The organism is Streptomyces solicavernae (assembly GCF_029968095.1).
In the GTDB taxonomy this organism is placed as follows: domain Bacteria; phylum Actinomycetota; class Actinomycetes; order Streptomycetales; family Streptomycetaceae; genus Streptomyces; species Streptomyces solicavernae.
Window position 1 is genome coordinate 57672 of the sequence record NZ_JASCIR010000001.1, and the last position, 55486, is coordinate 113157.

General features: G+C 71.2%; 55 protein-coding genes, 1 tRNA gene and 2 pseudogenes (1 of these 58 running past the window's edge). 13 read left to right on the top strand and 45 right to left on the bottom strand.

Annotation, left to right across the window (positions count from 1 at the left end; all coding sequences use genetic code 11):
* The 12 genes from QIS99_RS00255 to QIS99_RS00310 all read right to left on the bottom strand — a co-directional run.
* A protein-coding gene (locus tag QIS99_RS00255) for a cytochrome P450 (RefSeq protein ID WP_282509129.1) crosses the window boundary here: on the bottom strand, positions 1-964 show its 5' portion. It extends 275 nt beyond the left edge of the window; only the first 964 of its 1239 coding nucleotides appear in the window; it begins with the start codon at positions 962-964; its stop codon lies off the left edge, out of view.
* Positions 965-1369: 405 nt separating this feature from the next.
* Entirely contained in the window at positions 1370-2227 is an 858-nt protein-coding gene (locus QIS99_RS00260) for an alpha/beta hydrolase family protein (protein WP_282509131.1), read from the bottom strand.
* Between the two features lie 168 nt (positions 2228-2395).
* A complete protein-coding gene (gene kynU, locus QIS99_RS00265; RefSeq protein WP_282509133.1) occupies positions 2396-3598 on the bottom strand; it encodes a kynureninase in 1203 nt (400 codons plus the stop codon).
* A complete protein-coding gene (locus QIS99_RS00270) occupies positions 3591-4436 on the bottom strand; it encodes a tryptophan 2,3-dioxygenase family protein (RefSeq protein WP_282509135.1) in 846 nt (281 codons plus the stop codon). Before QIS99_RS00270 ends, kynU begins: the two co-directional genes overlap by 8 nt.
* A 160-nt stretch (positions 4437-4596) precedes the next feature.
* Positions 4597-5010 (bottom strand): DUF3151 domain-containing protein, encoded by a 414-nt coding sequence (locus tag QIS99_RS00275; protein WP_282509137.1) that lies wholly within the window; start codon positions 5008-5010, stop codon positions 4597-4599.
* A 210-nt stretch (positions 5011-5220) separates the two neighbouring features.
* Positions 5221-6252, bottom strand: coding sequence for a class II fructose-bisphosphate aldolase (fbaA, locus tag QIS99_RS00280; RefSeq protein ID WP_282509139.1), 1032 nt, complete (start codon positions 6250-6252; stop codon positions 5221-5223).
* A 157-nt stretch (positions 6253-6409) separates the two neighbouring features.
* On the bottom strand, positions 6410-6961 hold the full coding sequence (gene pyrE, locus QIS99_RS00285; protein ID WP_282509859.1) for an orotate phosphoribosyltransferase: 552 nt from the start codon (positions 6959-6961) through the stop codon (positions 6410-6412).
* Between the two features lie 141 nt (positions 6962-7102).
* Positions 7103-7900 (bottom strand): aldose epimerase family protein, encoded by a 798-nt coding sequence (locus QIS99_RS00290; RefSeq protein WP_282509141.1) that lies wholly within the window; start codon positions 7898-7900, stop codon positions 7103-7105.
* 24 nt (positions 7901-7924) lie between these two features.
* Positions 7925-8836: an SRPBCC domain-containing protein gene (locus QIS99_RS00295; protein WP_349017258.1), complete on the bottom strand. Its 912-nt coding sequence runs from the start codon at positions 8834-8836 to the stop codon at positions 7925-7927.
* A 180-nt stretch (positions 8837-9016) separates the two neighbouring features.
* Positions 9017-10771: a polyamine aminopropyltransferase gene (locus QIS99_RS00300; protein WP_408909454.1), complete on the bottom strand. Its 1755-nt coding sequence runs from the start codon at positions 10769-10771 to the stop codon at positions 9017-9019.
* 171 nt (positions 10772-10942) lie between these two features.
* Positions 10943-11467 (bottom strand): DUF2617 family protein, encoded by a 525-nt coding sequence (locus tag QIS99_RS00305; protein WP_282509145.1) that lies wholly within the window; start codon positions 11465-11467, stop codon positions 10943-10945.
* 363 nt (positions 11468-11830) lie between these two features.
* Positions 11831-12070 carry a hypothetical protein gene (locus QIS99_RS00310; protein WP_282509147.1) on the bottom strand — a complete coding sequence of 80 codons (240 nt, stop codon included), beginning with the start codon at positions 12068-12070 and terminating at the stop codon, positions 11831-11833.
* A 253-nt stretch (positions 12071-12323) separates the two neighbouring features.
* Here QIS99_RS00310 and QIS99_RS00315 point away from each other — a divergent pair, with 253 nt between their 5' ends.
* A complete protein-coding gene (locus QIS99_RS00315; protein WP_282509149.1) occupies positions 12324-13529 on the top strand; it encodes a pyridoxal phosphate-dependent aminotransferase in 1206 nt (401 codons plus the stop codon).
* Between the two features lie 76 nt (positions 13530-13605).
* Here QIS99_RS00315 and QIS99_RS00320 read toward each other — a convergent pair whose 3' ends face one another.
* A complete protein-coding gene (locus QIS99_RS00320; RefSeq protein WP_282509151.1) occupies positions 13606-13743 on the bottom strand; it encodes a hypothetical protein in 138 nt (45 codons plus the stop codon).
* A gap of 209 nt (positions 13744-13952) precedes the next feature.
* A complete protein-coding gene (locus QIS99_RS00325) occupies positions 13953-14438 on the bottom strand; it encodes a prevent-host-death family protein (RefSeq protein WP_282509157.1) in 486 nt (161 codons plus the stop codon).
* Positions 14439-14669: 231 nt separating this feature from the next.
* Between QIS99_RS00325 and QIS99_RS00330 the strand changes: the two genes are divergently transcribed.
* The 3 genes from QIS99_RS00330 (at position 14670) to QIS99_RS00340 (ending at position 20453) form a co-directional block, all read left to right on the top strand.
* The gene (locus QIS99_RS00330) at positions 14670-15542 is read left to right on the top strand and encodes a hypothetical protein (RefSeq protein WP_282509159.1); all 873 of its coding nucleotides are present in this window, start codon (positions 14670-14672) and stop codon (positions 15540-15542) included.
* Positions 15543-15720: 178 nt separating this feature from the next.
* Entirely contained in the window at positions 15721-17979 is a 2259-nt protein-coding gene (locus QIS99_RS00335; RefSeq protein WP_282509161.1) for a protein kinase domain-containing protein, read from the top strand.
* Positions 17980-18185: 206 nt separating this feature from the next.
* A complete protein-coding gene (locus tag QIS99_RS00340; RefSeq protein WP_282509163.1) occupies positions 18186-20453 on the top strand; it encodes a bifunctional serine/threonine-protein kinase/ABC transporter substrate-binding protein in 2268 nt (755 codons plus the stop codon).
* Positions 20454-20685: 232 nt separating this feature from the next.
* Here QIS99_RS00340 and QIS99_RS00345 read toward each other — a convergent pair whose 3' ends face one another.
* Entirely contained in the window at positions 20686-21231 is a 546-nt protein-coding gene (locus QIS99_RS00345; RefSeq protein WP_282509165.1) for a YbjN domain-containing protein, read from the bottom strand.
* Between the two features lie 122 nt (positions 21232-21353).
* Entirely contained in the window at positions 21354-23960 is a 2607-nt protein-coding gene (clpB, locus tag QIS99_RS00350) for an ATP-dependent chaperone ClpB (protein WP_282509167.1), read from the bottom strand.
* Between the two features lie 183 nt (positions 23961-24143).
* On the opposite strand from clpB, the gene QIS99_RS00355 reads away from it, so the two are divergent.
* The gene (locus QIS99_RS00355; RefSeq protein ID WP_282509170.1) at positions 24144-24560 is read left to right on the top strand and encodes a pyridoxamine 5'-phosphate oxidase family protein; all 417 of its coding nucleotides are present in this window, start codon (positions 24144-24146) and stop codon (positions 24558-24560) included.
* 249 nt (positions 24561-24809) lie between these two features.
* Here QIS99_RS00355 and QIS99_RS00360 read toward each other — a convergent pair whose 3' ends face one another.
* Both QIS99_RS00360 and QIS99_RS00365 read right to left on the bottom strand, forming a co-directional pair.
* Positions 24810-25130: a (2Fe-2S)-binding protein gene (locus tag QIS99_RS00360; RefSeq protein WP_282509172.1), complete on the bottom strand. Its 321-nt coding sequence runs from the start codon at positions 25128-25130 to the stop codon at positions 24810-24812.
* Positions 25131-25134: 4 nt separating this feature from the next.
* On the bottom strand, positions 25135-25377 hold the full coding sequence (locus tag QIS99_RS00365; RefSeq protein ID WP_282509174.1) for a hypothetical protein: 243 nt from the start codon (positions 25375-25377) through the stop codon (positions 25135-25137).
* 154 nt (positions 25378-25531) lie between these two features.
* On the opposite strand from QIS99_RS00365, the gene QIS99_RS00370 reads away from it, so the two are divergent.
* On the top strand, positions 25532-26527 hold the full coding sequence (locus tag QIS99_RS00370; RefSeq protein ID WP_282509176.1) for a helix-turn-helix transcriptional regulator: 996 nt from the start codon (positions 25532-25534) through the stop codon (positions 26525-26527).
* A 309-nt stretch (positions 26528-26836) separates the two neighbouring features.
* On the opposite strand, the gene QIS99_RS00375 is transcribed toward QIS99_RS00370, so the two are convergent.
* From QIS99_RS00375 to QIS99_RS00405, 7 genes are all read right to left on the bottom strand, one after another.
* Entirely contained in the window at positions 26837-27088 is a 252-nt protein-coding gene (locus tag QIS99_RS00375) for a GntR family transcriptional regulator (protein WP_282509178.1), read from the bottom strand.
* A gap of 308 nt (positions 27089-27396) precedes the next feature.
* Complete coding sequence (locus tag QIS99_RS00380) at positions 27397-27846, bottom strand: heat shock protein transcriptional repressor HspR (RefSeq protein ID WP_282509180.1); 450 nt, start codon at positions 27844-27846, stop codon at positions 27397-27399.
* A gap of 4 nt (positions 27847-27850) precedes the next feature.
* Positions 27851-29041, bottom strand: a complete 1191-nt coding sequence (dnaJ, locus tag QIS99_RS00385) for a molecular chaperone DnaJ (RefSeq protein WP_282509181.1) — start codon at positions 29039-29041, stop codon at positions 27851-27853.
* A gap of 132 nt (positions 29042-29173) precedes the next feature.
* On the bottom strand, positions 29174-29887 hold the full coding sequence (gene grpE, locus QIS99_RS00390) for a nucleotide exchange factor GrpE (RefSeq protein WP_282509182.1): 714 nt from the start codon (positions 29885-29887) through the stop codon (positions 29174-29176).
* The gene (dnaK, locus tag QIS99_RS00395; protein WP_282509183.1) at positions 29884-31755 is read right to left on the bottom strand and encodes a molecular chaperone DnaK; all 1872 of its coding nucleotides are present in this window, start codon (positions 31753-31755) and stop codon (positions 29884-29886) included. The genes grpE and dnaK overlap by 4 nt, the downstream gene beginning before the upstream one ends.
* 130 nt (positions 31756-31885) lie before the next feature.
* Positions 31886-32689, bottom strand: coding sequence for an FkbM family methyltransferase (locus tag QIS99_RS00400; RefSeq protein WP_282509184.1), 804 nt, complete (start codon positions 32687-32689; stop codon positions 31886-31888).
* Positions 32686-33996, bottom strand: coding sequence for an MraY family glycosyltransferase (locus QIS99_RS00405; RefSeq protein ID WP_282509186.1), 1311 nt, complete (start codon positions 33994-33996; stop codon positions 32686-32688). The genes QIS99_RS00400 and QIS99_RS00405 overlap by 4 nt, the downstream gene beginning before the upstream one ends.
* Positions 33997-34393: 397 nt before the next feature.
* On the opposite strand from QIS99_RS00405, the gene QIS99_RS00410 reads away from it, so the two are divergent.
* Entirely contained in the window at positions 34394-36685 is a 2292-nt protein-coding gene (locus QIS99_RS00410) for a (Fe-S)-binding protein (RefSeq protein WP_282509188.1), read from the top strand.
* Positions 36686-36892: 207 nt separating this feature from the next.
* Positions 36893-37825, top strand: coding sequence for a Yip1 family protein (locus QIS99_RS00415; RefSeq protein WP_282509190.1), 933 nt, complete (start codon positions 36893-36895; stop codon positions 37823-37825).
* A gap of 112 nt (positions 37826-37937) precedes the next feature.
* Here QIS99_RS00415 and QIS99_RS00420 read toward each other — a convergent pair whose 3' ends face one another.
* From QIS99_RS00420 to QIS99_RS00430, 3 genes are all read right to left on the bottom strand, one after another.
* Positions 37938-38426 (bottom strand): phosphoribosyltransferase, encoded by a 489-nt coding sequence (locus QIS99_RS00420; RefSeq protein WP_408909464.1) that lies wholly within the window; start codon positions 38424-38426, stop codon positions 37938-37940.
* A 26-nt stretch (positions 38427-38452) separates the two neighbouring features.
* Positions 38453-39028 carry a dCTP deaminase gene (dcd, locus tag QIS99_RS00425; protein ID WP_282509194.1) on the bottom strand — a complete coding sequence of 192 codons (576 nt, stop codon included), beginning with the start codon at positions 39026-39028 and terminating at the stop codon, positions 38453-38455.
* Positions 39029-39123: 95 nt separating this feature from the next.
* Positions 39124-39315, bottom strand: coding sequence for a hypothetical protein (locus QIS99_RS00430; RefSeq protein ID WP_282509197.1), 192 nt, complete (start codon positions 39313-39315; stop codon positions 39124-39126).
* A gap of 221 nt (positions 39316-39536) precedes the next feature.
* Here QIS99_RS00430 and QIS99_RS00435 point away from each other — a divergent pair.
* Positions 39537-39610, top strand: a tRNA-Gly gene (locus QIS99_RS00435).
* Between the two features lie 622 nt (positions 39611-40232).
* Here QIS99_RS00435 and QIS99_RS00440 read toward each other — a convergent pair.
* From QIS99_RS00440 to QIS99_RS00455, 4 genes and pseudogenes are all read right to left on the bottom strand, one after another.
* Entirely contained in the window at positions 40233-40457 is a 225-nt protein-coding gene (locus tag QIS99_RS00440) for a hypothetical protein (RefSeq protein WP_282509199.1), read from the bottom strand.
* Entirely contained in the window at positions 40457-40732 is a 276-nt protein-coding gene (locus tag QIS99_RS00445) for a hypothetical protein (RefSeq protein WP_282509202.1), read from the bottom strand. The genes QIS99_RS00440 and QIS99_RS00445 overlap by 1 nt, the downstream gene beginning before the upstream one ends.
* Before the next feature lie 4 nt (positions 40733-40736).
* Positions 40737-40910: pseudogene (locus QIS99_RS00450) on the bottom strand (tyrosine-type recombinase/integrase); the annotation flags it as partial.
* Positions 40911-41045: 135 nt separating this feature from the next.
* On the bottom strand, positions 41046-42524 hold the full coding sequence (locus tag QIS99_RS00455) for an FG-GAP-like repeat-containing protein (RefSeq protein WP_282509204.1): 1479 nt from the start codon (positions 42522-42524) through the stop codon (positions 41046-41048).
* Between the two features lie 625 nt (positions 42525-43149).
* Here QIS99_RS00455 and QIS99_RS00460 point away from each other — a divergent pair.
* The gene (locus tag QIS99_RS00460; RefSeq protein ID WP_282509863.1) at positions 43150-43650 is read left to right on the top strand and encodes a DUF4241 domain-containing protein; all 501 of its coding nucleotides are present in this window, start codon (positions 43150-43152) and stop codon (positions 43648-43650) included.
* Between the two features lie 358 nt (positions 43651-44008).
* The gene (locus tag QIS99_RS00465) at positions 44009-44248 is read left to right on the top strand and encodes a hypothetical protein (RefSeq protein WP_282509206.1); all 240 of its coding nucleotides are present in this window, start codon (positions 44009-44011) and stop codon (positions 44246-44248) included.
* Positions 44249-44382: 134 nt separating this feature from the next.
* Here QIS99_RS00465 and QIS99_RS00470 read toward each other — a convergent pair.
* From QIS99_RS00470 to QIS99_RS00515, 10 genes and pseudogenes are all read right to left on the bottom strand, one after another.
* Positions 44383-44577, bottom strand: a pseudogene (locus QIS99_RS00470) (CBS domain-containing protein); the annotation flags it as partial.
* 338 nt (positions 44578-44915) lie between these two features.
* A complete protein-coding gene (locus QIS99_RS00475) occupies positions 44916-45212 on the bottom strand; it encodes a hypothetical protein (RefSeq protein ID WP_282509208.1) in 297 nt (98 codons plus the stop codon).
* Entirely contained in the window at positions 45209-46339 is a 1131-nt protein-coding gene (locus QIS99_RS00480; protein WP_282509210.1) for a hypothetical protein, read from the bottom strand. Before QIS99_RS00480 ends, QIS99_RS00475 begins: the two co-directional genes overlap by 4 nt.
* A gap of 34 nt (positions 46340-46373) precedes the next feature.
* Entirely contained in the window at positions 46374-46595 is a 222-nt protein-coding gene (locus tag QIS99_RS00485) for a hypothetical protein (protein ID WP_282509212.1), read from the bottom strand.
* A gap of 752 nt (positions 46596-47347) precedes the next feature.
* The gene (locus tag QIS99_RS00490; protein ID WP_282509214.1) at positions 47348-47563 is read right to left on the bottom strand and encodes a heavy-metal-associated domain-containing protein; all 216 of its coding nucleotides are present in this window, start codon (positions 47561-47563) and stop codon (positions 47348-47350) included.
* Positions 47560-48675 (bottom strand): urease accessory protein UreH domain-containing protein, encoded by a 1116-nt coding sequence (locus tag QIS99_RS00495; protein ID WP_282509216.1) that lies wholly within the window; start codon positions 48673-48675, stop codon positions 47560-47562. Before QIS99_RS00495 ends, QIS99_RS00490 begins: the two co-directional genes overlap by 4 nt.
* Before the next feature lie 87 nt (positions 48676-48762).
* On the bottom strand, positions 48763-49215 hold the full coding sequence (locus tag QIS99_RS00500; protein WP_282509218.1) for a hypothetical protein: 453 nt from the start codon (positions 49213-49215) through the stop codon (positions 48763-48765).
* Between the two features lie 208 nt (positions 49216-49423).
* Positions 49424-50167, bottom strand: a complete 744-nt coding sequence (locus QIS99_RS00505) for a cation transporter (protein WP_282509865.1) — start codon at positions 50165-50167, stop codon at positions 49424-49426.
* A 5-nt stretch (positions 50168-50172) separates the two neighbouring features.
* On the bottom strand, positions 50173-50511 hold the full coding sequence (locus tag QIS99_RS00510) for an ArsR/SmtB family transcription factor (RefSeq protein ID WP_282509220.1): 339 nt from the start codon (positions 50509-50511) through the stop codon (positions 50173-50175).
* A gap of 207 nt (positions 50512-50718) precedes the next feature.
* On the bottom strand, positions 50719-51300 hold the full coding sequence (locus tag QIS99_RS00515) for a TetR/AcrR family transcriptional regulator (RefSeq protein ID WP_282509222.1): 582 nt from the start codon (positions 51298-51300) through the stop codon (positions 50719-50721).
* Between the two features lie 516 nt (positions 51301-51816).
* Between QIS99_RS00515 and QIS99_RS00520 the strand changes: the two genes are divergently transcribed.
* Positions 51817-52920, top strand: a complete 1104-nt coding sequence (locus QIS99_RS00520; protein ID WP_282509867.1) for an agmatine deiminase family protein — start codon at positions 51817-51819, stop codon at positions 52918-52920.
* A gap of 79 nt (positions 52921-52999) precedes the next feature.
* On the opposite strand, the gene QIS99_RS00525 is transcribed toward QIS99_RS00520, so the two are convergent.
* Positions 53000-53404 carry a hypothetical protein gene (locus QIS99_RS00525; protein WP_282509224.1) on the bottom strand — a complete coding sequence of 135 codons (405 nt, stop codon included), beginning with the start codon at positions 53402-53404 and terminating at the stop codon, positions 53000-53002.
* A 294-nt stretch (positions 53405-53698) separates the two neighbouring features.
* On the opposite strand from QIS99_RS00525, the gene QIS99_RS00530 reads away from it, so the two are divergent.
* Positions 53699-54694: a sigma-70 family RNA polymerase sigma factor gene (locus QIS99_RS00530; protein ID WP_408909465.1), complete on the top strand. Its 996-nt coding sequence runs from the start codon at positions 53699-53701 to the stop codon at positions 54692-54694.
* Positions 54695-54761: 67 nt separating this feature from the next.
* On the opposite strand, the gene crcB is transcribed toward QIS99_RS00530, so the two are convergent.
* Positions 54762-55136 carry a fluoride efflux transporter CrcB gene (gene crcB, locus QIS99_RS00535; protein WP_282509228.1) on the bottom strand — a complete coding sequence of 125 codons (375 nt, stop codon included), beginning with the start codon at positions 55134-55136 and terminating at the stop codon, positions 54762-54764.
* A gap of 75 nt (positions 55137-55211) precedes the next feature.
* Positions 55212-55412: a DUF190 domain-containing protein gene (locus QIS99_RS00540; protein ID WP_282509868.1), complete on the bottom strand. Its 201-nt coding sequence runs from the start codon at positions 55410-55412 to the stop codon at positions 55212-55214.
* Between the last annotated feature and the right edge of the window lie 74 nt (positions 55413-55486).

Consider the following 55486-nt stretch of genomic DNA (forward strand, 5'->3'; position numbering starts at 1 on the left):
CGCGCGGGATCCGCACCCCGCCGACCTCGATGTCCTCAAGCACCCACCGCTCGAAGAGGTGCAGCGGTGAGTCGTACCGCAGGAGTTCCTCCACAGCTGTGGACAGCGGTATGTCGCCGGAGCGGAGTGCCGCGAGCTGGTCGGGGTGGCCGCCGTCGCCTGCGTCGAAGCGGCGGGCTCCGAAGGCCGCGGTCACCGGGTCGGGGCCGAACCCGAGGGTGGTGCCGAAGAGTTCCACCCGTACATGCGGGACCTCGGCGATCCAGTCGTGCGCACCACGGCCCGCCCAGACGCGGGCCCGGGTGCGCAGCTCGGCGGCGTGGTCGAAGCCGGTGCCGGGGCTGCCGTACAGGACGATGTCGGTGACCCGGGTGCCGGCGGTGGGCGTCCCGAGTCCGTGTGCGGCGCGGGCGCACACCACCGAGCCGTAGGAGTGGCAGAGCAGCGCCACAGGGGTGCGTGCCGGCACGCCGTACGTGGTCAGCCGGTGCAGGAAAGAGCGGAGTTCGGCGGCAGCGGTATCGGCGCGTCCCGGGGTGAGCGCCGCCGGACTGACCGTGCCGGGCGTCGCGTAACCGAGCCAGGCGATCACCGCCACGCGCGGGCCGAGACGCTCGTGCAGGGCGAGCGCACCGCGCAGGAAGCGGGGGTAGGTGTCGATGCCCGTGTCGGAGCCCGGCACCAAGATCGCGACGCGGTCGGCGGTGTGCAGGTCGCCGAGCACCTCGGCGGTCCTGCCGGGGCCGCGGGCGTCGAACTCAAGGAAGTGCCGGTCCGGCGCGGCCAGTTCACGCACGGCCCTCGCTCGCCGCTCCGCGCCTGCGGCGTGTGCGAGGCGGGCGGCCTCCTCCGCGTTCGCGCGATGCGCCGCGTACCGCTCGGCGAGTGGGGCTTCGGCGGCGACGCGGGCGGGCGCGGGCGCCGGGACACCGGGGCGCACGGCGCCGGACAGTGGAACCACCACGCACGCGGTGATCAGCGAGGCGAGTACCGCCCGCCGCCCCCGCCTCAGGAGGCCTCCCCCTCGTACGAACCTCATCGCCCGCGTCCCCCCGCTCGCCTACCCCGGTCCCCCGGCCGCGCCTTCGCGCTGCCTGACACGGGAAAAGTTAGGCAGCGGGCCGGGTGACCGGCGTCCCTCCACCGTGGTGACCTGCCGGGTAGCTCTCAGGTATGACGCGGGCTACGGCACGGCAGGGAACGGCACGGGCACGGCACGGGCACGGCACGGGCACGGGCACGGGCACGGGCACGGGCACGGGCACGGGCACGGGCACGGGCACGGGCACGGGCAACAACGGGCCACCGCAAGGACATCGCAAAGGCCACCGCAAGGCGACCCATCCGGCCGCCGAGACAACCGCCCTGCTCAGAACGCCAGTTGGGCGATCTCCTCCGCCACCACCGCGCACGCGTCCGCCGCCGGGTCGATCAGCGCGAAGTGCCCGACGTCCTCCAGGAGCGTGCAGCCCACGATCTCGCCTGCCTTCGCGGCGGCGTCCGCGTACTCCTCGGCCAGTTCGTACGGGACCGTCGTGTCCGTGCGGCCCTGCACGAGGGTCGTCGCGATGCCCGTGGGCAGCAGCGCGGCCGGGTCGGCGAGAGTCGCGCGCTCCTCGAACTTGGCGTTTCCGCCGAGGAGTTGGCGTACCGCGCCGCCGCACACGTCCAGCTCCACGGCCCGCGCGAAGCCCGCGATCGGCGCGAGCGCGACGACTCCGCGCAGCGGTGTGGGGCGCGGCAGGCGCCAGGGCGTGCCCGGGGGCAGTACGTGCCGTGCCGCCGCCCACAGGGCGAGGTGCCCGCCCGCCGAGTGCCCCGTCAGGACGGTGCGCCGGTGGTCGGCCCGGGGGAGGTGTTCCGGTACGAGTTCGGGGAGTGCGTCGAGCGCGGCCGCCACGTCGTCGAAGGTCTCCGGCCAGCGGCCCGCGACGGGGGCGTTCGCGCCCTGGTGGGGCAGCGAACTGCCCCTGCGGTACTCGACGTTGGCGACGGCGAAGCCACGCCTGGCCAGGAAGTCCGCGAACGGCGTGACGTGCCGCCGGTCGTACGGGGCACGCCAGGCGCCGCCGTGCAGGACGACGACGAGCGGCGCGGGGCGGCCGTCGCCGACGCGGGGCGCGTAGAAGTCGACGACCTGGTCCGGGTGTTCGCCGTAGGACGCGGTGGCGTCGGGGTCGACGGCGGGGTGCGAGAAGGCCGACTCTTCTTCGGCGTCGTCCGGCATGGTGGTGCAGCCTTTCGGTGAGGGCGGTCGGGGCCGGGGCGCAGGGCGGGTCCGGCGGGTCCGGCGGGTCCGGCGGGTAAGGGGCGGGTGAGGGACGGATGAGGGGCGGGTCCGGGGCTGATCCTTCCCCAGACCCGCCCCTCCCCGGAACCGGGCGCGGCGGGACCGCTACCGCTCGGCCCGCAGGACCTCACCGAGTACCCGGGCCGCCCGCTCGACCTCCGCGAAGCCCACGTACAGCGGGGTGAAGCCGAAGCGGAGCACGTCCGGGGCGCGGAAGTCACCGACCACGCCACGGGCGATCAGCTCGTCCATCACGATGGCCGCACCGTCACACCGAAGTGCGACCTGGCTCCCTCGCTCGGCGTGCACCTCAGGGGTGATCGAGGAGACCGAACCGGCCGGAACGTACGCCGCGACGCACTCCAGGAAGAAGTCCGTGAGCGCCAGGGACTTCTCCCGCACCGCCGCCACCGACACCCCGTCCCACACCGTCAGGGACTCCTCAAGGGCCAGCATCGACAGGATGTCCGGCGTACCGACCCGGCCGCGCAGGGCGCCGTCCGCGGGCGTGTAGCCAGGGCGCATCCCGAAGGGCTCGGCGTGCGAGTTCCAGCCGGGCAGCGGCGAGTCGAACGCGGCCTGATGGCGCTCGGCCACGTACAGGTACGCGGGCGAACCCGGGCCGCCGTTCAGGAACTTGTACGTACAGCCGACGGCCAGGTCGACGCCGTGCTCGTCGAGCCCGACCGGCAGCGCGCCCGCGCTGTGGCACAGGTCCCAGACGGCCAGGGCGCCCGCCTCGTGCACGGCGGCCGTGATGCCGGGCAGGTCGTGCAGGCGGCCGGTGCGGTAGTCGACGTGGTTGACGAGCGCGGCGGCGGTGCGCGGGCCGACCGCGCCCGGCATGTCCGCGGGGGCGAGCGGGCGCAGCGTGCAGCCGGTCATACGGGCCGCGGACTCGGCGATGTACCCGTCGGTGGGGAACGTCGCCTCGTCCACCAGGATCTCGTCCCGGCCTCCGCCTGCCAGCCGTACCACGCCCACAACCGCCTTGAAGACGTTGACACTGGTGGAGTCGCCGACCACGATCTGCCCGGCCGCGGCGCCGACCAGCGGTGCGATCCGGTCGCCGATCCGCTCGGGCGCGGTCCACCAGCCCGACTCGGTCCAGGAGCGGATCCGAAGCCGCCCCCACTCCCGCTGCACGACGTCCGCGACCCGCCCGGGCACGGCACGCGGCAGCGCGCCGAGGGAGTTGCCGTCGAGGTACACGACCTCGTCGAGGACGAACTGCTCGCGCAGTTTGCCCAGTTCGTCGGCCTTGTCCAGCTCGGCCGCCCTGTCAAGCAGGGCCTCGGTCTCAGACATGGCTACGCGCCGTCCACAGCTCGGGGAACACGTTCTTCTGGGCCCGCTTCTCCAGCCAGGCCACCCCGGCGGAGCCGCCCGTGCCGGCCTTGGAGCCCATGGCCCGGCGGGTCGCCACCAGGTGGTCGTTGCGCCAGCGCCACACCAGCTCGCCCACGTCCGTCAACGCCTCGCCCAGGCGCACCAGTTCACTTTCCTGGTCCCCGGCGTACACGGCCGTCCACACCGCCTCCACCTCGGGCGACGGCTCGTACCGCTGTGCCACGTCCCGGTCCAGGACGGCGCGCGGGATCTTGAAGCCGCGGCGCGCGAGGAGCCGTACCACCTCGTCGTACAGGCTCGGCTCGTGCAGTGCCTTCTCCAGCTCGGCGTGCACGCGCGGGGCGCCGCGGTGCGGGACGAGCATCGACGCGGACTTCTCGGCGAGCAGGAACTCCATCCGCCGGTACATCGCCGACTGGAAGCCGGAGCCGTCGCCGAGCGCGCTGCGGTACGAGTTGAACTGCGCGGGCGTGAGCTGCCCGAGCGGCTTCCAGGAGGCGTTGAGCGCCTCCAGCTCGCGGACGCTGCGCTTGAGCGCGGCCACCGCCGTGCCGAGGTCGTCCTGGCGCAGGGCCGCCGCCGCGGACTCCCACTCGTGCACGATCACGGTGAACCACAGCTCCATCACCTGCGTGGTGACGAGGAAGACCATCTCCCCGGGGTCGTCGGAGAGGGGGTGCTGCAGATGCGTGAGGACGTCCGCCTGTACGTAGTCCTCGTAGGGCGTGGTGCCTGCGAAGTCGAGATGCGGGGCCTCGGGGATCTCCCCGGCCGTCGTTTCCGCCTCGTGGGACATCGCTGTCTCCTTGGTGCCTGCTCCGGGTAGCGGTCCGCCCCTGCCGATGCCGGCACGGGGGCCCCGGTCCCCACCGGCATCCTCCGCAATCCTCCCCCGTTACGGCAAGACCTGCCTGGTCACAGCGACCGGGCAGGCCTTGACACCGACCCGCCGGATGTCAGCCCAGCGTCTTAGCGGCCGTCTCGGACGACTCCCGCAGGAAGGTCGAGCAGCGCTCGTACTCCTCCTGCTCGCCGATCACCTGCGCGGCGCGCGCGAGGGCGTGCAGGGCTCTCAGGAAGCCGCGGTTCGGATCGTGCTCCCAGGGCACCGGGCCGTGCCCCTTCCAGCCGGCGCGGCGCAGTGCGTCGAGGCCGCGGTGGTATCCCGTACGCGCGTAGGCGTACGACTCGACGGTGCTGCCGCGCTCGAAGGCCTCGTCGGCGAGACGGGCCCAGGCCAGGGACGACGACGGGTACTTGGCGGCCACGTCCGCGGCTGCCGTGCCGCCCGCGAGGAGTTCGCGGGGCTCGGGGTCGTCGGGCAGGTGGGTCGGGGGCGGGCCCCCGAGCAGGTTCTCGTGAATGGACATGCCTCAAGTCTGCCTTGTCCGCGCGGCGGCGGCCTGAGCCTGTGGATAACTCTGGTTCCGGACGCGTTCCGTGCTCGTTCCGGACTGGTCCCGGGTTCGTTCCGGACTGGTTCCGGACTGGTCCCGGACTGGTTCCGGGCTCGTTCCGGTACGGCGAAGGGCCCGGTCCCCCCACGGGAGAACCGGGCCCTTACCGCGTGTGTCAGCCGGTCACTTCAGCTTCGTGCCCGCCGAGCGCAGCGCGACGCAGGCCTCGCCCACGCGCTTCGCCATACCGGCCTCGGCGAGCTTGCCCCAGGCGCGCGGGTCGTACGTCTTCTTGTTGCCGACCTCGCCGTCGATCTTCAGGACGCCGTCGTAGTTCTTGAACATGTGGTCCGCGACGGGACGCGTGAAGGCGTACTGGGTGTCGGTGTCGAGGTTCATCTTCACGACGCCGTTCTCAAGGGCGGTGGCGATCTCCTCGGCGGTGGAGCCGGAGCCGCCGTGGAAGACGAAGTCGAACGGCTGCGATCCGGCCGGCTTGCCGTACTTGTCGCCGACGCCCTGCTGCAGGTCCTTCAGCAGCTCGGGGCGGAGTACGACGTTGCCCGGCTTGTAGACGCCGTGGACGTTTCCGAAGGACGCGGCGAGCAGGTACCGGCCCTTCTCGCCCAGGCCAAGGGCCTCGGCGGTGCGCAGTGCGTCGTCGACGGTCGTGTACAGCTCGTCGTTGATCTCGTGGCTGACGCCGTCCTCCTCGCCGCCGGTCGGGGTGATCTCCACTTCAAGGATGATCTTGGCGGCGCGGGCCTTCTCCAGGAGCTCCTGGCCGATGGCCAGGTTGTCGGCGAGGGTCTCGGCGGAGCCGTCCCACATGTGCGACTGGAACAGGGGGTTCTCCCCCTTGGCGACGCGCTCCGCGGAGACGTCGAGCAGCGGGCGGACGTACCCGTCGAGCTTGTCCTTCGGGCAGTGGTCGGTGTGCAGCGCGACGGTGACGTCGTACTTCTTGGCGACGATGTGCGCGTACTCGGCGAGCGCGACGGCGCCGGTCACCATGTCCTTGTTGTACTGCCCGCCCAGGAACTCCGCACCGCCGGTGGAGATCTGGATGATGCCGTCGCTCTCGGCCTCCGCGAAACCGCGCAGTGCGGCGTGCAGGGTCTGGGAGGAGGTGACGTTGATGGCCGGGTAGGCGAACTTGCCTGCCTTCGCCCGGTCCAGCATCTCGGCGTAGACCTCGGGGGTTGCGATGGGCATCTGGCCGCTCCTTGTGATGTGCGGATGTAAGTGTGGCCCTGACCGGAGGGCCCCTCACAGATGTTCATTGAGGGGGCGACGTCATCGTCGCCCCCATCAAACCAGACTCGCCGGACAGCTCCACCCGACCGCCCGGTACCCCCGTCGGTCACCGGCCTCAGTCGAGGCCGAGCTCGTCCTTCGCGTACGCGAAGAGGTACGGGACGCCTGCGCCCTCGGTGATCTTCTCGGCGGCGCCGGTGGCGCGGTCCACGATCGTCGCGACGCCCACGACCTCGGCGCCGGCCTCGCGCACGGCCTCCACGGCGGCCAGCGGGGAGCCGCCGGTGGTCGAGGTGTCCTCGACCACGAGGACGCGGCGGCCCTTGATGTCCGGGCCCTCGACGCGGCGCTGCAGGCCGTGCGCCTTGGCGGACTTGCGGACGACGAACGCGTCCAGGCGCTTTCCGCGCGCGGCGGCGGCGTGCAGCATCGACGCGGCGACCGGGTCGGCGCCCATGGTCAGGCCGCCGACGGCGTCGAAGTCCAGCTCGGCGGTGAGGTCCAGGAGCACCTGGCCGACCAGGGGGGCGGCCTCGCCGTCGAGGGTGATGCGGCGCAGGTCCACGTAGTAGTCGGCCTCGATGCCCGAGGAGAGGGTCACCTTGCCGTGGACCACGGCCTTGTCCTTGATCTGCTGCAGCAGCTCGCCACGTGTGCCTGACGGCATTACTTCGTAGACGTCACTCATGGTTGCCAGCTTATGCGGGGCGCGGGGGTGCCCGTACCGCCACGGGGCTCCGCCCCGGACCCCGGGGCTGTCGTTCGGCTGCCCGCGCCGTCGTGGCTTGTCGCGCAGTTCCCCGCGCCGCTATCGGGGCGCTCGCCACTCCCAGCGCATCGTCGCCTCCAACGGCTCGATCGGCGTGACCAGCCGCGGATGCGTGTTGAGGCCGTTGGGCGGGCCCGTCTGGGGCTCGACGCAGACCGCCTCCGGCTGCTCGTCGTAGAGCACGACCCACTCCGACGGGCTCGTGACCTTCAGCTCCAGCTGGTCCGCCCAGGTCAGCGTGACCGCGACCCCGTCCGGCATGCCGAAGCAGTCGTCCCACGGCCCCGGCTGCGGGTCGATGCGCTTGCCCGTGGGCAGGTGGTCCGCGCCGCGCTCCTCCTGCCAGGCCGCGTCGAAGGCGAGCGTCACGTCCTCGCCGCCGAGGTTGCGCAGGAACCACGGGTGCCAGCCGAGCTGCGCCGGGAAGGAGTCGCCGTACGTCTCCAGGCCCATCCGGAGGGTCAGGGCGTTCGGCTCCAGCTCGAAGACCTGCGTGATCCGCCCGGCGTACGGCCACGGCTCGGTCAGGTCGTACGTGAACACCGCCCCCGTGTCGCCGCCGCCGCGCGCCCGGCGCCAGGGCTTGTCGCGGACGGTGCCGTGGATGGCGTGCGGCGGGTTGTTGACCGGCAGCCGGTGCACGCGGCCGCCGTTGCGGAACTCGCCGTTCTCGGTGCGGCCGCACCACGGGGCCATGGGGAACGAACCGAAGTGGTCGCCCTGCCTGAGCACTTCGGTGCCGCCGATGCGGAGGCTCCCGATGCGGCAGCCGTTGCCGCTCTGCACCGTCAGTTCCGCATCGCCCGCGACGAGGGTCGCCGTGTCCTGAGTCTTCACGGACCCGACCCTAGTAGGGCTTGGCTACCTGCGGCGTCGCAGCGCCCGGCTCACGACGATCGCCGACGCGACGACAAGGGCCGCGGCGGGCGCGGCCCAGCGCAGGGTGTCGCCCGCGGTGGTGGCCTGGGGTGCGGGCACGGGCGCGTACCGTCCGCGCGGGGGCGCGTGGTCGACCTCCTCGGCGCTGCGGCCGATCATCGTGCGCCGCGCGTGTGCGGCCTCGGCGGGCGGCGCGATGAACGACTCGTCGCCGGCGTCCTGGTGGAAGGGGTCGAGCGCGAGGCCCTTGTTCTGGTCGCCGCCGTCGTCGTCGTTCTGGTCGCCTCCGTGCTCGTTCTGGTCGCCGTCGTCGTCGTTCTGGTCGCCGCTGTGCTCGTTGTGGTCGCCGCCGTGCTCGTTCTGGTCGGCGGTCTCGGCTGCTGCGTTCTGGTCGGCGGTCTCGGCTGCTGCGTTCCGGCCCGCGGTTTCGGCTGCTTCGTCCTCGTCGGCTGTCTCGGCTGCGCTGGTACGGGTCGGCTCCGCCGCCGCTCCCGCCAGGTTCTCCGAGAAACGGTTCAGCAGGCGCCGTACGGCCGACTCCACCGCCGACGGCTCAAGCTCCGCGACTCGTCCGGTGCCCTTGCCCGTGCCGGAGTACACCAGGCGCGTGCCCTCGTCTGCGGTCAACAGGCTTACGGAGACGGACAGTTCGACCGAACCGGAGCCGCGTACCTCGTTCGCTTCGCCGGTGACCGTGAAGGACGGGGTGGTGGCCGAGGTGTCCTCGGTGATCCGGAGGGTGCCCCGGTAGGTGATCGTGTGGCCGGCGATGCGCACCTTGAGGCGGCCGGACACGGGTTCCGCCCCTCCGCCCGCGTCACGCTGGAGTCCCTGGATGCCGCGGGCGACGCGAGCGGCGTCACCGAGCGACCGTCGCAGGGGCTCTGTCTCCACGGGAACGAACACCTCATGCTCCATGTCAGCCGAGCCTACCCACGCGCGTACGGGCCGCACCCCCGTATCCACACATTCGGCACGTCAGCCGTATCCGCCGTGGCCACGCGTTCGGCACGTCAGCCGTATCCGCCGTGGCCGCCGTGGCCGCCGTGGCCGCCGTATCCACGTGTTCGGTACTCAGCCGCCGTCGGCCGCCGCCCCCGCGTATCTCGGGTGCACCAGGGTGGAGGGCGGCAGGCCGGGGACGCGGGTTGCCGCCATCGCGCGGGCGCCGTCGCGGAGCATCGCCGGGGTGAGGGAGCGGCGGGCGGGTCTCGCGTCCAGGCCGAGGCGGGGCGGGGTGCGGGCGGCGAGCAGGAACGCCCAGTCGCGCGGGGTGCGCTCGCGCCCGGCGCCGGTCTCCTCGCGGCGGCCCTTGGCGCGGACGCGGTACGGCACGCTGCGCAGGCCCGCCGCGCGTACGCCCGCCTCCACGGTCCAGAACGCCCGCGTTCTGGTGGCCGGGCCGGCGTGCACGGCGAGGCGGCCCTCGGGGGCGAGGGTGCGGGCGACGAGGCCGAAGAACTCCTGGGAGTAGAACCTCGCCGCCTCCGTCAGGCGCGGCTCGGGCAGGTCGGCGATCACCACGTCGTACGGGCGTGAGGCAGCGCCCGTACGGGGCTCGCGCAGCCACTGGAAGGCGTCGTCGTGCGCGAGGTGCAGCCGGGGGTCGTCGTAGGCGTGGGCGTTGAGGGCGCTGAGGGCGGGGTCGGTGCGGGCGAGGTCGGTCAGCTCGCGGTCGGCGGCGACGACGTCGACGCGGTCCACGCCGGAGTGGCGCAGAACTTCGCGGGCGGCGAGGCCGTCCGCGCCGCCGAGGATCAGCACGCGCGCGTGCGGGCCGCGCATGGCGGGGTGCACCAGCGCCTCGTGGTACCGGTGTCCGTCGCGGCCGCCGGGCCGGAGGTGTCCGTCGAGGTAGAGGTCGAGGTCGCTGCCGCCGTGGCCGCCGTCGGAGGGGTGGGCGCGGCCGGTCACGACGACCTCCTGGACGTCGGTCTGCCGGGCCACGCGGACGTCGGCGCCGTACATCGTGTGCCGGGCGGCGCGTTCGAAGTCGCCGACGCCCGCGGCGAGGGTCGCGAGCAGGACGAGCACGGCGAGGTTGGCGGCGAGCAGCCGGCGGCGTGCGCGGGCGCTCAGGTCGTGCCGGAACAGCCACAGGACGAGGGTGCCGCCCGCGACCGCGTTGACCGCGCCGGTGAGGAGCGCGCCGGTCAGTTGGCCGAGCAGGGGCAGGAGCAGGAACGGGAAGGCGAGTCCGCCGGCCAGCGCGCCCACGTAGTCGGCGGCGAAGAGGTCGGCGACGGCGCCGCCCGCGTCCTGGCGGCGGATGCGCTGGATGAGGGTCATCAGGAGTGGCACTTCGGCGCCGATGAGCACGCCGATGGCGAGGCAGAACGCGACGAGCAGCACGCGCGTGCCGGTGGTTCCGGCGCCCCAGACGAAGCCGGCGTAGAGCGCCATGGCGCTGCAGCCGCCGACCAGGGCGAGCGCGGCCTCGACGGCGCCGAACGCGGCGGCGGCGCGGCAGCGCAGGTGTTTGGCGAGCAGGGAGCCGATGCCCATCGCGAAGACCATCACGGAGAGCACGACGGAGGCCTGAGTGACGGAGTCACCCGTCAAGTACGAGGCGAGGGCGACGAGTTCGAGTTCGTACACGAGGCCGCAGGCAGCGCTGATGAAGACGGCGGCGAGCACGAGCAGGCGCCCGGCGCGCGGCGCTACGGGCAGCACGGCCGTGTCCGGAGATCCCGCGGACGGCGGGGCTACGGACGGCCCGGACGGCGCGGACGGCCCGGACGGCGCGGACGGCCCGGACGGCCCGGACGGCCCGGACGGCGCGGACGGCGCGGACGGCGCGGACGGCGCGGACGGCGGCGAATCGATCACGATGGGAACGCTACGTCACTGCCTGTGTGCAACCTGTCACCCACACGTGTGGTTGCCGCGGCGAACGGCGGGCGTGCGGTGGCCGGGCCGGTTTGTGGTGTGCGGGTGGGGCCCGTTGTCCGTGTGGCGGTCGGGCCAGTCGCGGTGTGCCGGTCGGTCCCGGCGTGCGGGTCAGGCCGGTTGTGGTGCCGGGAGGCGTGCCCCCACGCGCGTGCGGGTGGCGACGAGTTGGCCTTCCTGCGGGTAGGCGTGCCACGTACGCCAGTGCACCTGGCCCTCCTGGCGCTGCACGAGGAGTGCGGTGAACGCGTGCGGGCTGCCGGGAAAGATACCCGCGAGCCCGTTGGGATGGTCGGAGACCAGGGCGAGCAGTTCCTGGGCGCGGCCCGCGAAGGAGCCGCTTGACATGGTCTCGACGCGGGCGGCGAACTCGTACTCCCAGTCGCCGACGCGCTTGGCGACGCCGAGCGGGAGCGGGGTGCTGCTGCCCGCGATGCAGGCGACGGTCTCCGAGCAGCTGGAGTCGCCCTGTTCGAGGATGACTTGGTGTGACGCCCCCAGGAGCCTCAACTGCACTTTTACGTCCTGGAGTGCGAGGTCGAGCGCGGCGAGGGCGGGCAGCGGTTCGCGGCCCAGAGCCCAGGCGAGGTCGTCGGCGCGCGTGTCGGTGTAGGAGGTGTGCAGGGTCGTGAGCATGGGGAGGACTCCGGGGCATGCGTGGAGGTCTGGGCCGTGCGTCGACCCAGCGCGATGCGCCGGAAAGGCGCACGGGAAGGGGTTCGCCGGCTTACTGCCCACGAGTCGGCCGAGGGCTGCGTGGACGAGGGCTGCGTGATGAGTAAGAGGGAATCATGAACGGCAGCACCGCCACAGCGTTTTTACCCAACTTCGTAGGGTTTCCATCCCCTCGGGTGGTCTGACTGTTCAACTGTTCTGACGTGCAAGGCCTCTTCGACCAGTCCTGCGAGTGGAACGTCAACACAGCGGCGCCCGGCGGCAGTTGATGCTGCCCGCCGCCGGGCGCCGCACGCGGGCGAGGGGTTGGTGAGGGGCTACCGTTCAGCAGCCACCGCCGCCGCCACCGCCTCCGCCGCAGCCACCGCCTCCGCCTCCGCCGCCTCCGCCGCAGGAGGACGAGCCGCCGCACGAGGAGCCGCCGCCCGAGCCGCCCGAGCCTCCGGCCCACCAGCCGCCACCACCGCCCCGCGAAGAGCCGCGGCCCTTGGCCTCCGCGTTGACGGCCGCGATGCCGCCGATGATCACCACTGCGAACAGCGCCACGAAAAGAAAGGCCACCATGGTCGTCTCCGTCCCTTCGTTCCCCCGAAGCGTTCGCCCGACGCAGTCGGACGCAGCCGCACGCACCAGCCCGCAGCCGGACGCTCCTTGTGCCTTGTGTGTGTCCTTGCGTGTGTCCTTGCGTGTGTCCTTGCGTGTGTCCTTGCGTGTGTCCTTGCGTGTGTCCTTGTGTGTGTCCTTGTGTGCAGGGACGGATCCCCGGCCGGGCGGGTTCCCAAAGCAGAGTTGAGGAACTCCAGAGGTTCGGCGCAGGATGACGCCCATGACCCCTGCGCCCGCGCCCCGCCCGCTGCTCAACCGCCGCCTGGCCGAGTTCGGCACCACGATTTTCGCCGAGATGTCCGCGCTCGCCCTGCGCACGGGCGCGATCAACCTCGGCCAGGGCTTCCCCGACACGGACGGCCCCGAGGAGGTCAGGGAGGCGGCGGTACGGGCGCTGCGCGACGGGCGCGGCAACCAGTACCCGCCGGGCCCGGGCGTCCCCGAGCTGCGCACCGCGATCTCCGCGCACCAGGAGCGCACGTACGGGCTCTCGTACGACCCGGACACCGAGGTCCTCGTCACCGCGGGCGCGACCGAGGCGATCGCGGCGTCGCTGCTCGGCCTGGTCGAGCCGGGCGACGAGGTGATCGCCCTGGAGCCGTACTACGACTCGTACGCGGCGAGCATCGCGCTCGCGGGCGGAACGCGGGTGCCCGTGACGCTGCGGCCTGGCGCCGAGGGCTCCAGGAGCGGCTTCCACCTGGACCTGGACGAGCTGCGCCGCGCCGTCACCGACCGCACCCGGCTGCTGCTCCTCAACACCCCGCACAACCCGACCGGGACGGTCCTGACCCGCGAGGAGCTGGCCGGGATCGCCGAACTGGCCGTGGAGCGTGACCTGTTGGTCGTCACGGACGAGGTGTACGAGCACCTGGTCTTCGACGGCGAGCACCTGCCCCTCGCCTCCTTCCCGGGCATGCGCGAGCGGACGGTCACGATCTCGTCGGCGGGCAAGACGTTCTCGTTCACCGGCTGGAAGGTCGGCTGGGTGACGGGCACGCCGGAGCTGGTCACCGCGGTCCGCTCGGCGAAGCAGTTCCTGACGTACGTCTCCGCCGGGCCGTTCCAGTACGCGGTCGCCGAGGCCCTCGCGCTGCCCGGGTCGTACTTCACGGGCCTGCGCGAGGACCTGCGGGCCAAGCGGGACCTGCTCGCGAAGGGGCTCGGCGAGGTGGGCCTGACCGTGCACCGGCCGGCCGGTACGTACTTCATCACCACCGACATCCGCTCCATCGGCGAGAGCGACGGCTTCGCGTTCTGCCGCGCCCTGCCGGAGCGCGTCGGGGTCGTCGCGATCCCCAACGCCGTGTTCTACGACCACCGGGACGAGGGCGCGCCGTTCGTGCGGTTTGCGTTCTGCAAGCAGAAGAGTGTGCTGGAAGAGGCGGTGACCCGCCTCAAGCGGTTGGCGGTCTGACGGAGCGTGCGGAAGGAGTCCCGCCGGGTGGCGAGGTCGGGGCCTGCTCGCGGCACGACCCGGAAATGACCCAGGCTCACTCGGTGTCTTTCGGATGCCGCGGGGAGGCGTACACGAGAATCACGGTGGAAGTCTCCGCGCTGACCAGATAGCGGACTCGACCACCACTGGTGACCTCGTACTCCCACTGTTCGAGGTCGGACCCCTTCCACACTTTGGTTGCGTGCCTGCCCCGTAGCTGATGCTGGCGATTCCAGTTGGACCGGGACAGGGGGTCGATTCGGAGGGCGTCCAGGCAGCGATGCGCGCTCGGCAACGCAACGCGGCACAGTTCCTCCCAGCCGGTCACCGCCTCCGTGGTCCCGAAAACGACGTTCCACCCGTTGAGGGGCGGAACGCTGACCCGATCCCCTTTCTTCGGACTCACCCACGCACCTCGACCGGGCCGAGGTCATCCCCATCGAGCGGGCGCGCCGACTCCCTGAGCTGATCGGGATCGGCATTGATGCGAGCCGTGGCGCGCCAGGAGATGATCGCGCGATGCACGGCCTCTCCCGCCCCGAGTTCGGCGGCGTCCGAGAGCGCTTCAAGGAGCTCGACGGTGAAGGCCCGAACCTCTCCCGCGTCCAGGTGTCGCACCCAGGGGAACACCTCGGGGAGCGCGAGAAGGATCGACTTTGCGCCGTCGTCCTGCTTCATCAGTGCGAGGAAGAGCCGTGAGGCGGTGGTCAGGTTCTCCTCGGCGTTCTCCGCCCGCACAGCCGTAGTCAGCACCATGTCCGGCGCGTCCCGATGGGTGACGCGGAGACGCCCCAAAGAAGCCGCTCTGGCCGCGACACCCTTGGGGTTGCGGGAGAGGTCGGTAAAGGAGACGGATTCCGTTTCTTCTTCCAGACGCACAGTAGGCATAATCAGAGTTTACTCAGATTGTGTTCTGATTTCTAGTGCGGCGAGAGAGTCGATCTGCATCTTCCCGTGCGTGGCCAGGACACGGCGGACGGGACCGCGTAACGCGGGGGCTGTGGGGCGGCATCGGTTCCGTCACAGGTCGGGCTCCGTCCGTCGGCGGGCGCGTGACCGGCGGGCACGATGGTCCGTACGACGGCATCCGCCGTGGTGGACGCGGTGCTGGGGGGACGTATGGCCGGGAGGGGAAGCACGCCGGGGCGGGCGCGGGTGCGGGTGCGGCTGTGCGGGGGCGTGCTGGCCGTCGGGGTGCTGGTGAGCGGGTGCTGGGGCGGCGGGGGCGAGCCGTCGGACGGGGCGCGGCCCTCCGCGAGTGCCGGGCCGTCCGCGAGTGCCGGGCCGTCGAAGAGCGCCGGGCCGTCCAAGAGCGCCGCGCCGTCCGGGAGCGCCGCGCCCGCCGACCGGTTCCTGGGCTTCGTACCCGACCCGGAGCGGCGGCCCACGACGCGCGCCGAGGCCCTGAAGGTCGCCCGCGCGGTGATCGCGCGGCCGGAGGACTGGGGCGCGGGGTACGAGAAGGACCCCGACTCCAGGGGCACACCGCAGCGCAGCTCCGAGCTGGGCGAGGACTGCGTCTGGGCCCAACGCCGGCTGCCCCGCTCGGACTTCGTCAGCATCGGCCGGCGCGGTGAGCTGCCCGCGCGGGGCGACGCCGGGCCGCTGCGGGTCACCGCGGTGGTGACGGTCCACCGGACGGCGCGGAGCGCCCGCTGGGAGATGGCCCGCACCCTGGAGGAGCCGCTGCGCTGCCCCGACCAGCGGCTGAACGGCCAGGAGCGGGTCACGGGCCTGCGCTCCGGCGGCGACCTGGACCCCGACACCAGCGGCGACACCGACTACCTCCAGGAGACCGGCCGGATCCACAGCGAATTGCCGGGCGGCCCGCACCCGTACGTCTGGGACGTGTTCCGCATGGACACCCTGACGATCGCCGTCGCGGTGAAGGGCAGCGAGGGCCACACGGCGGCGGAGGTCCGCGCCGTCGGCTCGAAGGCGGTCGGCCACATGGGCGCCAGGATCCTGCTGGAGCTGGGGGTACGGAAGTGAGCGGGCGTGCGGGGGTGAGCGGGAGTGCGGGAGTGAGCGGGAGTGCGCGGGTGAGCGGGCGTACGGGAGTGAGCGGGGGGCGTACAGGAGTGGGCGGACGTGCGCGGGTGGGCGGGCGTACGCGGGTGAGCGGGCGTGCGGAGGCGACCGGGCTCTCGGACAGAAGTGGGGTGCAGCAGTGAGTGAGGCGTTGTTGCCCGGGGATCCCTCGGTCGTCGGTGGGCATCGGCTGCTCGCTCGGCTCGGTGCGGGAGGCATGGGCGTCGTCTACCTCGGGCGGTCCGGCAGCGGAGCCCTGGCCGCCGTGAAGGTGGTCCAGCCCGAGCTGGCCGACGAGCCGGACTTCCGGGCCCGGTTCCGGCGCGAGGTCGAGGCGGCCCGGCGGGTCGTCAGCCCCTGGGCGGTGCCGGTGACCGGTGCGGGGCCGGACGAGCCGACGCCGTGGCTGGCCACCGAGTTCGTACCGGGGCCTTCGCTCGCCGAGGAGATCCGCCGCTCCGGCCCGCTGCCCGCGTACAGCGTGCGTGCCCTCGGCCGGATGCTCGCCGCCGCGCTCGGCGCCGTGCACGCGGCCGGGCTCGTCCACCGCGACGTCAAGCCCGCGAACGTCCTCCTCGCCGTCGACGGCCCCCGCCTCATCGACTTCGGCATCGCCCGCTCCACCGGCCTCGGCACACACACCGCGCTCACCTCGCTCACCGCGACCGGCCTGGTCGCGGGCACCCCCGGCTTCCTCTCCCCGGAGCAGGCCGAGGCGAGGACCGGCCAACTGGGCCCGGCCTGCGACGTGTTCTCCCTCGGCTGCCTCCTCGCGTACGCCGCGACCGGCCGGGCCCCGTTCGGCGAGGGCACCGCGGAGGCGATGCTCTACCGGACCGTGCATGACGAGCCGGACCTGGCGGGTGTCGCCGACGACGACCTGGGCGCGCTGCTGCGGGCCTGCCTGGCCAAGGACCCGGCGGCCCGTCCCTCCCCCGGCCGGATCGAGTCCCGGCTCGCGGGCGACGAGCGGCCCGGCGGCGGCTGGCTGCCCGAGCACGTCGTACGGGACATCGCCGACCGCTCGGCCCGCATGCTGACCCTGCCCGGCATCGACCCGACCGTCACCGACCGGCCGACCGCCCTCGACCCGGTATCCGGCAACCCGCCGTCCGGCAACCCGCCGTCCGGCGGCACAGCGTCCGGCGAGGCGGCGCCCGGCAACCCTGCGTCCGGCGGCACAGCGTCCCGCGGCACGAGCCGGCGCCGGCTCCTCGCGTTCGGCACCGGCGGCGCGCTGCTCGCGGCGGCGGGCTCAGGCACCGCGAGGTGGGCGCTGACCCGCGACGACGCCCCGCAGCCCGCCGCCGACCGCTGGGCCCTCGGGGTGCACGCCGACCTCAGCGGCCCCGGCAAGGCCGACGGGCGGGCGCACGAACAGGGCGTGCGGCTCGCCGTGGAGCAGTACAACGCGCGCGGCGACAAGCCCTTCGCGCTCGGACTGCGCACCGCCGACGACGGCGGCGCCGAGGCCCGGGCCGAGTCCGCCGCGCAGCGCCTGGTGCGGGACCGCTCCGTGCTCGCCGTGGTCGGTCCGACCTCCGACGCCTGCGTCGACGGCGCGGTCGGCACCTACGACGAGGCGCTGCTGCCGATGCTCCTGGTCAAGCCCGGCGCGTTCCGGCTGGTCGGCCGCCGGTACCGGGCCTCGCTGCACTGCCGCCCGATGGTGTACGCGCTGGGCTTCGGGCTCGCGATCCAGCTGACCCGGCAGGAGAAGGTCTCGTACGCGGGACTGCTGCAGGACCGTACGACGGACCCGGTCGCATGGGAGATCACGCAGGGGATCGCCGACGCGATGCGCAAGGAGAAGGCGCGGTTCTACCCGCGGGTGGTGCCGGCCGGTCTGGACGACCTCGGTCCGCAGGTCGCGGACATCCTGCGGGCGAAGGTCGACTCGTTCGTCTACGCCGGGAGCGCGGAGGGGGCGGTCGGCGTCGCCCGGAGCCTCGCGGACGCCGGGTTCGACGGGCCCCGGCTCGGCCCCGAGGAGCTTGCCGAGCCCGCCTTCGTCGGCGCCGAGGCCGCGGAGGGCTGGCTGCTCGGCACGTCCTTCGTCGACCCGGAGCGGCTGCCCGCGGCCGCGTCGTTCGTCCGCGCCTTCCGCCGCCGCTTCGACGCGGCGCCGGGGCGGTACGCGGTGGAGGCATACGACGCGGCGAACCTGGCGATCGACCAGCTGGTGCGCGGGGTGCGGGACGGGCGCCCGCCGGAGCGCGCACGCCTGGCGACGCTGCTGCGCGCCGCCGAGTACCGCGGCATCACCAAGCCGCTGTCGTTCGACCGCGACAACGGCCGCTACGAGGGCGAGCTGTGCTACCGCCACCGGGTCGAGAACGGCAAGCTCCGCTTCCTCGGCGAGGTACCGGGCGGGGACCCGTCGGGGAGCGACGCGTGAGCGGTGCGGGCGGGAGTGGTGGGGTGGTCGGTACGCCGGGCAGCGGGCCGGGCAACGGGCCAGGCGCTGGGCCAGGCAGTGGGCCGGGCAGCGGGCCAGGCGGTGGGCCGGGCAGCGGGCCAGGCGGTGGGCCGGGCAGCGGGCCAGGCGGTGGCGCTGGTGTTGCGTCGCTGCGGTCCGGGGATCCGTTCCGGATCGGGGGCCGGGTGCTGCTCGGGCGGCTCGGCGCGGGCGGGATGGGCGTGGTGTATCTGGCCCGTTCGCCGGACGGCACGCACACCGCGGTGAAGCTGGTGCGCGCGGAGTACGCCGCCGACCCGGCGTTCCGGACGCGGTTCCGGCGCGAGACCGAGGCCTCCGCCCGGCTGTCGGGCCGCTGGCTGGTGCCGGTCGTCGACGCCGACCCGGAGGCCGTACGGCCCTGGCTCGCCACCCCGTTCGTGCCGGGCCCGAGCCTCGCCGCAGCGGTCGACGGGTACGGCCCGCTGCCCGAGCCCGGCGTGCGCACCCTTGGCGCGGGGCTCGCGGAGGCGCTGGCCGGCGTGCACGCGGCGGGCCTCGTGCACCGCGACGTCAAGCCCGGCAACGTGCTGCTCGCCCTGGACGGGCCCCGCCTCATCGACTTCGGCATCGCCCGCGCCGACGGCGGCACCGCGCTGACCGCCACCGGCCTGGTCCTCGGCTCCCCCGGGTTCCTCTCGCCGGAACAGGCCCAGGCCCGGTCCGCGACGGCCGGGCCGCCGAGCGACGTGTTCGCCCTCGGCTGCGTCCTCGCCTACGCGGCGACCGGGCGGCGCCCGTTCGCCGCGGCCACCGTGGCGGGCTCGCTGTTCCGCACGGTCCACGAGGAGCCCGACCTGGCCGGTGCCCCCGCGGCGCTCCTCCCGCTGCTGCGCGCCTGCCTCGCGAAGTCCCCGGCCGACCGGCCCGGCACGGCCGCCGTACGGGAGCAGCTGGCCGCGGGCCTGCCGCCCGGCGCGGACCTGGGCTGGCTGCCCGCGCCGTTGCCCGGGCTGATCGCGGAGCGCACCTCGGCGGTCCTCGCACTGCCCACCCCGGAGCCGCCACCCCCGGAGCCGCCACCCCCGGAACCGCCACCCCCGGAACCGCCGCCTCCGGAACCGCCGACCCTCGCCATCGGCCCGGCTACCGGCTCGGCCACCGGCCCGGCGACCGGCCCGGCCAAGGAGACCGTTCCCGGAGACGCCCGTCCGACCCGGCGCCGGGTGCTCCGCCTCGGCGCCGGGCTCGGGGCGGCGGCGGCCGCCGGGGCCGGGCTGTTCGCCGTACAGCAGACCTGGACCGGGGACGGGGACAGCGATGGGGACGGGGACGGCGGCGGCAAGGCGGCCTTGCCGCGCTACACCATCGGTCTGCACGCCGATCTGTCCGGCGCGCAGCGGGAGTCGGGCCAGGCGCAGGAGCGCGGCGCGCGGCTCGCGGTGGCGCGCTTCAACGCCGCCGACGACCGCCCGTTCGACCTCGGGCTGACGGTCCGCGACGACCGCGGCGAAGCCCGTACGGCCGCGCAGGTCGCGGACCGGTTCGCGGCGGACCCTCAGGTCGCCGCCGTGCTCGGCCCCACCGGGGACGCGGGCTTCGCAGCGGCAGCCGGGCGGTACGAGGAGGCGCTGCTGCCCATGGTGACCGTCTCCGCGCCCACCTCCCTGATGACCCTCGACTCCCGCCAGGCCCTGTTCCAGCTCCGGCCCGCCACCGCCGAGTTGGGCTCGGCCATCGTGCGCTACCTCGGCGCGGTCGAGCACATCACGCACACCGCCGTCGTCGACGACCGCGCCGCCACCGGCGACGAGGACGGGGGCCTGGTCGAGCGCATCCAGCAGGCCCCGCCCTCAAGGGGCCGCGTCACCGTGCACCAAGTCGCCGCGGACGAGGGGGTGTTCGACACCGTGGCCGCGGCGGTACGGAAGTCCGGCGCGCGGGCGGTGGTCTACGCCGGCTCCTCGCCGACGCGGGCGGCCCGGTGCGCGCGGGCGCTGCGGCGCGGCGGCTTCGACGGTCCGCGGATGGTCCCGGAGCCCGTCCTGCGGCCGGAGCGGGGCCGCTTCCCGTTCCTGGCGGAGGCGGGGGACGCCGCGGAGGGCTGGCTGTGCGCGGCCACGTACACCGACCCGGGCAGGCTGCCCGCGGCGCGCGGCTTCACCGAGGCCTACGCCGAGCGCTTCCCCGACGCGCCCGACCCCGGCCCCGCCGCGCCCTGCGCCCTGGAGGCCTACGACGCGCTGCTGCTCCTCGCCCGCTCGCTGCGCCGCCCGGCCGACGGCGGCCCGGAACGCGGCTCGACGGCGACCCGCCTGCGCGCCGCCCGGTACGACGGCCTCGCCAAGCCGATCGACTTCGACCCGGACGCCGGGCAGTTCGTCTGGTCGGCGGGGCTGTTCCTGTACGTGGTGGAGCGGGGGGCGATGCGGTTCCTGGGCCACTACCGGGAGGTCACGGAGCCGGTGGGCTGAGGGCCTGTCCGGGGCCGCCTCCCGGCGGCGTCTCCCAGGCGCCGTCTCCCGGACGGCGTCTCCCGGGGCGCAGCCTCCTGGGCGGGCGTGTCCCGGCGGCGCCTCCGGGCGGGCGTCTCCCAGGCGGGCGTCTCCGCCGCGGACGGCGAGAGCCCGGCCCGAGCACGCCACGCGGATGGTGGCGGCCCCGGCCGGGCTCCCTGGTGGACGGGATGACCGTCGCGGAGGAGGACTACTCCTCGTCCGGCTTCTCGGGCTTCTCCGCCGAGTCGACCTCCTCGACCAGGCCGAGGTGCTCGACGAGCCAGCGCTCGAACTCGATCGCGGCGCGCACCCAGCTGACCGTGGAGGACACGAAGTGCTCCAGGCTGACGCCGGTGCCGATCAGCATCTGCGCCTCGCCCACGATGCGGACGGTGGTCGGGCCGCCCTCCTCCTCGTGGGTGTGGGTGTACACCTTGGGCCACAGGGTGCGGCGGTTCCAGTCGTCCACGGCGTCGAGGATCTGCGCCTTGGACTCGATCGCGTGCGGCCGGTCGTAGAACGTCCGCACCGAGAAGACCTGCTGGTCGCCCTCGCCGCGGAACATGAAGTACGTGCGGAAGTTCTCCCACGGCGCCGCGAGGTCGCCCTCGTCGTCGACGACGTGCTTGAGCTCCATCTGGTCCAGGAGCTGCTTCACCAGGTCCTGGTCGGGGACGACGGGGCCCGCCGGTCCTGCGGCCTGCGGTTCCGGCTGGCCCCCGAAGTTCGGAATCGAGGACGGGTCGATGCTCACCGTGTATTTCCCTTCGTACGGATTCTGCCCATCCTCCACCATCGACGGCGGGGGGCCGCAACCCCCCGCCCCGGCGATCCGCGCCGATCCCGCCCCGGCGATCCGCGCCGATCCCCGTCCGGCTACTGCGCGGGCCCCACGATCAGCTCGTCCCCGACCCGCTCCACGCGCACCGTGTCGCCGTCCCTGACCTCGCCGGCGAGGATCTCCCGGGCGAGCCGGTCGCCGATCGCGGTCTGGACGAGGCGGCGCAGCGGGCGCGCCCCGTACGCCGGGTCGTTGCCCTCGTCCGCCAGCCAGGCCAGGGCCTCGGGTGTGACGTCGAGGCTGAGGCGGCGCTCGGCGAGGCGGGCGGCGAGGCGGTCGGTCTGGAGCCGCGCGATGTGCGCGAGCTCGTCCTTCGACAGGGCGGAGAACACCACCAGGTCGTCCAGGCGGTTCAGGAACTCGGGCTTGAAGCTGGCCCGTACGGCCTCCAGGACCTGCTGCTTCTTCTCCTCCCCGGTCGTCAGCGGCTCGACCAGGTACTGACTGCCGAGGTTCGACGTCAGGATCAGGATGGTGTTGCGGAAGTCCACCGTCCGGCCCTGGCCGTCGGTGAGGCGGCCGTCGTCGAGGACCTGGAGCAGGACGTCGAAGACCTCCGGGTGCGCCTTCTCCACCTCGTCGAGCAGCACCACGCTGTACGGCCGCCTGCGCACCGCCTCGGTGAGCTGGCCGCCCTCCTCGTACCCGACATAGCCGGGCGGGGCGCCGACCAGGCGGGCGACGGAGTGCTTCTCGCCGTACTCCGACATGTCGATGCGGACCATGGCCCGCTCGTCGTCGAAGAGGAAGTCGGCGAGGGCCTTGGCCAGCTCGGTCTTGCCGACGCCGGTCGGGCCGAGGAAGAGGAACGAGCCGGTGGGGCGGTCCGGGTCGGCGATCCCCGCGCGCGTGCGGCGTACCGCGTCCGACACCGCGCGTACGGCCTCCTGCTGGCCGATGAGGCGCTTGCCGAGCTCGTCCTCCATGCGGAGGAGCTTCTGGGTCTCGCCCTCCAGGAGGCGCCCCGCGGGGATGCCGGTCCAGGAGCCGACGACGTCCGCGATGTCGTCGGGGCCTACCTCCTCCTTGACCATCAGGTGCTTGCTGTCACCCGTCTTGGCGGCCTCCTGCTCGGCCTCGGCCTCGCTGGCCTCCTGGAGTTCGCGTTCCAGGCCGGGGATCTCGCCGTAGAGCAGCTTGGACGCGGTGTCGAAGTCACCGTCGCGCTGGGCGCGTTCGGCCTGGCCGCGCAGTTCGTCGAGCTTCTCCTTGAGTTCGCCGACGCGGTTGAGGGAGGTCTTCTCCTTCTCCCAGCGCGCGGTGAGGCCGCGCAGCTCCTCCTCCCTGTCGGCGAGGTCGCGGCGCAGCTTCTCCAGGCGCTCCTTCGACGCCTGGTCGGTCTCCCTGCTGAGCGCCAGCTCCTCCATCCTCAACCGGTCGACGGAGCGCTGGAGTTCGTCGATCTCGACGGGCGAGGAGTCGATCTCCATGCGCAGCCGGGAGGCGGCCTCGTCGACCAGGTCGATGGCCTTGTCCGGCAGGAAGCGCGAGGTGATGTAACGGTCGGAGAGGGTGGCGGCGGCCACCAGGGCGGAGTCCGCGATGACGACCTTGTGGTGAGCCTCGTACCGGCCCTTGAGTCCGCGCAGGATCGCGACGGTGTCCTCGACGGACGGCTCGGCGACCAGCACCTGCTGGAAGCGGCGCTCCAGGGCCGGGTCCTTCTCGATCCGCTCGCGGTACTCGTCGAGCGTGGTGGCGCCCACCATGCGCAGCTCGCCGCGGGCCAGCATCGGCTTGAGCATGTTGCCGGCGTCCATCGCGGAGTCGCCGCCCGCGCCGGCGCCGACCACGGTGTGCAGCTCGTCGATGAATGTGATGATCCGGCCCTCGCTCTCCTTGATCTCGGAGAGGACGGTCTTCAGGCGCTCCTCGAACTCGCCGCGGTACTTGGCGCCGGCCACCATCGCGCCGAGGTCGAGGCTCACCAGGCGCTTGCCGCGGAGGCTCTCCGGCACGTCGCCCTTCACGATGCGCTGCGCCAGCCCCTCGACGACGGCGGTCTTGCCGACGCCGGGCTCGCCGATGAGCACCGGGTTGTTCTTCGTACGCCGCGACAGGACCTGCACGACGCGGCGGATCTCCTGGTCCCGGCCGATGACCGGGTCGAGCTTGCCCTCGCGGGCGGCGGCGGTGAAGTCGGTGCCGAACTTCTCCAGGGCCTTGTACGCGCCCTCGGGGTCGGGGGTGGTCACGCGCCGGCCTCCCCGTGCCTCGCCGAACGCCGCCGACAGCTTCTTGTCACTCGCACCCTGTTCCTTCAGTACGTCCGCGGTCCGGCCGCCCTTCGCGGCGAGGCCGATGAGCAGATGCTCCGTCGAGAGGTAGTCGTCGCCCAGCTCCTTGGCGCGCTGTGCGGCGTCCGCGATCACGGCAAGGAGTTCCCGGTCGGGCTGCGGCGGCGCGACGGTGGACCCGGTCACGCTGGGCAGGCCTGCGAGGACGCGCTCCGCTGCGGATCGTACGGCGGCCTGGTCGGCGTCGACCGCGGCGAGGAGGTCGGTGATGTTCTCGTTCTCGCGCCCTTCGAGCAGGGCGAGCAGCAGATGGGCCGGCGTCAGATCCGGGTGGCCCCCGGACACGGCCCGGCTCGTCGCCGCCTGGAGCGCATCCCGGCTCCGGTTCGTCAGCTCGGCATCCACGTGCGCGCTACCTCCTCGGTCTTCGACTGCTGCGCCACTCCAGCACACTGCTCAGCACACTGCTCAGTGCATTGCTCAGTGCATTGCTCAGTGCATTGCTTCAGCCAGCGTACATAAAGTTGAGCCTATTCCACTCAGGTATCGACGTCCCCTCAAGGTACCGGCGAGGATAGATTCCGGTCCATGGCCATCGACCCCCGAGCCCCCGGCTCCGCCTACCTCAGCTTCTGGCGGGAGCGGCACGTGTGCACCTTGACGACCCTGCGCCCCGACGGCACCCCGCATGTCGTACCGGTGGGCGTCACGTACGACCCGGAGGCGGGGCTGGCCCGTGTGGTCAGCAGCAAGTCCAGCAAGAAGGTCGGCAACATCCTGGCGGGGGGCGCGGACGGCGCACCGGTCGCCGTCTGCCAGTTCGCCGGCAGGCTGTGGGCGACGCTGGAGGGCCGGGCCCGCATCCGCACGGAACCGGAGGAGATAGCCGAGGCGGAACGCAGGTACGCGGAGCGGTACGGACGCACCCCCTCACCCAACCCGAACCGGGTCGTCATCGAGATCACCTTGACGAAGGGGCTGGGGAGCAGGGCCCTGGCGGGCTGAACGACGGCCCGAGGGGAAACAGAGCGCGCAGCGCGATCGACGGCACCCGAGCCGACGGTGCGGACCGCACCACAGCGGAACCCGCCGTACCCGCCCTACCGGCCCTACCGGCCCTACCGGCCCTACCGGCCCTGCCCGCCGTACCGGCCCTACCGCACACGCACAGCGGCGCCACCGTGATTTCCAGGTTCACGGTGACGCCGCTGCGGGGGGAAGCGCCTGGGCGATCTTGACGACGGGGGAATCGCGTCAGGCACTGCGGGGGGTGGCCGGGATGGTTTCCGGTTCGACCAGCTCGTGGTCGCGCTGATCGAGGTTGACGAAGATCATTCCGTACCGGATCGCGCACCGCACCGGCTGCGGCGCCCCACGGGGCTTCCGCAGGCACCGGAAGGCGCGCACGTCGTCGTCCTCGTCGTCCCGGACGACCAGGATCGGCTCGCCGAAGAGGGTGACCATCAACGAATCGCCGGGACCCGGCAGGGCCGTGACGAGGTCGATGAAGTGCCACCCGGATCGGTAGGCGGATGCCATCTCCCGCCGGAATCGGGTGTCTTCAGGGATCGCCATGTCTTCAGTTCCAGCCCGAGTCGGGGGCAGCAGCCAGGCTCCAGCCGGGATCCTGGGCCGCGGCCACGCTCCAGCCGGGATCCTGGGTCGCGGCCACGCCGCTCCAGCCGGGATCCTGGGCCGCGGCCACGATCCAGCCGGGGTCGCCGCCTGCCGCAACCACCGGAGCGGATGCCGACGCACCGGCGTCCACGGCCGACTCCACGACCCCCACTGCGGCGGCTGCGACGAATGCGACAGCAATCACTGTACGTATGAGTCTCTTGGCCATTACCGAGCAACCTCACTTGATGATGTCGCGTCCTAGCCCCCGCAGCAACGACGATGGCTCACACTCTGCCCTCGGCACCACCGCGGCCAGGCATCATGTTCCTGATATGCAGGAGCCTGGGGGTGTACATATGGGGATAGAAGCGAATGAAACGGACCACCCTCATTCGCATACGGAGTTGTGCGAGGCAGGAACGAAGCTCTACACGAGCGCCCTGCGTACAGGTCGAATAGCCCGGTCAGAGGCGCAAGCCGCACCCTGTCTCATCGACCTGGCCCTGCTCCATCCCGACCCGGACGACACCCAGTGGCTCCGCCCGGTCCCACCGTCCGCCGCCCTGGCACAACTGCTCCTCCCGATCGAACGGGAGATCCAGGACCGCCGACGCCACACCGTAGCCCTGGCCGATGCTTTTGAGCCATTCATGGCCATCAGCGCGATCGACCCGCCAACCACCCACGCCATCACGGTTCTTGAGGGAATCGGCCTGATCAACGCGACCCTGGACCGGGTCGTCGCCGAGTGCTCCACCGAGCTGTTGACCGTACAGCCGGGTGGCGGGCGGCCCGCCAAGACGCTCAGCGAAGCCCTGAACCGGGTGCAGCCGCTGCTCAACCGCGGCATCCGGATGCGCACGCTCTACCAGCACACCGCCCGGCACACCGAACTCACCCTCAACTACCTGGACCACGTGGGCCCCGAGGTCGAGGTGCGCACCCTTGAGGAGATCATCGACCGGCTGATCATCGTGGACCGGAAGGTCGCCTTCATCCCGGCCCGCAGCGACCGCCAAGTAGCCCTGGAACTGCGCCACCCCGGCCTCGTGGAGTATCTCGTCGGCGTCTTCGAGCAGTTCTGGCGGGTGGCTGTGCCGTTGAACGAGGAGATCCCGTACGAGAACAAGACAGAGGGCATCACGGGCGTCCGCCGCTCCATCGCGAAGCTGCTCGTCGAGGGCCACGTGGACGAGGCGATCGCACGCCGGCTCGGCATGAACGTACGCACCTGCCGGGCCCATATCGCCAAGCTGGCCCAGGTGTTGGGCAGCGGCAGCAGGGCCCAGCTGGGGTATCTCATTGCGCGCTCGGGGTTGCTGGAGGAGCTACGGACCGACCCTCGCGATTGACGGCCCCGCCGCGCCAGGACCTGTCCGGCGGTACGTCCAGGCCCGCGCGGGCGATCAGCGCACCGATGGAGCACCCCGTACGCCCCTTTTGCCCCCCTCATCTCCTTGCCCCCGCAACAACCTGAGGCTTCCCGCCCCCACCCGCGTACCGCATAGTCAAAGAACGAACCACAGCGCCCGGCCCGGCCCCCTTCCGGTCGGGGCGCACCCCACACCCCACCCCGATTGACCCGACCTTCACCCCACACCCCCCAAGCAGCAGGCCCGCATCCTCAACGAGGGTGCGGGCCTGCTGCGTTGCGCCGGTTGCTAGGAATCCTCGGCGGACGGTTGCTCAATAACGAATGAGCCCTTCCCGCGCACGGTGACGATGAGCCCGCGCTGACCGAGCAGCTGGAGCGCCGCCCGTGCGGTCGGGCGCGAGACGTTGAACTCGTCGCAGATGGCCGCCTCGGACGGAACCCGGCGGCGCGGTTCATACGTGCCGTCCGCGATGCGCGCGCCGAGAACGGCGGCGATCTGCTCGTAGAGCGGCTCAGGCCCTTCTAGGTCGACAGTCATATCTCGACCCTATTTGACCGGAGACGATGCATATCGTCATGCGTAGACACCTAACAACACCTGACAACACCTGACAGGTGTGTAAGCTCTGGATACGACAGGACCCCCGCGACGGGTGCAAGCCGGGCGAGCGGGGCGGGCTTCAACGTCTACGCCTGCCGGGCGTGCGCCGCGCACTACCCGCCCGCTCCCGACGTACTCGACCTCCTGCCGCCCCGCCGCACGACCCGAGACGCGCGCGGCGGATAACGACGCCAAAGGGCTGGACGCCAACCGGCCGTCCAGCCCTTTCGAACGCGTGCCCCCGCCTACTGCCCCGGCTGTCGCCCCGGGCGCCACACCACCAGCGCGCTGGTCGGGTGGGCCTCCTGGTACGGGACCAGGTCCCGGCGGTACGAGGCGTGGACCTGGGCCTCGCGCTGCTGCATCGCCGCCGCCGCGCCCTCGACCGCCGCCGAGAGTTCGGCGACCCGGGACTGCAGCGCCGCGACCTGGTTCTCCAGCTCGATGATGCGCTTGATCCCGGCGAGGTTGATGCCCTCCTCCTGCGACAACTGCTGGACGGTGCGCAGCAGTTCGATGTCGCGGGCGGAGTAGCGCCGGCCCCGGCCGGCCGTGCGGTCCGGGGAGACCAGGCCGAGGCGGTCGTACTGCCGCAGGGTCTGCGGGTGGAGTCCGGAGAGCTGGGCCGCCACCGAGATGACGTACACCGGCGTCTCTTCGGTCAGTTGATACGGGTTACGTCGACGGCCGTCCATCTGCTCAAGCTCCCTTCGCGGCCTGGAACAGTTCTGCCCGGGGATCGTCGTCCGCAGTCGCCTTGCGGTACGTCTCCAGGGCTTCGCGGGCCTCGGGGGTCAGGTCCTTGGGGACCGCCACCTCGACCGTCACCAGCAGATCGCCGCGCGTGCCGTCCTTGCGGACCGCGCCCTTGCCCCGGGCGCGCATCGTCCGGCCGCCCGGCGTGCCCGCGGGCAGTTTCAGGGTGACCGTGGGACCGCCGAGCGTCGGTACCTTGACCTCGCCGCCGAGCGCCGCCTCCGTGAAGGAGACCGGCACCGTGACGGTGAGGTTGTCGCCCTTGCGGCCGAAGACCGGGTGGGCGTCCACGTGCACGACTACGTACAAGTCGCCCGCGGGACCGCCGCGTTCGCCCGGCGCGCCCTTGCCGCGGAGGCGGATGCGCTGGCCGTCCGAGACGCCCGCGGGGATGCGGACCTGCATCGTGCGGGACGACTTGGCGCGGCCCGAGCCCTTGCAGACCTCGCAGGGGGTCTCGGCGATGAGGCCGCGCCCCTTGCAGTCCACACAGGGATCCGTGAGGGAGAACCCTCCGCCGCCGCCGCGCGAGACCTGCCCCGTACCGACGCAGGTCGGGCACACGCGCGGCGTGCCGTTCTTGTCGCCGGTGCCGGAACAGGCCTTGCAGGGCTGCTGGCTGGACATCCGGAGCGGGACCGTGGCCCCGTCCACCGCCTCGGTGAAGCTCAGCGTCACCTCGGACTCGATGTCCTGGCCGCGCCGGGGCTGGGTGCGCGTGCCCGCGGCGCTGCCCCGGTTGAAGAGCCCGCCGAAGACGTCGCCGATCCCGCCGCCGCCGAAGCCGCCGGGGCCGCCGGGGCCGCCCGCGCCCTGGCCGCCCCCGAAGAGGTCGCCCAGGTCGAAGTTGAAGTTGCCGCCCCCGCCGGCGCCGGGACCGGGTCGGAACCCGCCGTTGCCGAAGAGGGTGCGCGCCTCGTCGTACTCCTTGCGCTTCTTGGGGTCGCCGAGGATGTCGTTCGCCTCGGAGATCTCCTTGAACCGCTCCTCCGCCTTGGGGTTGTTCTTGTTGGCGTCGGGGTGGTTCTCGCGCGCGAGCTTGCGGTACGCCTTCTTGATCTCGGCGTCGGTGGCGTCCTTCGGGACGCCGAGGACCTTGTAGTAGTCCTTCTCGATGAAGTCCTTGGTGCTCATCCCCGGCGTCCCTCCTTCCGCTGGCCGGTCACCCGGTCCTTCCGCTGGCCGGTCACCCGGTCCTTCCGCTGGCCGGTCACCCGGTCCTTCCGCTGGCCGGTCACCCGATCAACCGCGTTCACCTCAGCAGCTTCAGCCCTCGTCCGGGCCACCGCTCTCCTTGTCGTCCGCCGCTTCGGCGGTCTTGTCCTTCTTGCCCTTGGACTTGCCCTTGGGGTCGGCGTCCGCGTCGGCCTCGCCCTTGGCGGGCTGCGCGCCGGGCTGCGGCTCGGCGACGGCCACCCGCGCGGGGCGGATGGTGCGCTCACCGATGCGGTACCCGGGCTGCAGGATCGCGACGCAGGTCGTCTCGGTGACGTCCGGCGCGTAGCTGTGCATCAGGGCCTCGTGCACGGTCGGGTCGAAGGGCTCGCCCTCCTTGCCGAACTGCGTCAGGCCCATCTTCCCGGCGACCGTCTCCAGGGATTCGGCCACCGACTTGAAGCCGCCGACCAGTTCGCCGTGCTCACGGGCGCGGCCGATGTCGTCGAGCGTGGGCAGGAGTTCGGTCAGGAGGTTCGCCACGGCGATCTCCTTGACCGCGACCCGGTCCCGCTCGACCCGGCGGCGGTAGTTCTGGAACTCGGCCTGGAGCCGCTGGAGGTCGCCGGTGCGCTCGTTGAGCGCGGCCCGCGCCTGGTCCAGCTGCGCCGTCACACCGACGTCCGCTGCTGCGTCGTCCCCGGCCGGGGCCGCCCCCTCCTCAGCGGAGGGAGCGGCCTTCGACTCGGCGGCCTCGGGGGTGTCGCCGGAGGAGACGTCAGTGGGCTCGTCCTGCTCGTCGAAGCCCGGGGTCTCCTCCGTCATGCGGCGCCGCCCTTCGCGTTACCGGGCTTCTCGTCGTCGACGATCTCGGCGTCCACGACGTCGTCCTCCGGCTTGGCCTGCTCGGCACCCGGAGCGTCGGCGCCCGGGGCCTCGCCGCCCGCGGCCTGCGAGGCCTGGGCGTCGGCGTACATCGCCTGGCCCAGCTTCTGCGCGACGGCCTGGACCTTCTCGGTGGCGGTGCGGATCTCGGCTGTGTCGTCGCCCTTGAGCTTCTCCTTCAGCTCGGTGAGCGACTCCTCGACCTCGGTCTTCACCTCGCCGGGGACCTTCTCCTCGTTGTCCTTGAGGAACTTCTCCGTCTGGTAGACGAGCTGCTCGCCCTGGTTGCGGGACTCGGCGGCCTCGCGGCGCTTGGTGTCCTCGTCCGCGTACTGCTCGGCCTCCTGGCGCATGCGGTCGACCTCGTCCTTCGGCAGCGAGGAGCCGCCGGTGACGGTCATCTTCTGCTCCTTGCCCGTACCGAGGTCCTTGGCCGTGACGTGCATGATGCCGTTGGCGTCGATGTCGAAGGAGACCTCGATCTGCGGGACGCCGCGCGGGGCGGGCGGCAGACCGGTCAGCTCGAACATCCCGAGCTTCTTGTTGTACGCCGCGATCTCGCGCTCGCCCTGGTAGACCTGGATCTGCACGGACGGCTGGTTGTCCTCGGCCGTCGTGAAGATCTCGGAGCGCTTCGTCGGGATCGTGGTGTTGCGCTCGATCAGCTTGGTCATGATGCCGCCCTTGGTCTCGATACCGAGGGACAGCGGGGTCACGTCGAGGAGCAGGACGTCCTTGACCTCACCCTTGAGCACACCGGCCTGCAGGGCGGCGCCGATGGCGACGACCTCGTCCGGGTTGACGCCCTTGTTGGCCTCCTTGCCGCCGGTCAACTCCTTGACGAGCTCGGCGACGGCGGGCATGCGGGTGGAACCGCCGACCAGGACCACGTGGTCGATCTCGGACAGCTGGATGCCGGCGTCCTTGATGACGTTGTGGAACGGGGTCTTGCAGCGCTCGATCAGGTCCTGGGTGAGCTGCTGGAACTGGGCGCGCGTGAGCTTCTCGTCCAGGTGCAGCGGGCCCTCGGCGGAGGCCGTGATGTACGGCAGGTTGATCGTGGTCTCCGTGGAGGAGGACAGCTCGATCTTCGCCTTCTCGGCGGCCTCGCGCAGGCGCTGGAGCGCCATCTTGTCCTTGGAGAGGTCCACGCCGTGGCCGCTGTTGAACTGCTTGACCAGGTAGTCGACGACGCGCTGGTCCCAGTCGTCACCACCGAGGTGGTTGTCGCCGTTGGTGGCCTTCACCTCGACGACGCCGTCGCCGATCTCCAGGAGCGAGACGTCGAAGGTGCCGCCACCGAGGTCGAAGACGAGGATCGTCTGGTCGTCCTTGTCCAGGCCGTAGGCCAGGGCGGCGGAGGTGGGCTCGTTGACGATGCGCAGGACGTTCAGGCCCGCGATCTCGCCGGCCTCCTTGGTGGCCTGCCGCTCGGAGTCGTTGAAGTACGCCGGTACGGTGATGACCGCGTCCTGGACCTTCTCGCCGAGGTACGACTCCGCGTCGCGCTTCAGCTTCTGCAGGATGAAGGCGCTCATCTGCTGCGGGTTGAAGTCCTTGTCATCGATGGTGACCTTCCAGTCAGTGCCCATGTGGCGCTTGACCGACCGGATGGTCCTGTCGACGTTGGTGACCGCCTGACGCTTCGCGACCTCCCCGACGAGCACCTCGCCGTTCTTGGCGAAGGCGACGACGGACGGCGTGGTCCTGGCGCCCTCCGCGTTCGTGATGACGGTGGGCTCGCCGCCTTCGAGAACGCTGACGACGGAGTTAGTCGTGCCCAGGTCGATGCCGACCGCACGTGCCATTTCAATTCCTCCATGACTTGAGTGGAACAGGCTCAAGGATGCATGACGGATCGAAAAGCGTCAACAGACCTGAGTCTCATCGACTCAACTTTTATCCCGCGCTTACGGGCAACAGTGATGCGCGGCAGCGCTACGGACGGAGCAACACCAGCCCGCACTGCAGCAGTTCGCCCGAGCGCGGGTCGGCGGCACCCGGCACGAGGGACTTCAGCGAGAGCCCGAGGGACGACTGCGCGAGGTCCAGGGCCTCGGCGAACAGCGGCCCGTCCGCGTAATCCGGTACGAACGAGGTCTGCAGCTGCAGACCTGTCACGTCCCCGGTGTACTCGCCCGCACCGCGCAGCACCCGTGACTCGTAACCGCGCACGTCAAGGCGGAGGAAGACCCGCTCGCCGGGCGCCACGACCTGCTCCCACAGCTCGTCCAGGCGCCGCATCTCGACCGGCTGCCGGTCCACGTACGCCGAGCGCGGATGGGCCTCGCGGTGGCGGGGCAGCATCGGCAGGACCGAACTGGCGGCGCCGTCGTCGCCCGCGACGTTCAGGACGGCCGGGCCGCTCTCGTCGCCGAGCGCGTACGGCAGCACGCTCCACGCGTCGTCCTGCGCGGCGGCCCGCTCCAGCCTGCGGCGCGGTCCGTCCAGCGGCTCGAACGACACCATCCGCCCGCCGTACCCGGCCCGCCGGAGCCCGCCCGCGTACCGCCCGGCATGCGCACCCGCGTCCAGCACCAGGTCGACCTCGAACTCCGCGAGGAGCCGCACCAGTTGGGACGCGTACGCGGCGGGGTCGGGGTAGCGCGTGACATCGACACCGAAGCGCTGCGCGGCACCCCGCATCCGGCCGAGAAGCGTGGCCATGCGCGGGGCGGTCGTACGTGAGGTCGTCGTACGCGGGTTGGTCGTACGCGGGTTGGTCGTACGCGGGTTGGTCACGAGCGCGCTCCGGGGACGGCGGTACGGGTGCGGGGCTGGGGCCGGGGCTGGGCCCCGGACCGAGGGGGCTGGGGCGGGCGGGCCGCGGGGCGTGGTCCGCCCGCCGCCACCGTCGCCCGCCCGCGCGCCAGGACCGCGGCGGTACGGGTGCGCCTGGACGCGGTCCGCGGGCTGCGCGGGTGGGCGACGCGCGCCCCGGCACGCACGGCCTGCGGGGCGCGGGGGGAGGTGTCGGCGGCGTCGGCGGCGGCCCGGTCGTACCCGCGGACCCCGAGCAGCCCCCAGACCCCGGCGGCCACCGCAAGGAACAGCGGCAGCGCGGCGAGCGGGCCCCAGGTGCCGCGGTGCACCAGGACCCCGGTGAGCGCCCCGGCGAAGGCGGTGGCCCCGAGCACCACCGCCGCCCCGGGCGCCGTGAAGCCGACCCGGCGCAGCCGGTGCGCGACATGGTCGGTGCCGCCGGTCAGCAGGGGCCGGCCGGCGCGGCGACGGGCGAGCGCCACCAGAACGGTGTCCGCGAGCCCCACCACGGTCAGCGCGACCAGGCCGACCGCGCCGGGCAGCGGCGCGTGGCCGGTGTGCACGAGGACGGCGGCGCAGGCGAGCACGAAGCCGGTGAAGAGGGAGCCGCAGCCGCCGAGGAAGATCCGCGCCGGATGCCAGTTCTGCGCGAGGAACCCGGTGAGCGCGGCCGCGAGCACGCACAGGAGCAGCGTGAGTCCGCTCAGCCCCTCGGCGGCGGCGCAGAGCGCGAGCCCGAGCGCGGTGACGACGCCGACGAGGCCCAGCGCGCCGTCCGCGTGGTCGATCAGGTTGAGGGCGTTGGTGACCAGCACGATCCAGCCGACGGCGAGGAACCCGGCGGCCGGCGTGAGCTCGCTCACCCACACCACGGCGACCGCGGCCCCGGTCTCGACGACCAGCCGCGGCCGTACACCGAGCGGCCTGAGGTCGTCGACGAAGCCGAGCAGCGCGACCGCCCCGGCGGCACCGAGGAGTACGGCGACTCCGGCGCCGAGCGGCGCGTAGCCCGTGCAGACGACGATGACGGTGCCCGCCACGACGGCGAGGCCGCCGGTGTGCGGGGTGGGGCGGCCACCGGTGTGCTGGGTGGGGCGGGTGTGCGGGGTAGGTGGAGTAGGAGGGGTAGGTGGGGTAGGTGGGGTGTGCGGGGTGGGTCGGGTGTGCGTCTTGCGGGCGCCGGGCCGGTCGACGAGTCCGGCGCGCAGGCCGAGCAGGCGTGCGCAAGTGGTGAGCGCGGCGGTCAGGAGCAGGGCCACGACGGTGGCCACGATTCCGTAGAGCATGGGCGTCTTCCTCCCGTCGGACCCCGCGACCCCGCGACGCCGTGACGCCACGACGCCGTGACGCCGTGACGCCGTGACGCCACGACGGCGTGACGGGGCAGGGCGAGCGAGCAATAAGCTAGTTCGCTATAGACCGATTTATCGCGAATAACACGATTCACTGGTCCCGGAAAGCCGACAGCCGCCCGACCACCCCCGAGTGGCCCACAGCGCGGACGCGAGGACACCCACTCAGGGTTGCCTGAGCGACACAGATCACCGCACCCGTGGCTACAGTGCGGCTCAATAAGTGGGTAGTCTCAAACGGACTGCATAAGTTACCGCTTAGTAATCACTGGTCGCCGGTCAGCCGGCGGCAACGACGAGACCACCCCTCGCAGGCCCGAGGAGCCCCCAAATGCAACTCGCCGCGATCATCGTGTCGCTGGTACTGATCGTGGTCGGCGTGGCCCTGTTCGTCCGCGCCCTCCTGCAGATCTACACCTTCATGCGGCTCGGCCAGAACGTGCCCGCGGGCACCCGCACCGACGAGCCGGTGCAGCGCACCGTCACTGTGGCCAGGGAATTCTTCGGCCATACCCGGATGAACCGGTGGGGCATCGTCGGTGTCGCGCACTGGTTCGTGGCGATCGGCTTCTTCTCGCTGCTGCTGACGATCGTCAACGCCTTCGGCCAGCTGTTCAAGGCCGACTGGCTGCTGCCGATCATCGGCGAGTGGGCCCCGTACAACGTCTTCGTCGAGTTCCTCGGCACCATGACCGTGCTCGGCATCCTGACGCTGATCGTGATCCGCCAGCTCAGCAAGCCGAACAAGCCGGGCCGCAAGTCCCGCTTCGCGGGCTCCAACGCCGGTCAGGCGTACTTCGTCGAGGCCGTCATCCTCATCGTCGGCGTCTGCATCTTCATGCTGCACGCGCTCGAAGGCGCCCAGCACCACGTGGACAGCTACGAGGCGTCGTTCTTCATCTCGTACCCGGTGGTCTCCGCGCTGCAGGGCCTGGACCTGGGCACGCTGCAGAACCTCACGTACTTCTTCGCCGGGCTGAAGATCGCGACCTCCTTCATCTGGATGATCACGGTCGCCCTGAAGACCGACATGGGTGTGGCCTGGCACCGGTTCCTGGCCTTCCCGAACATCTGGTTCAAGCGGAACGCGACCGGCGAGACCTCGCTCGGCGCGCTGCTGCCTATGACCTCGGGCGGCAAGGAGATCGACTTCGAGGACCCGGGCGAGGACGACACATTCGGCGTCAGCCAGGTCGAGCAGTTCTCCTGGAAGGGCCTCCTCGACTTCTCCACGTGTACGGAGTGCGGTCGCTGCCAGTCGCAGTGCCCGGCCTGGAACACGGGCAAGCCGCTCTCGCCGAAGCTGCTGATCATGTCGCTGCGCGACCACGCGCACGCCAAGGCCCCGTACCTGCTCGCCGGTGGCGGCAAGTCGATGGAGGGCGAGGAGAAGGCTTCGGCCGAGGCTCTTGAGGGCGTTCCTGCGGCGGCTCTCGCGGAGGCCGAGCGTCCGCTGATCGGCACCGTCGAGGCTGTGTCCATCAACGGCTCCGCCGTGGGCGGCGTCATCGACCCGGACGTGCTGTGGTCCTGCACGACCTGTGGTGCCTGTGTCGAGCAGTGCCCGGTCGACATCGAGCACGTCGACCACATCGTCGACATGCGCCGCTACCAGGTGATGATCGAGTCCGCGTTCCCGTCCGAGGCGGGCACGATGCTCAAGAACCTGGAGAAGAAGGGCAACCCCTGGGGCCTGGCGAAGAAGCAGCGCCTGGAGTGGACCAAGGAGGTCGACTTCGAGGTGCCGGTCGTCGGCAAGACGATCGACGACCTCACCGAGGTCGAGTACCTGTACTGGGTCGGCTGCGCCGGCGCCCTGGAGGACCGCGCCAAGAAGACCACCAAGGCCTTCGCCGAGCTGCTGCACATCGCGGGCGTCAAGTTCGCGATCATGGGCGGCGACGAGAAGTGCACCGGCGACTCCGCCCGGCGTCTCGGCAACGAGCCCCTCTTCCAGGAGCTCGGCATGGAGAACGTGGCTACTTTGAACGCCGCCTTCGGTGAGGACGACGAGGACGAGGCGACGCGTAAGCCCAAGGCCGCGAAGAAGATCGTCGCGACCTGCCCGCACTGCCTCAACACCCTCGGCAACGAGTACCCGCAGCTCGGCGGCGACTACGAGGTCATCCACCACACCCAGCTGCTCCAGCACCTCATCGACGAGGGCAAGCTCATCCCCGTCACCCCCGTCGAGGGCCTGATCACCTACCACGACCCCTGCTACCTGGGCCGCCACAACAAGATCTACACGCCCCCGCGCGAGATCATCGGCAAGGTCCCGGGCCTCAGGAACGAGGAAATGCACCGCCACAAGGAGCGCGGCTTCTGCTGCGGCGCCGGTGGTGCCCGGATGTGGATGGAAGAGCGCATCGGCAAGCGCATCAACACCGAACGCGTCGACGAGGCGCTGTCCCTCAACCCGGACATCGTCTCCACCGCCTGCCCGTTCTGCCTCGTCATGCTCACCGACTCCGTCAACGGCAAGAAGAACGACGGCAAGGCCAAGGAGTCGCTGCAGGTCGTCGACGTCTCCCAGCTCCTGCTCGAATCCGTGAAGACCCCGGTCGACCCGGCGGGCGAGGCCGACTCGGAGGACGCGCCGGAGCCCGAGCCGGTGAAGTAGCCGGTCGTACGAGCGAGTTGAGGGGGCTGCCCGGCGGGGCGGCCCCCTCGGTCGTATCGTGAGCTACTTCTCGGTCGGGGGGCCCCGATTCGCCCCCGAAATCGTCCCCGCATTCATCCCCTAGGGGTTGTCACAGCTCGGCCGCAAAGCGCCCCCGCTGCGACCACCGTCACACAGCACCCCTTCAGACCAGGTACGTTCGATTACGTGGCTGGATTCAGGATCGGACGCGGCCGGGACAACCGCTCCCAGGGCCCTCGCCCGCAACAACACCCGCAGCAGCAGCCGTACGGACAGAACCCGCCGTACGGCGGCCCGCCCGCGCCCCCGTACCCGCAGCAGCAGTGGCCCCCGGCGGGCGGCGCACCGCACGGCGGGCCCGGCGGCAGACAGGGCGGCGGGCCCGGCAGCGGTGCGCACGGCGAGCCCGAGTACTTCGGCGACCCGCACCAGCACGCGCCGCACCCGCAGCACGGCGCCCCGCACGACCCGTTCGCGCCGAACAACAACCCCGGGCACACGCAGGCCTTCTCCATCGGCGAGGACCCGTACAGCCAGGGCGACACCTACCGCGCGGGCACCACGACCGCCCCGGCCGGGCCGCGGCTGCACTGGAAGGACCTGCTGCGCGGCATCGTCATGCGCCCCGGCCCGACCTTCCTGCAGATGCGGGACCACGCGATGTGGGGCCCGGCGCTGATCGTCACGTTCCTCTACGGGCTGCTCGCCGTCTTCGGCTTCGACACGGCCCGCGAGGACGCGATCAACGCCACACTCGCGACGAGCGTCCCGATCGTCCTCACCACCGGCGTCACCATCGTCGTCAGCGCCCTGGTGCTCGGCGTGGTCACCCACACCCTGGCCCGCCAGCTCGGCGGCGACGGCGCCTGGCAGCCGACGGTCGGCCTCTCCATGCTGATCATGTCCCTCACGGACGCCCCGCGCCTGGTCTTCGCCATGTTCCTCGGCGGCGACGCCCCGCTGGTCCAGGTCCTCGGCTGGGCGACGTGGGTCGCGGCAGGCGCGCTGTTCACCACGATGGTGGCCAAGTCCCACGACCTGGCCTGGCCGAAGGCCCTCGCGGCCTCCGCGATCCAACTGCTCGCCCTGCTGTCGATCATCAAGCTGGGCACGTTCTGAACGTACTTACGTAGGTACGCAGGCACGCAGGCACGCAACCACGCAGGTACGCAGGCACGCGGAAGGGCCGGCGGGAGAAATCCCACCGGCCCTTCCCTTTCCGTACGAGCTGTCAGGCGTCGAGAACCTGCCCCGCACGCCGCACGACGGGCGGCTCAACACTCCACGGAAAGTTGATCCATTCATCCGTGCGCTTCCACACGTACTCGCACTTCACCAGCGAATGCGACTTCTCGTAGATCACCGCGGAGCGGACCTCGGCGACGGTGTCGAGGCAGAAGTCGTGCACCAGCTTCAGGGTCTTGCCGGTGTCGGCGACGTCATCGGCGATCAGCACCTTCTTGTTGCTGAAGTCGATCGCGTTCGGCACGGGCGCCAGCATGACCGGCATTTCCAAGGTGGTACCGACCCCGGTGTAGAACTCCACATTCACCAGGTGGATGTTCTTGCAGTCGATCGCGTACGCGAGACCGCCCGCCACGAACACCCCGCCACGCGCGATGCTGAGCACTATGTCCGGCTGATATCCGTCATCGGCGATGGTCTGCGCGAGCTCACGCACGGCCACCCCGAACTTCTCGTACGTCAGATTCTCGCGCACGCCACCGACGTCACTCATACCGCTGCTCACACCTGCGTCCTGTGAAAGTTGAGATAGGAACGCGAAGCCGTCGGACCCCGCTGCCCCTGGTAACGCGAACCGTATCGCTCGCTGCCGTAAGGGAATTCAGCGGGAGAGCTGAGCTTGAACATGCACAACTGCCCGATCTTCATTCCCGGCCACAGCTTGATGGGCAGGGTCGCGAGATTGCTGAGCTCCAGCGTCACGTGTCCGGAGAAACCGGGGTCGATGAACCCCGCGGTGGAATGCGTGACGAGCCCGAGCCGCCCGAGGGAACTCTTTCCTTCAAGCCGGCTGGCGAGGTCATCGGGAAGCGTGATGACCTCATACGTCGACGCGAGCACGAATTCGCCGGGGTGCAGGATGAACGGCTCATCCCCCTCCGGCTCCACCGTCCGCGTCAGATCGGTCTGCTCGACGGCAGGGTCGATGTGCGGGTAACGGTGGTTCTCGAACACCCGGAAGTAACGGTCGAGCCGTACGTCGATGCTCGACGGCTGCACCATGGTTTCGTCGTACGGGTCGATCCGCACCCGCCCGGCATCGATCTCGGCCCGGATGTCCTTGTCTGAGAGAAGCACGCCCCGAGGATACGCAGAGCGCGCGGGCGCGCCCCAATCGGACGCCTCCCGCGCGCTCGGCCGAACCGTTTCACTGCCGGTTCGCCACGGCCTGGCTACCGCTGTGCCGACGCGTCCACCGGCACCGCGTGCCGCAACCGAGCACAGCGCGGACACCGGATCAGGCGCCCAGGCCCGATCCGCTCGGAGCCGAGCTGCTGCATCGGAAACGAAGCGGTGCTGAAAACATGCCCTTCGGCACAACGGACGACGGTGCGCTCCATCAAGTCTTCGAGTCCCTTCCCCATGTGAGTCCTGGGTCGCTGACTGCAACGAAACCTCACATTACGGGATGAAAGGGACGCCCCTCCAGGCGGCACTCCGCACCGCCACGGTACGCCCCAACTCCCGTACCCCGCAGCCGGTTCCAGCCCCCACGGAGGCAGACTCACAGACCGGCGCGCACACCGGAGGGCACGGATGGGGTAGGGTGTCCACACGATGCGACAGGTCATGGCCTCGCATCTGTGCGGGTGTAGTTTAATGGTAGAACATGAGCTTCCCAAGCTCAGAGCGCGGGTTCGATTCCCGTCACCCGCTCCACGACAAACCCCCAGGTCATCGACCCGGGGGTTGTTTGTTGTCTAGTCCAATTTCGGGGCTCGTGCCATTCGCGTGCCATAAGTGGGCGGTTGGCGCAGGCAGTTGAGGGGTCATGAGCCCCTTCTCGGCAATCTGATCCGGCACCATTCCAAATCGCGAGACGGACTTTCGGTGACTGAGTCACATAGCGCTTGTGGGGGCAAACCGACGCTTCCGCAAACCGGACCCCAGGGCTGATTCCCACTCGGCCTCCGAGCAGGCTCCCGGCGACAAGCCAGTCAACCCTCGTGCCCAAACAACCCCCAGGGCCGACACCTGGGGCTGCGTGGTCCGTTGTTCCGATCACGAACGCTTTCGCGATCTCCTCTCAGCCGATGATCCTTCCGGGCCCTCACCGGACGTGGGCGCCTCCGGCGGGAACCATGCATCTGACAGCTCGCGCGGAAGATCTCTCCCGGCATCGCGAGAACTGGCACGGTCGGTTTACTGCATCCACGCTGGCCCCTCTCGCTTCGCAGCCAGACGCGGCCATCACGCTCAGGAGCCGCCGCGGCTATCTGCCGGCCACTCCTGAGAACCATCGGCTGGGCCGGCTCTTCGAGAGCATCCCCGGAGATTCGGCTCAGGCGGCCCGCCCATCGCCCTCGGGGCGGATCACATCGCGGCGCACAGAACGAGTGACCGCATCACCCTGCAGGTTCACGGCTTGGAGTGCATCGACGGTTTCCAACGCCTTGTGACGATCAGTCACAGTCAGCGCGAGATGGAACCCGGCCGGTTCGACCAGGCCCTCCCTCGCGTCGACCTTCTGACCGGTGCCGCGCGCGAGGAGGCACGCCGCTTTCACTATGAATCACACCTGTACGCCAGCGCGGCCAGCCACATGACAACCTGTCCCGGTGCCCCCATCTCGCCCGCTGCAGTGAGCAGTTCAAGAAGGGAGGCACTTTCTTCGACTGCCGCCGCGGCATCGTGGCCGGGCCTCATTCCCGCGGCCACGACATCGCCGACGTGTTCCGTGCCCTTGCCTGTCTGTCCCCTGGCCGGTACCCGCAACTCGCGCACCTTCTGGGCACCGCCGAAGGTCTCGACGCCGTGTGGTCCGACCTTGAAGGGCCCCATTCTCCTTCTGGTGCCGCTTCGTCGAGTGCTGGTAGATCAACTGGGCGCGCTCGCTGGACTGGCCGGCGCGGGCCATGAGGTCCTTCAACTTGGCTCCCGTGTCGGGGGCGAGGGTGTTGCCGGTCTGCCGGAGGTCGTAGAAGCGGAAGCCATCGGGCAGGCCGACCTTGGCGCGGGCCAGGGCGCGGTCAGCGTGAGCCGCCGATGACGAGCGGTGATCGGCTCCGTCTGACGGGGCGGCGTCGTCCGCGGACGGCCCAGGCCCGGGATGCCGCTCCCCGGCCTGGGCCGTCCCGTTTCCGGGACCGCGCTCTCAGCCGACGTCAGGGAGCGGCTGAGGCGTTATCGGCGGGTGCCCCTGGAGGCTGCTGCCGAGGTGCGGCTGTCCGGCGGTCGACAGCAGATAGGACGTCGGGGTCAGGCTGCGTGCTCCGGTGACCGTGAGGGTGATGTCCGATCCGAGGAGCGTGGTGAGCGCGCCGCTCTCGGCGTCCTCGCCCAGCGCCGCGACGGTCAGGTCCTTCCGGCCGTCACCGTTGAGGTCGCTGAGCAGCAGCCGGGAGCCGAAACCGTCGCCGGCCTCGTTCTCGCCGGGGACGCCCTCGGTGCCCTGGTCGAATACCTGGCGGTTGGTCGTCGTGAGCCCGATGGAGCCGCCGTACATGACGGTCACGTGCCCGGCGTCGGCGACGGTGTCGGCGTCGGTGTCCTCGTTGGGGTCGCCGACGGCGAGGTCGTCGTGGCCGTCGCCGTTGATGTCACCCGCGGCGAGTCCGGCGCCGTACTGGTCGTACAGGTCGCCGTCGCCCGGTGTGTCGAAGTCGTCCTGGGTGAGGGTGTACCTCTCGACGTCGTCCACCGTCCAGGTGGGGTCGGTCTGGGAGACGGGGCGGCCCGGGACGTAGGTGATCTCGCCGCCGTGCTCGCCCTCACGGCCGAGGACGATGTCCCCGTAGCCGTCGTTGTCGAAGTCCCCGAAGACCGAGGAGTAGCCACCGCGGTAGCCGACCTGCAGGGGCGACGGGTTGAGGCCCAGCGTGCTTGCGTCACCCCCGCTTCGATAGAGCTGGGAGTGGTTGAACAGCAGGTCGTCCGCGCCGTCGCCGGTGACGTCACCTGACGTGAGGGCGACGACCTCGCCTCCCCAGGCATTCAGGTTGCCCAGCGGGTACGTACCGCTGTCGGCACCGTCGTTGGCGATGCCGCCCGCGTACAGCCAGGCTTGGGCCGAGGTGTTGCCGGCGGCCAGGTCGTCCTTGCCGTCTCCGTTGAAGTCACCCGCGGCGAGGGTCCGCCCGTGGGCGTCCTGATCGGTGCTCGTGGGATCGGCGAGTCTGGCGCTGCCCCGCAGGCCGTCCGGGGAGCCCCACAGGATCTGGACGATGCCGGCGTCCTGATCGTCACCGACGTCCTCGCCCGGGGCACCGGTGGCGAGATCGGCGAAGCCGTCGTTGTTGAAGTCGGCGATGGCCACGGAGAATCCGAAGTGGTCACCGGCCGCCGCCTGCCCACCGACGCCTTTGGAATTCTGGGTGAATGTGACCCGCTCGGCCTGGCCGGCGCCCGCGCCCGCCGCGGAGCCGTACGCGACCGTGACGGCCCCGGCACCCGCCAGACCGTCGACCGTGGCGTCGGGGGCGGAGGCGGCGAGGTCGACGTAGCCGTCGCCGTTGAAGTCCCCGTCGCGGCCGGACACCGAGGCACGATCGCCGGTCGCCGCGAAGGCGCTGCCCGCGAGAGCGGGGACCAGCAGGCCGCCCGTCAAGGCAGCGAGAGCGATGGCAGTTGCCATGCGGTGGTTACGTCCAGACAAGGGCTGTCTTCCCTCTTCAAATGTCACGCGAAATCTCCCGATGTGAAACGTGACGACCCCCGGTCGGGGGTCCGTGAACCTGGCGTGGGGGGAGAACGAACGTCAAACGTGGGGGGGGGGGGAGACCGAACGTCACTGCAGACGGCCGTCCGGCCGGCTGCCGATCATGACTGGTCGGCGCGCAACAATAACCGCTCCCGCCGACACTCATGCCCCAGAAGTCACGGGCGTTCATCACGGAACCGTCGGTTGGCCAGGTCGAGTTCAGACGTCGGCACCTGGCGACAGGTCGGATCGCGGCGATGCACGAAGAGCCGATGTCAGTGGGCCCACGTAGCTTTCGGTTGACCGTCCGGCCGGGCGGCGAGGAGGGGTGGGACATGAAGTGGGTCGGGGACGCGCGGCTGGCAGCCGGGCCTGAGGCCACGTGGTACTTGGAGACGGCGTTCACGCCCGGTGCTCACCTGGGGACGGTGTACGACGATCCGACAACACCCGTCGTCGTGACGAGCATCGAGGAGGTGACGACCATCCGTGTACCCAGCGGCCGCCTTGTGGTCGATGCGCCGTGGGACGACGACGACACCTGGCGCTATGAGCGTGGATTGCCGACGACGCCACCGCGGGAGCTGGCGGCGCGCATTTCCCCGGCGTCTACCGAGTGGAGCTCGCGTGGACGGCAGGCCCGTACGAGTTCTTCGGTGAACGCTTCGATGGCGTCGAGTGCGCGGCGACCCGGTTGCGCATCAGTGATGCCCCGGTGGTCGGGTGGGAGATGGGCCTGGGTGTCGGCGAGGACATCGAGCAGCTACCGCCGGGCGAGCATCCCCGGTTCGGCGCGGACCATAATGTCGGCTGCTTCGCCGACGCCGGCGCGTGGACGACGTTGTCCGCACCATTTCGCACATGCGTGGATGGTTGTTGGCAGCCGCGTGACAGCGGACAGCTTTCGGACGGGTGCGAGCGGATCAGCGACGAGTCACAGCAAGCCGATCTGGTGACGTTCACGGCACAGTCAGGCGGCGTCGTCTGGCTGGGGCGAACCGAGAGCGGCGACGTGGCCGCGATCGTCGTCACCAGCGGCATGGCCGGCGCCAAAGCATGATGTCGCTGCCTTGAAGCAGACCGGGTCCTACCCCCGTGACCACCGCCCCGCGGGCGACCCAGCGCTTGCTGCAGCAACGACACCTTTCCGCTCACACCACCAGAGTTCTCTGACACAGGCCAGTGAGGGCCGATCGGCTCCTGGTGAGCGGCTTCCTCACCGCCGTGCCATTCGCGTGCCATAGGCGCTGTGTCACAGGGGTCAACAGGGGTCGCGGAGCACGGTCAACGGCCACCTCCGTCAGACATGATTTCCCCTGGTCAAAGCACAGATCACCGCTGGAAGGCACCTGCGCGGCGACGCGGCCGCCGGGCGCCGCACCGCCCTGATCCGGTGGGGCGAGCGGCGCAGCGGCGTGGTGTGCGCCGTCACCCCACTCGCCGTCGGCCTGCTCTACGTCACCGCCGCCGCGGCCACCGACCGCACGCTGCTGCCCGCGGCCCTGGTGCTGCTCGCCGGCGCGGTGGTGACGGCGCGCCTGGTGCGGGTCACGTCGTCCGCGGAGCCGCGCGAGCGCAGTCGCCTGCCGTACAAGTCGTTCATGCTGACCCAGTACGGCGCCTGCCTGACGCAGATCGCGGTGGAACTGCTCGTCTGAACCTTGCCCTTGATCGTGGACACCTGGAGAGTCGCCTCCGCAAGCGCCAGTTCGACACCTGTGTAGAAATGACGTGAAACGCCCCGCTCCCAGACCGGGATGGCCGGGGCGTTTCCACGGAACACGGATTTTCCTCAGGCGAGGCTCGGCTCCATCAGCCGGGCCAACAGGGCGTCGAGGCTGACCAGTCCGAGCAGGCGGCCGGAGTCGTCGCCGGCCACGGCGAGCGTGGCGCGGCGGCGGCGCAGTTCGTCGACGGCCTTGGCGATGGTGTCGCCGGGGGCGAGTTCCGGCACCGGGCGGGCCAGGTGGCGGGCGTCGAGGGCCTTCTTCGAGAAGGCGGAAGACATGGTCGCCACACTTCGCGATGTGCACCGCCGTGCGGGCACGCTGGTTGACGAAGACCAACGCTCAGACGCTCGGTCTGGGGCGACGTGCGGCACGGCCGACGGCGCACAGCCGCCGAATCTTCCAAGCCATCCGTCCGGCAGGTAGGTGGGTAGGTGAGGCGACGCGACCCGACCGCATGCACACCGGATCCACAGAGTGTGGACCGAAGCCATCCGCACCGCCCACCAGCACGATCCCGGGAAGCTCGCCGGCCAGCATGCCGCGCGCGTCGCTCCCCCACGCCTGCCCCTTCCCGTCTGCGCTCAGTGCTCTTTACTCAGGAACCGCAGTCACGGCCGGCATCACACTGCCAACCGGAAAAGCCGCCTTCGCGGGGATGCTCGATGTCGTGGTCGAACTGTATGAATCCCCAGGCCACCCAGGCGATGAAGGCGATGCAGAGCGAGCTGCCGACCCACAAGGCCACCTTCTTCAGAAGGCGGCCGGATCCCTCGCCGTTCTCGTGAGAGCCGTTGCCGCTGTCCTCGTCATCGACGTCGCCTCGGCGCGTCGGCTGGGCGGCAGCACCCGCCGACTCCGGGCGCTGCCGTGCCCCGGTGTGCCGGCCCTTCACGACCGAGCCGTCATCTCGTCCGACGAGCCGGACACGTTGAAGTCCCGTGCCATACCGGAAGTGTGGAGATGGGCGATGTCGGCCTGCTCCAGCTCCATGCCCAGCGGGCCCGGTCCGCCGCCGGACACCGTGGCACGGTGCTCGCTGGGGATGCCCCAGTCGTATCGCTTCTTGACCTCGACGTGGTACGTGATCTCGCCGTCCTCCTTCTCTCCGACGAGACGGTACTGAAAGTGGTTGAGCGCGTAGTACCACTCCATACTGCTGTCGCCGTCCTCCGGCCTGGGGGCGGTGGAGGACCAGTCGGTGGTGAACGGTCCGTCCCTGCGCTTGCGGACGTCGTTCGTCAGCGTGTCGTCGACGTCCTCCCGGAAGGCAGGGATCTCGTCCATCATCTGCTGCGGTTCGACCTCGACGGGTTTTCCAGTGCCGTCCAGGTAGTGCTTGACCAGGCCGGCGGCCGTCGGCCAGCCCTTGATCGTGGCGAAGTAGGCGGCCACGTTGTTGAGCTGGTTATGGACCTGGCGGTCCTTGGCGGTGGGCTCCACGATCCCGAACTTACGGTTCTCGGACTCGAAGTTGCCGACCGTACCGAAGATCACCTTGAGGCTCTTCGCCAGCCATTCGTCGTCCTCTACGGCGTCATCGAGCAACTTCCGCACACGGGTCTCCAGCGAGTCCGCAGTCGCCCTGCGTTCGTCGAGCATCCTGTCGGACTCCGGGTAGTTCGGGTCGTACATCACCTCCCAGTCGACCCTGCCGGAGTCGGAGATCGTCATCCCTTCCCGCAGGGCCTCCTCCTGAAGGCTCTCGGCACGCAGCTTCAGACCCGCCAGGCCCTCCACTCCACCGCGTCCGGTGTCGCCGTCGGCCTCTGTGTCCAGGAATTTCCGCAGCGCTCTGACCTCTTTGTCCAGCGCGTCGATGTCCATCTGGATGCGGTCACAGTATTTCTGCGCGGCGGAACCACCCTCGCCTCGCCAGTGATCCTTGTGGAGAGGCGTAACCACGTCATCGTGAAAGCCCGTACGGGCCTCCACCAGCTTCGTGTGGACCTTCACCCACTCGTCGGCAAAGGTCTCCAGTCCTGCGACGTCAAGTTGCAGCAGTGCAGTGAAGCCGGGCATGTCCCATCCTGTATGCCGGTGCGGTCCGTGAAGGTCAGGAGAACTGAGAGGCAGTACGTGTCTCGTTCGCGTCGTAGGCATCCGCGCTGAGGCGGAAGTTGTCCGCTGCCTGATCGAGCCGCTGCACGACAAACTGATTCAGCTTCTCCCAGCGCCCCTCAAGCTCGTCGAGACTGCCGATAAAGTCCCAGCCGTCGGCCGCGCGGGCCAAGCCGTCACTCGCGTCCTCCGCCAGGCCCCGTGTCTTGCGGATCACTTCTGACGCTGTTTCGCAGTGTTCAGCCCTCTTACGCAGGAACGACGAGGTGACACCGACGTCCGGCTCCTTGCCCCACGGCGCCGGCGGGGTCGGGCTGGGATTCGGAGAGGGCGAAGGCTCCGGGGTGGGACGATCACCGCCAGACCCTGGTCCGGACGGCGAAGGACTTGGAGTGGGGCCCGGAGTAGGGCCCGGCGATGGCTCTGCGGTCAGCGCGTATGCGGCCCTCGGATCGACTGGCTCGCCCATACTTCTCCCCCAGCTACCGCGAACTCGTCCCTCATGAGGCACGACGACTCTCCTGAAATGTACAGGACACTGGACAGGCCGCGACGAGTCCGTCCGACGATCCCGAGCGAACATGATCCGACGATCCCGAGCGAACATGAACTGAGCGATGAGGCCGGCTCCTGGCCCCGAGTGCCTCCGAGCGGAGACCAACTCCCGCATACAGGGCGCTTTTTGATCAACCATGAGCTGCAGGTAGATTCCGAGCTTCGCCGCTGCAGATGAAGGGACGACGAACGGTGCTGCGGTGAGCCCGAGATGCCGTACTGGCCTCCGGAGAGGACCGCGCATGGCCACTCGGTACAGCGCACCTGAAGCGGCGCTCGGGAGGCGGCGTTTCCCCTGATCAGAGGCCGAATTGCAGCCCGAAAGCCGATTGATTCCCAAGCTCAGAGCGCGGTTTCGATTCCCGTCACCCGCTGCGGCAGTACGGGGCCACGAGATCGGGCGGCAGTCGGCAGTCAGGCGATCGCTGTAGCCGTGTAGCCGGCGGTGGCGATGGCCGCGACGATCTCCTGGGCCGGGACTGGGCGTTCGAGTTCGACGACGGTGCGCTCGGTGCGCAGGTGGGTGGTGCTGGTGGTGACGCCGGGGAGTTCTTCGACCTCGTCGTCGATGAGGAGGCCGCAGCTGTTGCAGTGCATGCCGGTGACGGCGAATTCGAGGCGGAGGGTCATCGTGCGGTCTCCTTCGGGGTGGTGGTGCGGGGGCCGGTGGTGCTGGGGTCGGTGGTGCTGGGGCCGGTGGTGCTGGGGCCGGTGGGCTGCTGGAAGGTGATCTCGCCGCCGTACATGCCCATGCCGCAGGTGAAGTTGAGGGTGCCGGGTTTGGGGGTGCCGAGGTCGATGGGGGTCCGGCCGGTGACGGGGAGGATTTCCTGGACGCCCTCGTCGGGGACGACGAAGGAACGTACGCAGCCGTTGGTGTTGTCGGTGGCGACGACGAGCTTGGTCGGGACGCCTGCGGTCGCGGTGATGGCGGTGGGTGCGTAGGAGTTGGTGCGGGCCTGGACGATGATGGTCTGGACTCCGCCGGTCGTGGTCACGGTCTTCTGCGGCGACTGCAGGGTCTGCGGCGCGGCGGCCGCCGGGGCGGAGGCGGGCCACCAGCCGCCGAGGCGCAGGCCGGAGCCGGCGGTCCACAGCGCGACGGCGAGGACGATCACCGCGGTGACGATGCTGAGGCGGCCCTGCCAGCGGCGGGCTGCGGAGCGGAGCAGGAAGCCGAGTACGGCGAAGAGCGGTCCGGTGCCGAGGACGAACCCCGCCATGACGGCGGCACCGGCGAGCGGGGACCCGGCGGTGACGGCGATCAGCTCCACGCTGAGGGTGACACCGCAGGGGATGAGGACGGTGAGGAAGCCGAGTACGGCCGGGGTGGTGACGGCGGTCGACTTCGCCGACCTTCGTACCCGCCGCCCCCAGGAGGCGGGCGACCTCGGGACGAAGCGGCGCACGGCACGGACGCCGAGCATGTCGAGGGCGAACAGCAGCATCAGCACCGCGCTCGCGATCAGCAGTACGGCGCGGGCTCGGGGGCCTGGCTGGATGGCGGCGCCGACCAGGCCGAGGGCCGCGCCGAGGAGCGTGTGGGAGACGAGCTTGGCGCCGAGGAACGCTCCGACCGGGGCGAACAGGCCGCTGCGCTCCCATGCTTCGGAGCTCCAGGAAGTGGCGCGGCGGCCGACGGCGCCGGCGAGCAGGCCGCCCTGGACGGCGGCGCAGGAGGCGCCGCCGGCGAAGAGACCGGTGGTCAAGCCGGTGACGAACAAGGTGGTGGTGGAGGCCATGAGGTAAGGACTCTCTCTGCTGAGATGGCCGGATCAGGACATGACGAGGCACCCGGAGGCCCAACGGGCAGGCGGGCGCGGGTGTTGTCAGGTCCGGCTGACGCAGAGGAGCGCGACGGGATCGGGTGCCCGGGGCCAGGCGCACCCGTCGTCGACCGCTGCAGCGCTCAGCGGTTCGGCGGAAACCGGAGGTACCGCGAGGGTGTCCGTGCCGGGGGCGGCGGCGGGTGCGACAAACAGTGGCGTGTGCGCAGTCGTGAGCGGGCAGTCCATGCTCATGGCCGGACACTCGTCGGGCGCGGGAGCCATCGCATGCAGGCCCTGTTCCCTCTCCGCGTGGGCCACCTCGGCGGTCATGGCTTCGGCCGTCATGGCTTCGGCCGTCATGGCTTCGGCCGTCATGCCGGGCATGGGCTCGGCCATGGTCATGGCCATGGTGGTGTGCGCGGGGCCCCACATCAAGTAGGCGCAGGCCAGCAGCGCACCGGCCACGAGGGCGGCGAGCGCGGGCCGGGGGCGCCGGGCGGGGCGGACGAGCATGCCGCCGATGCTATCCAGGCGCCGCCCGACCGCCCGCCCCGGCCTCTCGGCGCGCAGGTCGCGGATCACGGATCACGGATCACGGATCACGGATCACGGATCACGGATCACGGATCACGGATCAGGCGGGCCTGAATCACGGACCGGATCCCGAAGGCGGTCACGGCCCAGCCGGTGAACAGGGCCAGGGCCGCCCACGCCCACCCGGTCACGTCGCCGTGTCCTTCGTACCGGTGCAGCAGGTGTCGCCGGAGCTGCCGCAAGCACTGCTCTTCTCGCCGGCCCCCGGCGCGGTGAAGGTCGGCGCGGGCCCGCAGGCGCAGCCCTTGCCCTGCCAGGCGTCGATGCCCTCCTTCACGGCGACGGCCGCGATCACCAGGGCGGCCATCGGGTCGGCCCAGGACCAGCCGAGGGTCGCGTTGAGGACCAGGCCGACCAGCAGCACCGCGGACAGGTACGTGCACAGCAGCGTCTGCCTGGAGTCGGCGACCGCGGAGGCCGAGCCGAGTTCGCGGCCGGCGCGGCGCTGGGCCGCGGACAGGAACGGCATGACCGCCAGCGACAGTGCGGCGATGAGGATGCCGGGAACCGACCGCTCCGCCTCGCCGGTTCCGATGAGGGCGCGTACGGCATCGGCTGAGACGTAGGCGGCGAGCGCGAAGAAGGAGACGGCGATGATCCGCAGCGTCGTCTTCTCCCGCGCCTCGCGTACGGCGTGGTCGCGAGCGGAGAACTGCCAGGCGACCGCCGCGGCGGAGGACACCTCGATCACCGAGTCCAGGCCGAAGCCGATCAGCGCGGTCGAGGACGCGACGGTACCGGCGGTGATCGCGACCATCGCCTCGACCACGTTGTAGGCGATGGTCGCGGCGACGAGGAACCGTATCCGCCGCGCGAGCGCATCCCGTCGGGCGAGCGCATCCCGTCGGGCGGGCGACGGGCCGAGCGACATGACGGTCACGGGCAGCAGCCCTCCGTCTCCGCGTCCACGCACGTCCGGTCGGCCTCCACCGCGAGGACCGCCGAACGCAGGTCCCCGAGGGCGTGCCCGAGTCGGGCGTCGGCGAGCTCGTAGCGGGTGCGGCGGCCGTCGGGGATCGCGACGACCAGGCCGCAATCCCTCAGGCATGCAAGGTGGTTGGAGAGCCTGGTCCTGGAGATCCCGAGCGCGTCGGCGAAGTCGGACGGATAGCCCGGCCCCTGCTGCAGTTCGAGCAGGATGCGGCAGCGGATCGGGTCGGCGAGGGCGCGGCCGAAGCGCGCCAGAGCCTCGATGTCGGTCGCGAGAGTCAGCACGCCCTTACAGTACAGAGAATCCTGGATTCAGAACATCCTGTACTCTGCCGCAGCACCGCCCCTCCCCCTGCGCGACATCGCCCTGCGCGCCGTGAGCATGGACGACTCGGGGCGCAAGCAGCCGCAAGACCGAGGCACCCGGTCCGCCGACGGCGCGAGAGGCCCGCGGACAGCGGAAGACCGGGCGAGACCGGGCGAGACCGGGCGCTACTTGCCCTGCAGCCGGGCCAGTTCGGCGTCGATCGCGCCGAGCAGCAGGTCGCGCGCGTGGCCGAGTTCAAGGCCGCCGCTCAGCCAGCGCATGCTGAGGCCTTCGAGGAGGGCGGTCAGCCGCTCGCCGGCCGCGGCGAGCGCGGGCGCGGGGGCCATCGGCGTGACGCGTCCGAGCAGGGCCGCCACCTCCTGCGCCCACACCAACGTCGCCCTCGCGAGGTCCTCCCGCAGCACCTCGTCGAACACGGCGCTGGCCCGGAGTTCACCCCAGGCGGCGCTGTTCTCCCTGACCTCCGGGGCGTCCTGCAGTTCGAGGAGGAGGACCTCCTCCAGTTCCGCCCGCGGGGCGAGTGGTGCGGCGTCCGCCATGTGGCTCGTGGTGTAGCGCTCGGCACGGTCGTTGATGAACTCAAGGGTGTGGCGCAGGATCCCGGTGCGGTCCTTGAAGTGGTAGTAGATCAAGCCGGTCGAGACGCCTGCCTCGGTGGCGAGTTCTTCGACGCGCAGACCACGGACGCCGCGGCGGGCGACGAGCCGTGCGGCCGCTTCCAGGATCTGAGTTGTGCGAGACGCCATGGATCCGAACCTTACCGGGCCGTCATCAGCTCGGGACCCGTCACCTGTCGCTGTCCTGCGTGGACAGCGGCGAGCGCATACTAACTGAAACTTCAGTCAATGTGAGCGATACGGGGAACGGCCGGCGTGCGAGCCGAAGCCCAGGCGACTTGGGCTGGCGCACGCGGAGACACCCTCGCCGCACCTACAGGCCGAGCCACCACCCCACTCTTTGACTGAATTTTCAGTTTGTGTCAGAGTCGAGGCGGAGTCAGAGCGGCCTGCGGCTCTGTCCGCGCCGCGCCCTTCGCGTGTTCACGCCCGTCCGCACCGGCACAGCGAGCGCCTGCTCACCGGGCTCCTGCTCCTGGGGCGTCTCTCCGTGCCGACGGATAGCTTGATCCCCATCACGATGATCGGAGTTCACTCGTGTCTCTCCCCTCCCTCCCGTCCTTCCCCTCCCTCCCGTCCTTCCCCTCCCTCCCCCACCGCCCTTCCCGCCCTTCCCGCCGCTCGGCACTCCGGACCCTCGCCGGGATCGGCGCAGTGGTCCTGGGCGCCTCGGCATGCGGCCCGGGCGACCTCACGGGCGCGGCGAGCACCGCCGACGACGCGGACACGGCGGCCGAGGGGCTGCGCATGGGGGCCGAGTGGGAGAGCCACGCGCGCACGTTCATGTCGTGGCCCGCCCTGGAGTCGGTGTGGGCGGAGGACCTCCCGTACGTCCGCCGGGACATCGCGCGGATCGCCCGCGCCATCGCGGAGTACGAGTACGTGGTGATGATGGCCAGGCCCGACCAGCAGAAGGCCGCGCAGAAGGCGTGCGGGCGCGGCGTCGAGGTCATCCCGCTGGCCGTCGACGACCTGTGGGCCCGCGACACCGTGCCGGTGTTCGTGGAGGACGGCGGCGACGTCGTCGGCGTCGACTTCAACTTCAACGGCTGGGGCAACAAGCAGGAGCACACCAACGACGCCCGGGTGGGCCGCACCCTCCTGGCCGAGTACGACATCCCCCGCCGTGAGGCGCCCCTGGTCGCCGAGGGCGGTTCCTTCGAGACCGACGGCGAGGGCACCCTCCTCATCACCGAGAGCTCGATCGTCAACGACAACCGCAACCCCGGGAAGAGCCGGGACCAGATCGAGGACGAGCTCAAGCAGACCCTGGGCATCCAGAAGGTCATCTGGCTGAAGGGCGTGCGCGGGCAGGACATCACCGACGCCCACGTGGACAGCCTCGTCCGGTTCACCGAACCCGGTGTGGTGCTCCTGGACCGGGCGCACCCCGACACCCCCGCCGACTCCTGGTCCCGCGCGGCCGACCAGGCGAACGCCGTGCTGAGCAAGGCGACGGACGCCAAGGGGCGGCCCTTCGAGGTGATCGACCTGCCGCAGCCCGACCTGTACGAGATCACCGGCGAGGGCGACGACTTTGTATCCACGTACGCGAACTTCTACGTCGCCAACGACTCGGTGTTCATGCCCAAGTTCGGTGACCGGAAGGCCGACAAGCGCGCCCGGAGCATCCTTCAGGAGCACTTCCCCGACCGCGACATCGTGCAGATCCAGATCGACACGATCGCCTCCGGCGGCGGCGGAATCCACTGCTCCACCCACGACCAGCCCGGCAAGCCGGTCAACTGACCCGGCTGGGCCGTTCGGTGGGCGACAGGCCCTGGACACCCGCTGCCGATGACCTTCTCGTCGAGGCGGATGGGCTTCATCAGCTCTCGTACGGCGTGACGCGGCGGTACGCGGCGCGGGCCTGGAGGACCCTGGCCGTGGTCGTGCCGATGAGGGCCGCGGCGAGGAGGCAGGCGATCCATTCCGGGTCGCGGCCGCCGGCCCAGGAGATCTCGCCGGTGGGGTACGCGCCGAAGAAGTTCAGGAAACCCCAGCACAGGACGGCCGTGCCCGGCGCCGCCGCGAAGCTGCCGCGTACGCCGAGGAGCGCCGCGAGCAGGGAGAGGGCGGCGAGTGCGAGGCCCGTGCTGTCCAGGGCGCCGAGCAGGTCGAGTACGTGGACGAGGCCGAACGCGCCCGCGTAGGCCGCGGTCCAGATGAAGGGGGTGGCCCACGGCTGGGGGACCGCCCTGGCCCCGCGGGAGAGGGACCGCCACTCCACCATGCCGATTCCTCCCCCCCCTGGGCGCTCGCCCTCAGCGTACGGCTCGGGCAGAATCGCCGTCCGGGTCCAGGAGGTTCGCGGGGGCCCGGTGGCCGGAAAGGTCCGGAGCGGCGGAGGACGCGGTCGGGAGCTGCGGAGGGGGCGGTCCGGCTCGGTGGAGGGGCGGTCCGGCTCGGTGGAGGGGCGGTCCGGCTCGGTGGAGGGGCGGTGGGAGGCCTGGTGGGTGTGCGGGAGGACGTGCTGGTGCGGCGCTTCGAGGAGGAGCGGCCGCGGCTCAGGGCCGTCGCGTACCGGATGCTCGGTTCGCTCAGCGAGGCCGACGACGCCCTGCAGGAGACCTGGCTGCGGGTCGACCGGGCCGATGTGGACGCGGTACGCAACTTCGGCGGTTGGCTGACCACCGTCGTGTCCCGGGTGTGCCTCAACATGCTGCGGGCCCGGAAGTCGCGGCGTGAGGACTCGCTCGACGCCCAACTGCCCGCCGTGGCGCCGGTGCTCGCAGACGAGCGGGGCACGGGTCCGGAGGAGGAGGCGCTGCTCGCCGACTCGGTGGGGCACGCGCTGCTCGTCGTGCTCGACACGCTGCGCCCGGTCGAGCGGGTGGTGTTCGTGCTGCACGATCTGTTCGCCGTGCCGTTCGACGAGATCAGCGCTCTGGTCGAGCGATCGCCGGACGCGACACGGCAGTTGGCCAGCCGGGCTCGGCGGCGGGTGCGGGGCTCTCGCGATGCCGGTGCCGCCGGTGGGGCCGGTGCCGCCGGTGGGGCCGGTGCCGCCGGTGGGGCCGGTGGGGTCAGTGGGGCCAGTGGGGTCAGTGGGGTCAGTGGGGCCAGTGGGGTCAGTGGGGCCAGTGGTGCGGGTCGCAAGGAGGTTCGGCTGCGGGAGGTCGTGGAGGCGTTCCTCGCCGCCACGCGCCACGGCGACCTCGACTCGCTCGTCGCGCTGCTCCACCCGGACGTCGTCCTGCACGCCGACCCCGCCGTCGTACCGACGCCCGAACCCGTCGTCGTACGCGGCGCCCGCCGGGTGGCCGAGGGTGCGATGGCCGCGATGGGGCGGGCGCGGTTCACGGGCCCTGCGCTGATCGACGGAGCCGCCGGGCTCGTGATGCTGCACCGCGGGCGGCTGGCTGTCGCGTTGGTCTTCGGGCTGGGGACGGGAGAGCAGGGCGGCCAGGCCGGGCAGGTCGAACTCGTCGACCAGGCCGAACAGCGCATCGCCCGGATCGACGTGATCGCCGACCCGGATCGGCTCCGCGGGCTTCGGGTGGAGCTGCCGGATCCGCTGTGAGGGCTCGTACGGGGAACTCGTACTGGGAACTCGCACGGGCAACTCGTACTGGGAGTTCGTACGAGCGTCACGTCCACCACGCCTCCGCCAGCGCCACCCCCACGTACGCCGCGCCGAGGCCCACCACCACGCTCGCGAGCGCGTTCAGCCCGGCGAACAGGCGAGCCCCGGACTCCGCGAGGCGCAGGGTCTCGTACGAGAACGTCGAGTACGTGCTCAACGCCCCGCACAGCCCCGTGCCGAGCAGCAGATACAGCGGGGAGGACGCGGCCCCCGCGACCGTCGCGCCGGTGAGCAGGCCGAGGACGAGGCAGCCGGTGACGTTGACGGTGAACGTGCCCCACGGGAACACCGAGTCGTGGCGCGACTGGACCGCACGGTCCGTGAGGTAGCGCAGCGGTGCGCCGACGGCGGCGCCGCACAGCACGTACAGCCAGTTCATCGCTGGTTCATCGCCGGTTCATCGCTGGTCATCGCCGGTTCCTCCGGGGCGGCCGGGCCGCGCGCATCCCAGGCGTCATGCCTGGTCCCGGCCGACGTAGCGGATGACCTCGCAGTCGTCGAGGATCACCTCGATCCCCTTGAACACGCTGGCGCCCGCGAGGCCGGCCCGGTGGGCACGGTGCACGATCTCGCTGTAGAGCGGCTTGCGCTGCCAGGTGTCGCTCTCCCCGATGAAGATCGTCACGCATAGCGCGGTACCGGTGAGCCTCGTCATCGTCGTCATCGTCGTCATCGCCTCCGCTCTCGGGGCCGGGCACGGGTCGGCCGGTCGGTCCCTTCCGGTCATCG

What these genes read in the sequence shown, in the direction of transcription:
- QIS99_RS00540 (WP_282509868.1), bottom strand. Translation starts at nt 55,412, where the DNA reads ATGACGAGGCTCACCGGTACCGCGCTATGCGTGACGATCTTCATCGGG.
- QIS99_RS00305 (WP_282509145.1), bottom strand. Translation starts at nt 11,467, where the DNA reads ATGCTCACGACCCTGCACACCTCCTACACCGACACGCGCGCCGACGAC.
- QIS99_RS00505 (WP_282509865.1), bottom strand. Translation starts at nt 50,167, where the DNA reads ATGTCGCTCGGCCCGTCGCCCGCCCGACGGGATGCGCTCGCCCGACGG.
- QIS99_RS00370 (WP_282509176.1), top strand. Translation starts at nt 25,532, where the DNA reads ATGGGGATAGAAGCGAATGAAACGGACCACCCTCATTCGCATACGGAG.
- QIS99_RS00430 (WP_282509197.1), bottom strand. Translation starts at nt 39,315, where the DNA reads ATGGGGAAGGGACTCGAAGACTTGATGGAGCGCACCGTCGTCCGTTGT.
- crcB (WP_282509228.1), bottom strand. Translation starts at nt 55,136, where the DNA reads ATGAACTGGCTGTACGTGCTGTGCGGCGCCGCCGTCGGCGCACCGCTG.
- QIS99_RS00360 (WP_282509172.1), bottom strand. Translation starts at nt 25,130, where the DNA reads ATGGCGATCCCTGAAGACACCCGATTCCGGCGGGAGATGGCATCCGCC.
- QIS99_RS00315 (WP_282509149.1), top strand. Translation starts at nt 12,324, where the DNA reads ATGACGCCCATGACCCCTGCGCCCGCGCCCCGCCCGCTGCTCAACCGC.
- fbaA (WP_282509139.1), bottom strand. Translation starts at nt 6,252, where the DNA reads ATGCCCATCGCAACCCCCGAGGTCTACGCCGAGATGCTGGACCGGGCG.
- QIS99_RS00410 (WP_282509188.1), top strand. Translation starts at nt 34,394, where the DNA reads ATGCAACTCGCCGCGATCATCGTGTCGCTGGTACTGATCGTGGTCGGC.
- dnaJ (WP_282509181.1), bottom strand. Translation starts at nt 29,041, where the DNA reads ATGAGCACCAAGGACTTCATCGAGAAGGACTACTACAAGGTCCTCGGC.
- QIS99_RS00530 (WP_408909465.1), top strand. Translation starts at nt 53,699, where the DNA reads ATGCTCGGTTCGCTCAGCGAGGCCGACGACGCCCTGCAGGAGACCTGG.
- QIS99_RS00405 (WP_282509186.1), bottom strand. Translation starts at nt 33,996, where the DNA reads ATGCTCTACGGAATCGTGGCCACCGTCGTGGCCCTGCTCCTGACCGCC.
- QIS99_RS00495 (WP_282509216.1), bottom strand. Translation starts at nt 48,675, where the DNA reads ATGGCCTCCACCACCACCTTGTTCGTCACCGGCTTGACCACCGGTCTC.
- QIS99_RS00275 (WP_282509137.1), bottom strand. Translation starts at nt 5,010, where the DNA reads ATGTCCATTCACGAGAACCTGCTCGGGGGCCCGCCCCCGACCCACCTG.
- QIS99_RS00330 (WP_282509159.1), top strand. Translation starts at nt 14,670, where the DNA reads ATGGCCGGGAGGGGAAGCACGCCGGGGCGGGCGCGGGTGCGGGTGCGG.
- QIS99_RS00500 (WP_282509218.1), bottom strand. Translation starts at nt 49,215, where the DNA reads ATGCTCGTCCGCCCCGCCCGGCGCCCCCGGCCCGCGCTCGCCGCCCTC.
- QIS99_RS00260 (WP_282509131.1), bottom strand. Translation starts at nt 2,227, where the DNA reads ATGCCGGACGACGCCGAAGAAGAGTCGGCCTTCTCGCACCCCGCCGTC.
- QIS99_RS00480 (WP_282509210.1), bottom strand. Translation starts at nt 46,339, where the DNA reads ATGCCCGGCTTCACTGCACTGCTGCAACTTGACGTCGCAGGACTGGAG.
- QIS99_RS00310 (WP_282509147.1), bottom strand. Translation starts at nt 12,070, where the DNA reads ATGGTGGCCTTTCTTTTCGTGGCGCTGTTCGCAGTGGTGATCATCGGC.
- QIS99_RS00380 (WP_282509180.1), bottom strand. Translation starts at nt 27,846, where the DNA reads ATGGACGGCCGTCGACGTAACCCGTATCAACTGACCGAAGAGACGCCG.
- QIS99_RS00525 (WP_282509224.1), bottom strand. Translation starts at nt 53,404, where the DNA reads ATGGTGGAGTGGCGGTCCCTCTCCCGCGGGGCCAGGGCGGTCCCCCAG.
- pyrE (WP_282509859.1), bottom strand. Translation starts at nt 6,961, where the DNA reads ATGCCGTCAGGCACACGTGGCGAGCTGCTGCAGCAGATCAAGGACAAG.
- QIS99_RS00270 (WP_282509135.1), bottom strand. Translation starts at nt 4,436, where the DNA reads ATGTCCCACGAGGCGGAAACGACGGCCGGGGAGATCCCCGAGGCCCCG.
- QIS99_RS00375 (WP_282509178.1), bottom strand. Translation starts at nt 27,088, where the DNA reads ATGACTGTCGACCTAGAAGGGCCTGAGCCGCTCTACGAGCAGATCGCC.
- QIS99_RS00515 (WP_282509222.1), bottom strand. Translation starts at nt 51,300, where the DNA reads ATGGCGTCTCGCACAACTCAGATCCTGGAAGCGGCCGCACGGCTCGTC.
- grpE (WP_282509182.1), bottom strand. Translation starts at nt 29,887, where the DNA reads ATGACGGAGGAGACCCCGGGCTTCGACGAGCAGGACGAGCCCACTGAC.
- kynU (WP_282509133.1), bottom strand. Translation starts at nt 3,598, where the DNA reads ATGTCTGAGACCGAGGCCCTGCTTGACAGGGCGGCCGAGCTGGACAAG.
- QIS99_RS00445 (WP_282509202.1), bottom strand. Translation starts at nt 40,732, where the DNA reads ATGGGGCCCTTCAAGGTCGGACCACACGGCGTCGAGACCTTCGGCGGT.
- QIS99_RS00455 (WP_282509204.1), bottom strand. Translation starts at nt 42,524, where the DNA reads ATGGCAACTGCCATCGCTCTCGCTGCCTTGACGGGCGGCCTGCTGGTC.
- dnaK (WP_282509183.1), bottom strand. Translation starts at nt 31,755, where the DNA reads ATGGCACGTGCGGTCGGCATCGACCTGGGCACGACTAACTCCGTCGTC.
- QIS99_RS00490 (WP_282509214.1), bottom strand. Translation starts at nt 47,563, where the DNA reads ATGACCCTCCGCCTCGAATTCGCCGTCACCGGCATGCACTGCAACAGC.
- QIS99_RS00355 (WP_282509170.1), top strand. Translation starts at nt 24,144, where the DNA reads ATGGCCATCGACCCCCGAGCCCCCGGCTCCGCCTACCTCAGCTTCTGG.
- QIS99_RS00325 (WP_282509157.1), bottom strand. Translation starts at nt 14,438, where the DNA reads ATGCCTACTGTGCGTCTGGAAGAAGAAACGGAATCCGTCTCCTTTACC.